This is a genomic window from Ramlibacter sp., from assembly GCF_041916345.1.
Lineage (GTDB): Bacteria > Pseudomonadota > Gammaproteobacteria > Burkholderiales > Burkholderiaceae_C > Ramlibacter.
This window is the reverse complement of the sequence record NZ_JAYRZR010000027.1, coordinates 1-46,815: the sequence shown is the minus strand read 5'-3', so window position 1 is coordinate 46,815 and position 46,815 is coordinate 1. Positions and strand designations below refer to the sequence as shown.

The 46,815-nt window shown below is 69.8% G+C and carries 45 protein-coding genes and 1 pseudogene; 28 read left to right on the top strand and 18 right to left on the bottom strand.

Features of this window, described 5'->3' with window-relative positions:
• A pseudogene (locus ACE3T5_RS09610) lies at positions 1 to 299 on the top strand (alkene reductase); the annotation flags it as partial.
• 6 nt (positions 300 to 305) lie between these two features.
• On the opposite strand, the gene ACE3T5_RS09605 reads toward ACE3T5_RS09610, so the two are convergent.
• Entirely contained in the window at positions 306 to 890 is a 585-nt protein-coding gene (locus ACE3T5_RS09605; protein ID WP_374666918.1) for a hemerythrin domain-containing protein, read from the bottom strand.
• Positions 891 to 953: 63 nt separating this feature from the next.
• Positions 954 to 3,158 (bottom strand): heavy metal translocating P-type ATPase, encoded by a 2,205-nt coding sequence (locus ACE3T5_RS09600; protein WP_374666917.1) that lies wholly within the window; start codon positions 3,156 to 3,158, stop codon positions 954 to 956.
• A gap of 150 nt (positions 3,159 to 3,308) precedes the next feature.
• Here ACE3T5_RS09600 and ACE3T5_RS09595 point away from each other — a divergent pair, with 150 nt between their 5' ends.
• From ACE3T5_RS09595 to ACE3T5_RS09565, 7 genes are all read left to right on the top strand, one after another.
• Complete coding sequence (locus tag ACE3T5_RS09595; RefSeq protein WP_374666916.1) at positions 3,309 to 3,506, top strand: heavy-metal-associated domain-containing protein; 198 nt, start codon at positions 3,309 to 3,311, stop codon at positions 3,504 to 3,506.
• Entirely contained in the window at positions 3,506 to 3,925 is a 420-nt protein-coding gene (gene cueR / locus ACE3T5_RS09590) for a Cu(I)-responsive transcriptional regulator (protein WP_374666915.1), read from the top strand. Before ACE3T5_RS09595 ends, cueR begins: the two co-directional genes overlap by 1 nt.
• 149 nt (positions 3,926 to 4,074) lie before the next feature.
• A complete protein-coding gene (locus ACE3T5_RS09585) occupies positions 4,075 to 4,617 on the top strand; it encodes a Spy/CpxP family protein refolding chaperone (RefSeq protein WP_374666913.1) in 543 nt (180 codons plus the stop codon).
• Between the two features lie 140 nt (positions 4,618 to 4,757).
• Positions 4,758 to 5,549: a septum site-determining protein MinC gene (gene minC, locus ACE3T5_RS09580; RefSeq protein ID WP_374666911.1), complete on the top strand. Its 792-nt coding sequence runs from the start codon at positions 4,758 to 4,760 to the stop codon at positions 5,547 to 5,549.
• Positions 5,550 to 5,620: 71 nt separating this feature from the next.
• Complete coding sequence (gene minD / locus ACE3T5_RS09575) at positions 5,621 to 6,436, top strand: septum site-determining protein MinD (protein ID WP_374666909.1); 816 nt, start codon at positions 5,621 to 5,623, stop codon at positions 6,434 to 6,436.
• Between the two features lie 5 nt (positions 6,437 to 6,441).
• Positions 6,442 to 6,717: a cell division topological specificity factor MinE gene (minE, locus tag ACE3T5_RS09570; RefSeq protein ID WP_374666907.1), complete on the top strand. Its 276-nt coding sequence runs from the start codon at positions 6,442 to 6,444 to the stop codon at positions 6,715 to 6,717.
• 115 nt (positions 6,718 to 6,832) lie between these two features.
• Positions 6,833 to 7,252 (top strand): SRPBCC domain-containing protein, encoded by a 420-nt coding sequence (locus ACE3T5_RS09565; RefSeq protein WP_374666905.1) that lies wholly within the window; start codon positions 6,833 to 6,835, stop codon positions 7,250 to 7,252.
• Between the two features lie 3 nt (positions 7,253 to 7,255).
• Here the strand turns inward: ACE3T5_RS09565 and ACE3T5_RS09560 are convergent, their stop codons facing one another.
• Positions 7,256 to 7,660: a VOC family protein gene (locus ACE3T5_RS09560; protein ID WP_374666903.1), complete on the bottom strand. Its 405-nt coding sequence runs from the start codon at positions 7,658 to 7,660 to the stop codon at positions 7,256 to 7,258.
• A 65-nt stretch (positions 7,661 to 7,725) separates the two neighbouring features.
• Positions 7,726 to 8,322 (bottom strand): NnrU family protein, encoded by a 597-nt coding sequence (locus ACE3T5_RS09555; protein ID WP_374666901.1) that lies wholly within the window; start codon positions 8,320 to 8,322, stop codon positions 7,726 to 7,728.
• A 446-nt stretch (positions 8,323 to 8,768) separates the two neighbouring features.
• Between ACE3T5_RS09555 and ACE3T5_RS09550 the strand changes: the two genes are divergently transcribed.
• Positions 8,769 to 9,689, top strand: a complete 921-nt coding sequence (locus tag ACE3T5_RS09550) for a succinylglutamate desuccinylase/aspartoacylase family protein (protein WP_374666899.1) — start codon at positions 8,769 to 8,771, stop codon at positions 9,687 to 9,689.
• An 11-nt stretch (positions 9,690 to 9,700) separates the two neighbouring features.
• On the opposite strand, the gene ACE3T5_RS09545 is transcribed toward ACE3T5_RS09550, so the two are convergent.
• From ACE3T5_RS09545 to ACE3T5_RS09525, 5 genes are read right to left on the bottom strand one after another with little or no spacing between them, the layout of a single operon-like run.
• Positions 9,701 to 11,863: a response regulator gene (locus ACE3T5_RS09545; RefSeq protein WP_374666897.1), complete on the bottom strand. Its 2,163-nt coding sequence runs from the start codon at positions 11,861 to 11,863 to the stop codon at positions 9,701 to 9,703.
• Positions 11,860 to 12,750 carry a hypothetical protein gene (locus tag ACE3T5_RS09540; RefSeq protein ID WP_374666895.1) on the bottom strand — a complete coding sequence of 297 codons (891 nt, stop codon included), beginning with the start codon at positions 12,748 to 12,750 and terminating at the stop codon, positions 11,860 to 11,862. Before ACE3T5_RS09540 ends, ACE3T5_RS09545 begins: the two co-directional genes overlap by 4 nt.
• The gene (locus ACE3T5_RS09535) at positions 12,747 to 15,239 is read right to left on the bottom strand and encodes a fimbria/pilus outer membrane usher protein (RefSeq protein ID WP_374666893.1); all 2,493 of its coding nucleotides are present in this window, start codon (positions 15,237 to 15,239) and stop codon (positions 12,747 to 12,749) included. The genes ACE3T5_RS09540 and ACE3T5_RS09535 overlap by 4 nt, the downstream gene beginning before the upstream one ends.
• Before the next feature lie 9 nt (positions 15,240 to 15,248).
• Positions 15,249 to 15,977: a molecular chaperone gene (locus tag ACE3T5_RS09530; RefSeq protein WP_374666891.1), complete on the bottom strand. Its 729-nt coding sequence runs from the start codon at positions 15,975 to 15,977 to the stop codon at positions 15,249 to 15,251.
• 33 nt (positions 15,978 to 16,010) lie between these two features.
• Positions 16,011 to 17,486 (bottom strand): sigma-54-dependent transcriptional regulator, encoded by a 1,476-nt coding sequence (locus ACE3T5_RS09525; protein ID WP_374666889.1) that lies wholly within the window; start codon positions 17,484 to 17,486, stop codon positions 16,011 to 16,013.
• A 258-nt stretch (positions 17,487 to 17,744) separates the two neighbouring features.
• Here ACE3T5_RS09525 and ACE3T5_RS09520 point away from each other — a divergent pair, with 258 nt between their 5' ends.
• Together ACE3T5_RS09520 and ACE3T5_RS09515 are read left to right on the top strand one after the other, a co-directional pair.
• Positions 17,745 to 18,218 (top strand): hypothetical protein, encoded by a 474-nt coding sequence (locus ACE3T5_RS09520; protein ID WP_374666887.1) that lies wholly within the window; start codon positions 17,745 to 17,747, stop codon positions 18,216 to 18,218.
• A 214-nt stretch (positions 18,219 to 18,432) separates the two neighbouring features.
• On the top strand, positions 18,433 to 19,170 hold the full coding sequence (locus ACE3T5_RS09515) for a GntR family transcriptional regulator (RefSeq protein WP_374666884.1): 738 nt from the start codon (positions 18,433 to 18,435) through the stop codon (positions 19,168 to 19,170).
• Positions 19,171 to 19,230: 60 nt separating this feature from the next.
• Here ACE3T5_RS09515 and ACE3T5_RS09510 read toward each other — a convergent pair whose 3' ends face one another.
• On the bottom strand, positions 19,231 to 20,811 hold the full coding sequence (locus ACE3T5_RS09510) for a class I adenylate-forming enzyme family protein (RefSeq protein WP_374666882.1): 1,581 nt from the start codon (positions 20,809 to 20,811) through the stop codon (positions 19,231 to 19,233).
• Complete coding sequence (locus ACE3T5_RS09505) at positions 20,808 to 21,026, bottom strand: acetyl-CoA carboxylase biotin carboxyl carrier protein subunit (RefSeq protein WP_374666880.1); 219 nt, start codon at positions 21,024 to 21,026, stop codon at positions 20,808 to 20,810. Before ACE3T5_RS09505 ends, ACE3T5_RS09510 begins: the two co-directional genes overlap by 4 nt.
• A gap of 130 nt (positions 21,027 to 21,156) precedes the next feature.
• Between ACE3T5_RS09505 and ACE3T5_RS09500 the strand changes: the two genes are divergently transcribed.
• The 3 genes from ACE3T5_RS09500 to ACE3T5_RS09490 are packed head-to-tail and all read left to right on the top strand — an operon-like array spanning position 21,157 to position 25,268.
• On the top strand, positions 21,157 to 22,155 hold the full coding sequence (locus tag ACE3T5_RS09500; protein WP_374666878.1) for a Bug family tripartite tricarboxylate transporter substrate binding protein: 999 nt from the start codon (positions 21,157 to 21,159) through the stop codon (positions 22,153 to 22,155).
• Positions 22,152 to 23,726: an acyl-CoA carboxylase subunit beta gene (locus ACE3T5_RS09495; RefSeq protein ID WP_374666876.1), complete on the top strand. Its 1,575-nt coding sequence runs from the start codon at positions 22,152 to 22,154 to the stop codon at positions 23,724 to 23,726. Before ACE3T5_RS09500 ends, ACE3T5_RS09495 begins: the two co-directional genes overlap by 4 nt.
• A 60-nt stretch (positions 23,727 to 23,786) precedes the next feature.
• On the top strand, positions 23,787 to 25,268 hold the full coding sequence (locus ACE3T5_RS09490) for an AMP-binding protein (RefSeq protein ID WP_374666874.1): 1,482 nt from the start codon (positions 23,787 to 23,789) through the stop codon (positions 25,266 to 25,268).
• Between the two features lie 7 nt (positions 25,269 to 25,275).
• On the opposite strand, the gene ACE3T5_RS09485 is transcribed toward ACE3T5_RS09490, so the two are convergent.
• The gene (locus tag ACE3T5_RS09485; RefSeq protein WP_374666872.1) at positions 25,276 to 26,493 is read right to left on the bottom strand and encodes a Fic family protein; all 1,218 of its coding nucleotides are present in this window, start codon (positions 26,491 to 26,493) and stop codon (positions 25,276 to 25,278) included.
• Between the two features lie 134 nt (positions 26,494 to 26,627).
• Here ACE3T5_RS09485 and ACE3T5_RS09480 point away from each other — a divergent pair, with 134 nt between their 5' ends.
• Together ACE3T5_RS09480 and ACE3T5_RS09475 are read left to right on the top strand one after the other, a co-directional pair.
• Positions 26,628 to 26,879, top strand: a complete 252-nt coding sequence (locus tag ACE3T5_RS09480) for a type II toxin-antitoxin system ParD family antitoxin (RefSeq protein ID WP_374666870.1) — start codon at positions 26,628 to 26,630, stop codon at positions 26,877 to 26,879.
• Complete coding sequence (locus ACE3T5_RS09475) at positions 26,876 to 27,205, top strand: type II toxin-antitoxin system RelE/ParE family toxin (RefSeq protein ID WP_374666867.1); 330 nt, start codon at positions 26,876 to 26,878, stop codon at positions 27,203 to 27,205. The genes ACE3T5_RS09480 and ACE3T5_RS09475 overlap by 4 nt, the downstream gene beginning before the upstream one ends.
• A 6-nt stretch (positions 27,206 to 27,211) precedes the next feature.
• Here the strand turns inward: ACE3T5_RS09475 and ACE3T5_RS09470 are convergent, their stop codons facing one another.
• Positions 27,212 to 28,468 (bottom strand): nucleotide pyrophosphohydrolase, encoded by a 1,257-nt coding sequence (locus ACE3T5_RS09470; protein WP_374666865.1) that lies wholly within the window; start codon positions 28,466 to 28,468, stop codon positions 27,212 to 27,214.
• A 96-nt stretch (positions 28,469 to 28,564) separates the two neighbouring features.
• Here ACE3T5_RS09470 and ACE3T5_RS09465 point away from each other — a divergent pair, with 96 nt between their 5' ends.
• The gene (locus ACE3T5_RS09465; RefSeq protein WP_374666863.1) at positions 28,565 to 30,373 is read left to right on the top strand and encodes a DEAD/DEAH box helicase; all 1,809 of its coding nucleotides are present in this window, start codon (positions 28,565 to 28,567) and stop codon (positions 30,371 to 30,373) included.
• A 42-nt stretch (positions 30,374 to 30,415) separates the two neighbouring features.
• On the opposite strand, the gene ACE3T5_RS09460 is transcribed toward ACE3T5_RS09465, so the two are convergent.
• The 4 genes from ACE3T5_RS09460 to ACE3T5_RS09445 are packed head-to-tail and all read right to left on the bottom strand — an operon-like array spanning position 30,416 to position 33,865.
• A complete protein-coding gene (locus ACE3T5_RS09460; protein ID WP_374666861.1) occupies positions 30,416 to 31,564 on the bottom strand; it encodes a DUF3883 domain-containing protein in 1,149 nt (382 codons plus the stop codon).
• A 13-nt stretch (positions 31,565 to 31,577) separates the two neighbouring features.
• Entirely contained in the window at positions 31,578 to 32,531 is a 954-nt protein-coding gene (locus ACE3T5_RS09455) for a phosphorothioated DNA-binding restriction endonuclease (protein ID WP_374666859.1), read from the bottom strand.
• Entirely contained in the window at positions 32,528 to 32,941 is a 414-nt protein-coding gene (locus ACE3T5_RS09450; protein WP_374666857.1) for an HIT family protein, read from the bottom strand. Before ACE3T5_RS09450 ends, ACE3T5_RS09455 begins: the two co-directional genes overlap by 4 nt.
• A gap of 33 nt (positions 32,942 to 32,974) precedes the next feature.
• Entirely contained in the window at positions 32,975 to 33,865 is an 891-nt protein-coding gene (locus ACE3T5_RS09445) for a helix-turn-helix domain-containing protein (protein ID WP_374666855.1), read from the bottom strand.
• 177 nt (positions 33,866 to 34,042) lie between these two features.
• Between ACE3T5_RS09445 and ACE3T5_RS09440 the strand changes: the two genes are divergently transcribed.
• Positions 34,043 to 35,194 (top strand): Fic family protein, encoded by a 1,152-nt coding sequence (locus ACE3T5_RS09440; RefSeq protein ID WP_374666853.1) that lies wholly within the window; start codon positions 34,043 to 34,045, stop codon positions 35,192 to 35,194.
• Between the two features lie 59 nt (positions 35,195 to 35,253).
• Positions 35,254 to 36,630: a cytochrome P450 gene (locus tag ACE3T5_RS09435; RefSeq protein ID WP_374666851.1), complete on the top strand. Its 1,377-nt coding sequence runs from the start codon at positions 35,254 to 35,256 to the stop codon at positions 36,628 to 36,630.
• 69 nt (positions 36,631 to 36,699) lie between these two features.
• On the opposite strand, the gene gcvA is transcribed toward ACE3T5_RS09435, so the two are convergent.
• Positions 36,700 to 37,725 (bottom strand): transcriptional regulator GcvA, encoded by a 1,026-nt coding sequence (gene gcvA, locus ACE3T5_RS09430; RefSeq protein WP_374666850.1) that lies wholly within the window; start codon positions 37,723 to 37,725, stop codon positions 36,700 to 36,702.
• 122 nt (positions 37,726 to 37,847) lie between these two features.
• Here gcvA and ACE3T5_RS09425 point away from each other — a divergent pair, with 122 nt between their 5' ends.
• From ACE3T5_RS09425 to gloA, 9 genes are all read left to right on the top strand, one after another.
• Positions 37,848 to 38,330 (top strand): (2Fe-2S)-binding protein, encoded by a 483-nt coding sequence (locus tag ACE3T5_RS09425; RefSeq protein WP_374666848.1) that lies wholly within the window; start codon positions 37,848 to 37,850, stop codon positions 38,328 to 38,330.
• Positions 38,327 to 41,695, top strand: coding sequence for a molybdopterin cofactor-binding domain-containing protein (locus ACE3T5_RS09420; RefSeq protein ID WP_374666846.1), 3,369 nt, complete (start codon positions 38,327 to 38,329; stop codon positions 41,693 to 41,695). Before ACE3T5_RS09425 ends, ACE3T5_RS09420 begins: the two co-directional genes overlap by 4 nt.
• Positions 41,696 to 41,736: 41 nt before the next feature.
• A complete protein-coding gene (locus ACE3T5_RS09415) occupies positions 41,737 to 42,813 on the top strand; it encodes an ABC transporter substrate-binding protein (RefSeq protein WP_374666844.1) in 1,077 nt (358 codons plus the stop codon).
• 44 nt (positions 42,814 to 42,857) lie between these two features.
• Positions 42,858 to 43,643, top strand: a complete 786-nt coding sequence (locus ACE3T5_RS09410) for an ABC transporter ATP-binding protein (RefSeq protein WP_374666842.1) — start codon at positions 42,858 to 42,860, stop codon at positions 43,641 to 43,643.
• The gene (locus ACE3T5_RS09405) at positions 43,640 to 44,434 is read left to right on the top strand and encodes an ABC transporter permease (RefSeq protein WP_374666840.1); all 795 of its coding nucleotides are present in this window, start codon (positions 43,640 to 43,642) and stop codon (positions 44,432 to 44,434) included. Before ACE3T5_RS09410 ends, ACE3T5_RS09405 begins: the two co-directional genes overlap by 4 nt.
• Before the next feature lie 10 nt (positions 44,435 to 44,444).
• Positions 44,445 to 44,756 (top strand): 2Fe-2S iron-sulfur cluster-binding protein, encoded by a 312-nt coding sequence (locus ACE3T5_RS09400; RefSeq protein WP_374666838.1) that lies wholly within the window; start codon positions 44,445 to 44,447, stop codon positions 44,754 to 44,756.
• A gap of 25 nt (positions 44,757 to 44,781) precedes the next feature.
• On the top strand, positions 44,782 to 45,801 hold the full coding sequence (locus ACE3T5_RS09395) for a Rieske 2Fe-2S domain-containing protein (protein WP_374666836.1): 1,020 nt from the start codon (positions 44,782 to 44,784) through the stop codon (positions 45,799 to 45,801).
• Positions 45,802 to 45,822: 21 nt separating this feature from the next.
• Positions 45,823 to 46,206, top strand: a complete 384-nt coding sequence (locus ACE3T5_RS09390; protein ID WP_374666833.1) for a RidA family protein — start codon at positions 45,823 to 45,825, stop codon at positions 46,204 to 46,206.
• A 76-nt stretch (positions 46,207 to 46,282) separates the two neighbouring features.
• Positions 46,283 to 46,690, top strand: a complete 408-nt coding sequence (gloA, locus tag ACE3T5_RS09385; RefSeq protein WP_374666920.1) for a lactoylglutathione lyase — start codon at positions 46,283 to 46,285, stop codon at positions 46,688 to 46,690.
• Positions 46,691 to 46,815 lie beyond the last annotated feature (125 nt).

Below are 46,815 nucleotides of genomic sequence, written 5' to 3'. Positions count from 1 at the left end.
CCCCCGGCGGCGCGCGCGCGGTGGAGGGCCGCCCGTTCGACTACGCCGCGCTGCCCCAGGCCTGGCGCGAGGCTGGCGGCACCGGTGCCTGGATGGTGAACAACGGCTACGACCGCGCCCTGGCCGAGCAGGCCCTGCAGCAGGGCGCCGACCTGGTGGCCTTCGGCCGCCCCTTCATCGCCAACCCGGATCTGGTGGCGCGGCTGCAGCAGAACGCCCCGCTGAACACGCCGGACCGCGCCACGTTCTATGGCGGCACGGAGAAGGGGTATACGGACTATCCGGCGCTGGCGGGGTGACCCCCCTCAAGCCTCCGGCCCCACCCCGATCGGGGCCGGCGCCCGCATCACGATGCGGGTGAACAGGCGGTCGAAGCTCGGATCGCGCTCGCCACTGGCGAGCGGGTCCTTGTGCGCGAGGAAGGCCGCGTCGAGCTGCTTCCAGTCGTCATCGGTCAGGCGCTCCTGCGCCACCGGCAGCAGGTGGTGCTCTTCCGCGCCCATGTGCGCCAGGTAGAAGTCCACGTACTTGCGCGCACCCTCCTCGAAAGCCGGCCGCCGCGCATCGCCCAGCAGTTCCCAGGCCAGCAGCAGGTGCTGCAGCTCACGCACCCGGCCCTCGCCGGCCATGTGGTCGTTCTCCAGCCGCTGGATCACCGACATCAGCTCCGGCGCCACGCGCGCGATCTTGGGGAACAGCAGGTCCGACTCCTTCGGGTGGTGAAAGCGCTCGGGGAACTCGTCGATGTAGAACAGCATGGCCCGCAGCACGTCGAAGAAGCGTTCGGGCTGGTCGCCCGGACCGCGGTCGATCATGTGGATGAGGGACCGCAGCACGGCGGCCACGGCCACGTGTTCGTCACGGATGATGCGCAGGGCAGGTCGCTGCATGGCTTTGTCTCCAGGTTTCGGCCACAGCTTCCCATGCCGGCGCGCGGGCGCCGTTGACTCAGGTCAAGCGCGCGGGCCTCGCCAGCGCCGCAGCAGCAGCGCATTGGTCATCACGCTCACGCTCGACAGCGCCATCGCGCCGCCGGCCAGCACCGGGTTCAGGTAGCCCAGCGCGGCCAGGGGAATGCCCGCCACGTTGTAGATGAAGGCCCAGAACAGGTTCTGCCGGATCTTGGTCACCGTGCGATGCGAGATGTCGAAGGCGCCGGCCACCAGGCCCACATCGCCGCGCATCAGCGTGATGCCGGCGGCATGCATGGCGACGTCGGTGCCGGTGCCCATCGCGAGGCCGACATCGGCCGCCGCGAGCGCGGGCGCGTCGTTCACGCCGTCCCCCACCATCGCCACCACATGGCCGCCTTCGCGCAGCGCGGCCACGCGCGCGGCCTTCTCGCCCGGCAGCACCTCGGCCATCACCTCGTCGGCCGCAAGCCCCAGGCGCAGACCCATCGCCTCGGCGGCGGCGCGGTTGTCGCCGGAGATCATGCGCACGCGCAGGCCCCGCGCCCGCAAGGCCGCCACGGCCTCGGCCGCGCCGGGCTTGGGCTCGTCCGCAAAGGCCATCAGCGCGCGCAGGGCCAGGCCCTCGGTGGCCCGCTCCACCAGCACCGACAGCGTGGCGCCCTCGCCGGCCAGGCGCGTCGCCTCGGCCTGCAGGCTGCCCAGCGGCACGCCCAGTTCCTCCATCCAGCGCAGGCTGCCGATCAGGTAGCTGCGCACGCCGACCTCGCCCTCCGTGCCGCGGCCGGGCACCGCCCGCACCGAGGCCGGCGGCGGCAGCGCGAGGCCCCGCTCGCCGGCCGCCGCCACCACGGCACGCGCCAGCGGATGCTCGCTGCCGCTCTGCAGGCTGGCCGCCGCCGACAGCGCCGCGGCTTCCTCCACGCCCGGCGCAGGCACGAAGGCCACCAGCCGCGGCCGGCCCACGGTGAGCGTGCCCGTCTTGTCGAAGGCCACCGTGTCCACCCGGTGCGCGAGTTCCAGCGCCTGCGCGTCCTTGATCAGGATGCCGTGCTTCGCCGCCACACCCGTGCCCGCCATCACCGCCGCCGGCGTGGCCAGGCCCAGCGCACAGGGACAGGCGATCACCAGCACCGCCACCGCGTGGATCAGCGCGGCCTCGAAGCCGGCGCCCACCAGCATCCAGCCCCCCAGCGTGAGGAGCGACAGGCCCATCACCACCGGCACGAACACGGCCGAGACCTGGTCCACCATTCGCTGGATCGGCGCCTTCGCCGCCTGCGCGTCCTCCACCAGCCGGATGATGCGCGCCAGCACGCTCTCCGCGCCCACGGCCGTGGCGCGCAGCACCACGCGGCCTTCCCCATTGATGCTGCCCCCGGTCAGACGGTCGCCCGGGCCCTTGGTCACGGGCAGCGGCTCGCCGGTCAGCATGGATTCATCGACCTGCGTCTCGCCCTCTTCCACCACCCCGTCAGCCGGCACCCGCTCACCCGGCCGGATCACCAGCCGGTCGCCCGCCAGCACCTCGGCCAGCGGCACCTCGGCCTCGCCGCCCGCGCGCAGGATCACGCGCGCCGTCTCCGGCCGCAGGGCATGCAGGGCGCGGATGGCCTGCGTGGTCTGCCGCTTGGCCCGCGCCTCCAGCCACTTGCCCAGCAGCACCAGGGTGACGACCACCGCCGAGGCCTCGAAGTACAGGTGCGCCTCACCCCGGGCCAGCCACAGCCACATCGACAGGCCCCAGCCGGCGCTGGTGCCCACGGCCACCAGCAGGTCCATGTTGCCGGTGCCGGCGCGCAAGGCATGCCAGCCCGCGCGGTAGAAGCGCGCACCCAGGATGAACTGAACCGGCGTGGCCAGCAGGAACTGCAGCCAGGCCGGCAGCATCCAGTGGCGGCCGAAGAAATCGCCCACCATCGGCAGCACCAGCGGCGCCGACAACGCCAGGCCGATGGCCACCGGCGCGAAGCCCGCCCAGGGGCCGGGATCGGCGTCGATGGCGGCCTCGGCCGCGCGCGGCTCGTAGCCGGCATCGCGCACCGCGCGGCGGATGCGGGCCTCCACGTCGGTGCCGGGCGCGTAGGTCACGCGGGCCGACTCCGTGGCCAGGTTGACGGTGGCATCGGCGACGCCGGGCACCTTCTTCAGCGCGCGCTCGACGCGGTTCACGCACGAGGCGCAGGTCATGCCGGCCACGCCCAGGTCGAGCGTGGCGGCGGTTTCGGTGGGGGTGGCAGCGTTCATGACGGCAGGATGCACCTTGCCATCATGGCAAGGTCAAGGCTTGACGCAGATCAACCCTGCCCGCCAAGGGGTCGACCGCTCGGCCGGCTTGACCTTACCATGGTGGCAAGGTCGATGCTGACCCCTCGTCAACCCAGAAAGGACATTTCCATGAACCAGACCTTCCAGGTGCAAGGCATGAGCTGCGGCCATTGCGTCGGCGCCGTCACCCAAGCCGTGAAGTCGGTCGATCCCGCCGCCGAGGTCAAGGTCGATCTGCCCACCGGCCGCGTCGAGGTGCAGTCCGACAGCGACCGCGCCGCGCTGGCGCACGCGATCGAGGAAGAGGGCTACCAGGTCACCGCCTGATGGCCCGCGCGAGCGCTGCCCCGGCGTGGCCGGTGCACATCGGCGACGCCGCCCGTCTCTCGGGCGTGTCGGCCAAGATGGTCCGGCACTACGAGTCGCTGGGCCTGCTGCCTTCGGTGCCGCGCACCGAGGGCGGCTACCGCCTCTACACCGAGGCCGAGGTGCATACGCTGCGCTTCATCAAGCGCGCGCGCGACCTCGGCTTCTCCATGGCCGAGATTGCGGAACTGGTGAGCCTGTGGCAGAACCGCCGCCGCGCCAGCGCCAGCGTGCGCCGCATCGCTCAGCGCCACGCGGACGAACTGGCCGCCCGCATCGCGGCCATGCAGGCGATGCAGCAGACGCTGGGCCACCTCATCCATTGCTGCGCCGGCGACGACCGACCTGACTGTCCGATCCTGCAGGATCTGGCGCGCTGAGCCGCTCCGGCGGCAGCATCCTGCCGCTGCGCGGGCGCATCTTTACACCGCCGCAACGCAAGCGCCAACCCAGCGTTACATCACTCGCCCAGACTGCGTTCCATGCTGGGCTGAAAGGCGGCCCGGCGCTCCATCCGGAAGGACACCCCATGAAACTGCAACGCACCCTGATCGCCACCGGCCTGCTGGCCGCCACCTTCACCGCCCTGGCCCAGATGCCCGGCCATGGCCCCGGCATGGGCGCCGGCCCGCGCGAGGGCGGCACGATGATGGCGCACCGCGGGATGAACCCGCAGGAACGCCACGCCATGATGGAAGAGCGGGTGAACCATCGCCTGAACGTGCTCAAGCTGCGCCTGGCCCTCACCCCCGCCCAGGAAGGCGCCTGGAACGCCTTCGTGGCCGGCATGAAGCCGCCCGCGATGCAGCACCCCGACCGCGCCGAGATGGCCAAGCTCACGACCCCCGAGCGCATCGACCGCATGCGCGCGATGCGCGACCAGCGCAATGCCGCGCAGGACAAGCGCGCCGAGGCCACCAAGACCTTCTATGCCCAGCTCTCCGCCGACCAGAAGAAGGTGTTCGACGGCGAGACCCTGCGCATGGGTCCCGGCGGCGGTATGCGCGGCCATGGGGGCTCCGGTGGCATGGGTGGCCATGGCGGACATGGCGGCATGATGGGCCGCGGCTGATCACCACTGCGTTCGATCCGATCTCCTCTCGTTGTTCGAGAAGCCTGGCCCGGGTGGCAACACCCGGGCCTTTTTTCCGTCATTCCCGAGCAGGCCGCTGCTACACTGCGCCGCTTCGCTTCGCCCTGCCTCCTGCCTGCATGACGGTTTCCCTCGCGGCGCGTGCGCCGGCCACGTTCGAGATCAAGAGCGCCCAGCTGCCGCTCGTTGCCCTGCACCTCAAGTCCGCCGATCTCGCCCTGCTGGGGCAGGAATTCGCGGCCCGCTTCGGCGACATCCCCGACTTCTTCGACCACGATCCGCTGCTGCTGGACCTGAGCCCGCTCGCCGCCGACCGTGCCACCGTGCCCGACTTCGGCGAGCTGCTGCATCTGCTGCATGCCTGGCGGCTGCATCCGGTGGCCGTGCGCGGCGGCAGCGAGGCCCAGCGTGAAGCGGCACGGGCCGCGGGCCTGGCCTTCGCCGACGACGCCACGCTGACCCGGACCCTGCCCACGCCTAGCGACGCGTCCGCTGCGGCCGAGGCCGATGCAGGCGCGGCGCCCAGCGAACCAGCACCCGCGCCAGCCCCCCCAGTCATCGCCGCCGCACCGGCCCTCGTCATCGACCGCCCGGTGCGCTCCGGCCAGCAGATCTACGCCCGCGGGCGTGACCTGGTCGTGCTGGCCATGGTCAACCCGGGCGCCGAAGTCATCGCCGACGGCCACGTACACGTCTATGCGCCGCTGCGCGGCAAGGCCATCGCCGGTGCGCGCGGCGACGCCAGCGCACGCGTGCTCACGCTCAGCCTGGAGCCCGAACTGGTCTCCATCGCCGGCGTCTACCGCACCAGCGAGCAGCCCTGGCCCGAGGCCCTGCGCGGCCGCCCGGCCCAGCTGCGGCTGGACGGCGGCGCCGAAGGCCGGCTGGTCGTGGAAGCACTGGCCGCCTGAGCACCCCCTCACCCGCCCCGCGCACCCGCGGCGCCGGGCCTTCATCCGATCCAGGGAGAACCCACCGCATCATGAGCAAGATCATCGTCGTCACCTCCGGCAAGGGGGGCGTGGGCAAGACCACCACCAGCGCCAGCTTCGCCACCGCGCTCGCCCTGCGCGGCCACAAGACCTGCGTGATCGACTTCGACGTCGGCCTGCGCAACCTCGATCTCATCATGGGTTGCGAGCGGCGCGTGGTGTACGACTTCGTGAACGTGATCCAGGGCGAGGCCACGCTGAACCAGGCCCTCATCAAGGACAAGCACTGCGAGCACCTGCATGTGCTGGCCGCCTCGCAGACGCGCGACAAGGAGGCCTTGAACAAGGACGGCGTGGAGCGCGTGCTGAAGGAACTCGCCGACATGGGCTTCGCCTACATCGTGTGCGACTCGCCCGCCGGCATCGAGACCGGTGCGCTGATGGCCATGCACTTCGCCGACGAGGCCCTGGTGGTCACCAACCCCGAGGTCAGCTCGGTGCGCGACTCCGACCGCATCCTGGGCATGCTGGCCAGCAAGACGAAGCGCGCCATCGAAGGCAAGGAGCCGGTGCGCGAACACCTGCTCATCACCCGCTACAACCCGCAGCGCGTGGACCAGGGCCAGATGCTCTCGCTGGCGGACATCCAGGACATCCTGCGCATCCCGCTGCTGGGCGTGATCCCGGAGAGCGAGTCGGTGCTGCAGGCCAGCAACCAGGGCACGCCGGCCGTGCACATCAAGGGCAGCGACGTCTCCGAGGCCTACCTCGACGTCGTGGCCCGCTTCCTGGGCGAGGACAAGCCGCTGCGCTTCGTGGACGCGCAGAAGGCCGGCTTCCTCAAGCGCCTGTTCGGCGGGAGGTGAGCGCCATGTCCCTGCTGTCCTTCCTGCTCGGGGAGAAGAAGAAGAGTGCCAGCGTCGCCAAGGAGCGCCTGCAGATCATCCTGGCCCACGAGCGCAGCGGCCGCAACGCCGGCCAGCCGGACTACCTGCCGGCGCTGCAGCGTGACCTGGTGGCGGTGATCGGCAAGTACTTCGCCATCGACCCCGCGCAGCTCAAGGTGAACCTGGAACGCCAGGATGACCTGGAGGTGCTGCAGGTGAAGATCGAGCTGCCCGAGGGCCCGCGCGCAGCGGCCCGCTGAGCCCGCCCCTTGACACCGGGGGCGGTCGCGGGGATAAAGCCGCCGATGACCGCCGCCGCGGACGTGCACGTCCGCCTGTCGTACCGCTACAGCGCCTCCGCCGAGAGGGTGTTCGATGCCTGGCTCTGCCCCGGGGCAGGCCTCGCGCTTCCTGTTCGCCACCCGCACCGGCTGCGTCACCCGCTGCGAGATCGATCCGGTCGAAGGCGGCCGCTTCGTCGTGACGGACCGCCGCCCGCTGGCCGAAGGCGACGAGAGCGTCATGGACATCGTGCACCAGGGCCGCTACCTGCAGCTCACGCGGCCGCGCCGCCTGGTGTTCGAGTTCGGCGTGGCCGGCATCGACGCTGCGCCGACGCAGGTCACCCTGGACATTGAACCGCTTGGCCCGCAGGCCTGCGAGCTCACGCTCGACCATGCGCTGGGCGACTCCGAAGAGGCGCACCAGGGCGCGGCCGCGGCCCGTCGCGGCTGGCAGTCCCTGCTGGAGGCACTGGAGCGCGATTTGTTCCCGCGCCGCGTCGCCCTGGGCTGATCGTCAGTCCGCCGGCACCAGCAACATCGCTTCGATCTTGTGGCCATCGAGGTCACGCACGAAGGCGGCGTAGTAGTTGTCGCCATAGTCCTTGCGGAAGCCCGGCGCGCCGTCGTCGAGGCCGCCCAGGGCCAGCGCCCGGGCATGGAAAGCCTGCACCTCCGCCACGCTGTTCGCCAGAAAGGCGACGTGCACGCCATTGCCCACCGTGGCGCGCCCCTGGTCGAACGGCGTCTGCACCCAGAACTCCGGGAACTGCCGGCCATAGCCGGCATAGCCCGGCCCGTCCATCAGGCAGCTGATCTGCAGCGTGCCCAGCACGGCGTCGTAAAAGGCCTTGGCGCGGCCGAAGTCGTTGGTGCCGAGCGAGACATGCGAGATCACGCTGGCAGGCAATTCCTGGCTCATGGATTCCTCCGTGGATTGAAGAGCCACGAGCCTAAGCGCCGCGCCGGCGCGAACCTGTCAGGGGATCAGCCCCCGAACGGCCGCACGCCGATCCAGGCGCCATGCGCCCACATGGCGAAGCCCGCCCAGGCCACGACGCCCACCACGACGGCGATGGCCGTCCGTACGCCTTGTGCCGACGGTGGCGCCAACTGGCCCTGCGCGGCCAAGGCGCGGTCCCGCTGGCGGCAGGAGCGGAAGTCCAGCACCGCCCAGACGAGGAAGCCGCCGAACAGCAACAGATCCGCCAGCGTGTTGTTCACCACGAGGTGCGCCAGCGCCCACAGCTTCACGCCCAGGATCATCGGGTGGCGCAGCTTCGCCTTCAGGTGGTTGCCCGGCACATAGGCCGCCGCCAGCAGGACGAAGGCGCCCAGCGTGAGCAGCGAGGCCAGGTGCTTCAGCCCGGTCGGCACCGCCGGCCACAGCACGGTGGGCTGCTGCCGCGCCAGCCCGTAGCCCCAGACGATGAGCGCGAAGCCCGCCACCGAGGCCACCGAGTACAGGCCCTTCCAGGCCCCTTCACCCAGCCGGCCGATCATGGCGGTGCGCCAGCCCTCGGCCACGATGCGCACCGAGTGCACGCCGAGGAACAGCACCAGGCCCAGCAGCAGCATCTCCATCTCGATCACCCCGTTTTGCGTGAAGCGGCGGATTGTGCGCCAGGCTCCGGCGGCTGACCAGATGCGGGCCCGTCCCGTCCCCGCAGCCCGTGCGGCTGTTCTTGTCTTTCTTTCAGTTTCAAGACTAGGACTAGTAGGTAAGGCAGCGCCTGCGCTGTGGACAAGCCGCCTTTTTCCTTGCCAGCACAGGCACTTGCGGCTGCCTGACGGCTGTGGGCAGCCGTGCTTCCGGGGCTGCACGCCGAGGCGGACAACTTCGCCACCGGCCCCTGCCCTGTGGACAAGACCCGGGTTGTGCCAGTTCGCTCCACAGGGTTGCGCACGAAAAAAATCGCGCCATGGTCGTTCGCCTGTGGTGCTGCGCCCACGCCGGGTGTCACCACATGCAAGCCGGCTTGACGCAACCCCCACAATGCAGGCGCCCGCCCCGCACTGGCGGCCCGCGCATGAACGACATCCTCAAGCCCCGCGACCTGGCCGCCTATCGCCAGGGCAACACCGGCATCGACTACGTGCACCGCTTCGACAGCGGCCGCCCCGGCCCGCATGTGCTGGTGAACGCGCTCACCCACGGCAACGAGTTCTGCGGCATGGTCGCTGCCTGCCATCTGCTGGATACCGGGGTGCGCCCGCGCATCGGCACGCTCACGGTGAGCTTCGCCAACGTGGCGGCCTATGAAAGCTTCGATCCGGCGCGGCCGCTGGCCAGCCGCCTGCTCGTGCACAACATGAACCGCATCTGGTCGGCGCAGTGGCTGGACGGCACCGAGGACAGCCCCGAGCTGCGCCGCGCGCGCGAACTCCGCCCGGTGGTGGCCGCGGCCGACCACGTGCTGGACCTGCACAGCACCTCGGCCGACGTGCAGGCCTTCTGGGTCTACCAGGACCACGCGCGCAACGCGGCGGCCGCATGCGCCATCGGCCAGCCGCAGGTGCATTTGGTCATGCCGGGTGGTCTGGGGTCGGGCACGCCCTTGATCGAGCATGGCCGATTCGCCGACCCTGGCTACGCCGGCGTGTCGCTGGTGGCCGAATGCGGTGGCCACTTCCGCCGCGAGACCGGCGCGCTGGCGGTGGAGGTGGCGCTGGACTTCATCGGCCACTTCGGCCTGATCGAGCGAGCGCGCGTGCCGCGGCCGGCCCCGCGGCGCTACCGGCTGCTGCGCACGGTGGTGATCCGCACGCCGCACTGGCGCTTCGAGCGGCCGGTGTCGGGCTTCGAGTCGTTCGAGGCCGGCGAGGTGATCGCCTGGGATGGCGACGAGGCCGTGCGCGCGCCCGATGGCGGCTGCACGATTCTCATGCCGACGAAGAATCCGTATGTGGGCAATGAGGGGGTGTATCTGGCGCAGGCGCTGGGGGATTGAGCGGTCCACCATCACTCCTGCTGCATCGCCTCCAGCGCCGCCGTGACGCGCGCGGCCTCCTTCTCGAACAAGGCCAGCGCGCGTTCGAACAGTGGCCACTCGCCGCGGCGCACAGCGGCTTCCAGACCCTTGGCCAGCAGCGCGGCCCGATCCGCTGTCAGGCTGGCCAGTGCGCCCTTGAGCGCATGCGCGTTCGCCTGTGCCTGTGCCGCATCGCGCTGCCTCGCCGCTTCGCGCAGGGCGGTCATGCGCACGCGCAGATCCTCGCGGGTTGCCTCGGCCACTTCGCGCAGCAAGCCCATGTCACCCGCCATCTGCCGCTGAAGGCGTTCGCGATGGATCGGCTCCCCGGTTTCGGCCGGCGCATCCGCCACGAGCGGGCCCTTCGCCGCCGGTGCTGCGGCCGGTGATCCATGCGGTGACGCCACGCCTGCCAGCGCGGCCGCCATCGCCTCCACCAGGGCCTGCCGTGTCACGGGCTTGCTCACATAGCCGTCCATGCCGGCGGCCAGGCAGCGCTCACGATCCCCCGGCATCGCCATGGCTGTGAGCGCCACCACCGGTGTCGGCCGCAGACCCTGTGCGTGTTCACGCTCGCGGATGCGCCGGGTTGCATCGAGGCCGCTCATCACCGGCATCTGGACATCCATCAGCACCAGGTCCGGGTGGCCCCGGGCCCACGCATCCACCGCCTGCTGCCCGTCGTGGGCCACTTCCACGTCGCAGCCCAGCTGGGCGAGCAGGCGCCGCATCAGCAGTTCATTGACCGCATGGTCCTCCACCAGCAGCACCCGGACCCCTTCGCACGCCATCACCGGTGCCTCGGCAAGCGTCGCCTCGCGTGGATTCGCCGCTTCAGCCACCACCGTCAGCGCGACCTCGAAGGCGAACAGGCTGCCGCGGCCGGGCAGGCTGATCAGATGCAGGCGGCCGCCCATCAGCCGCACCAGCCGGTCGCTGATGGCGAGGCCCAGGCCGGTGCCGCCAAAGCGGCGCGTCATCGAGCTGTCGGCCTGCGTGAAAGCCTCGAAGAGACGCTCCTGCTGCTCGGCCGGCACGCCGATGCCGGTGTCGGCCACCTCGAAGCGCAGCGTCACGTGGCCATCGCGCAGTGGCCGGGCGATGACCGCCAGCTCCACCTCACCCACCTCGGTGAACTTCACCGCGTTGGACAGCAGATTGGTCAGCACCTGCCGCAGCCGGCCGGGATCGCCCGCCACGCGCGCGGGCAGCTCACCCTCGTGCCGCACCGAGAAGCGCAGCCACTTGTCACGCGCGGCCACTGCGTGCGGCGCCGCCAGGTCGTCCAGCCAGGGCCGCAGCTCGAAGGGAATCTGCTCCAGCAGCAGCTTGCCAGCCTCGATCTTGGAGACATCGAGCACGTCGTTCAGCAGGGCCAGTAGCGACTGCGCGGAGCTGTCCACCAGCCGCACCCACTCCGCCTGCTCGCCGGGCAGTCCCGCGCCGGCCAGCAGCTGGGTGAGGCCCAGGATGCCGTTCAGCGGCGTGCGCACCTCGTGGCTCATGTTGGCCAGGAACTCGCTCTTGGCGCGGCTGGCGGCCTCGGCTGCATCACGGGCGCGCGCCAGCTCCGCCTCCACCTGCTTGCGCTCGGTGATGTCGGCGTGGCTGCCGATCATGCGTGTGGCGCGGTCCAGCATGTCGCGCGCGACCACGAGGCCGGTGCTTTCCATCCAGACCCAGCCGCTGTCGGTGCGCAGTCGCCAGGCGGCCACGAAGCGGGGCGCCTCGCCCTTGAGCGCCGCCACCAGCGCGGCGCGTGCCGCCGGCAAGTCCTCGGGGTGAACGCGGGCGGCGAGCGCCTGCGCGGCCAGCCCGCCCGCGGGCGCCGGCTCGCCGGTGATCTGCGCCCAGCGTGCGTCCACGCTTACCGTACCGGCGCCGATGTCCCACTCCCACAGCGCCAGCCGCGCGGCCTGCACCGCCAGTGAGAGGCGCTCCCGCGTGTCGTCCAGCGCCTCCTCGACCATCAGGCGGCTGTTGGACTCGCGGTCCACCGATTCGCGCAGGTGCAGCAGCTCGCGCGCCTGCGCGGCCACCTCGCCGCGCAGTGCACGCACTTCGTCCTCGGCCTTCAGCGCGCGCTGCTGTGCGGCACGCAGGTCGCGCACGGCGCGGGCCAGCAGGTCCTCAGGGGGATGGGAAGCGTTCATCGGGCCTCGATGGTGATCAGCAGGTCATCGGCATAGTCGCCGGCCAGCACGCGTTCCACCGGGCCGATCTCGGCCTCGATTGCATGCTGCGAGCGGCCCGCCACGGGCTGCTCCAGACCGGCCGCGCCGCCGGCGAGCGGCATCAAGCGGCCGCCCACACGCAGCACGTAGGGCACGGTGGAATCCGGAAAGCGCCGGTTCACCAGCCGGCCGCGCTGTGTGCTCTGCAGTGTCATGCGGTGGGCGGTGTTGGCCCGCACATCCAGCAACGCCGCACGCCGCGCGCCCTGGGCCAGCTCGCCGAAGTCGAGCCGGGCACTGCGGTCGCCGCCGCTGAAGCTGGCGCGCACCTCGGCCTCCACCACCAGCCAGAGTGACAGATCGCGTTCGTCCAGCGTGCCGCCGCGGGCATCCAGCACCCGCAGCCACAGCGGGGCCTGATAGGTGCCCGGCGCCAGCCACTGATCGGGCAGCACGCGCGCCCAGAGCGACACGTCCTGCGCCGAGCCGGGGTTGGCCAGCACCGCTGTGGCGTCCTGCGGCGCGGCTGGCAGCGGCGCCGTGCCGGCGGCGTCGAGCGTCAGCGCCACGCGCAGGCCGCCGCCAGGGCCCTGCAGCATCAGCTCGCCGTTCACGCCGGCCCACTGCACCTGCAGCGTGCCGCTGCACACCGAGGTACCGGCGCGCACGCGCACGCCCAGCGGCCGCGGCATCGAGCCCTGTGTCGAGGGCCGGTAGAAGCCCAGCGGCTCGGCCGCGGGCACCTGCAGGTCGCAGGCCCAGGCGCTGCCCGCTGCGCCCGCCAGCAGCCAGGCCGCAGCCAGCAGCCGTGCCGCTCCGCGGGTCCAGCCTGTCCCGGCGGTGAATGCCATGGCGGTGAGTCTCATGGCGAATCCTCCTTCAGCACCACCGTGCCCACGTCCATCATCCCCGCGTGGTCCGGCGCGATCACGTACTGCGCCAGCGCGGTCGCTTCGCCCGGCTTGCGCAGCTGGTAGCGCCCGGGCCGCAAGGGCGGTGTGGTGAAGCCGCCCTTGCGGGTGGTGAACACATCGACCGGCGTGCGCTCTCCCTCCATCGGCCAGATCTGCAGCGCTGCCAGGGCGACCGGCTGGCCATCCGCCAGCGTGACGCGGCCGGTGAGCTGCGAGTTGGCGTCCGATCCCACCGGCACCAGGATGACGGATCGGTAGGCCGGCATGAGCAGAGGCCGGTCCACGCCCAGGCTGCGGCCGGGCGGCAGGTTCTCCACGTCGAGCTGGATCTCGCGTGGCGTGTAGGCCACCAGGTCCGGCAGCACCGGCGCGCCGAACCAGTCGCTGGTGGCTGCCGCGGCGCTGCGTTGCGGGTCCACCAGCAGCTTCAGGCCCTGCAGCCCCGGGCGCGCCACCAGCAGCGCCGCCGAATCGTTGACAGGGGCGCCCACCCGCAAGCCCTCGCGGGTGACCACCAGCGAACCGGCATACGAGAACTCGTTCAGGGTGGAGCCGCCCAGGCTGCTGGTGAGCAGGGTGGTGGACCAGGTCCACTCGCCCCGGCCGGTGCGCACTTCGCCGGCCACGCGGCTCTCGGTGGCATCGCGGGCATCGGCGCGGCTGGCGGCCACGCGCCAGGGCGCATCGCCACCTGCCAGCGTCCCGACACCGGTGGCCTGCCAGTCGGCCTGCCAGCGCTGCTGCTCGGATTGCCAGGCCAGCGCGCCCTGCACCGCACCGCCGGCCGGATCGGCCTCGCCGCTGTAGCGCAGCTGGGCAAAGACCAGCGTGCCGGTCACGCGGTCCCGCGTGGCGCCGAACTCGATGCCCCAGTGCCGGTCCAGCCGTCGGCGCATCGTGGCCGAGATCTGGCCCGCCGTCGGCTGCCCAGCCTGCGCGCGTTTCGCCCAGCCCAGCGTGGCGCCCCAGCCGCCCCCCCAGACCAGGCCGCCGCGCAGGCCCAGATCGGTGGCCGCGCCTCCGGGGCGCGTGGCTTCCACCGCGGCGAAGCGCGCGTCACGCCGCTGCGCCTGCGCGACCAGCGAGGCGCCGAGGGTGGCGTCGGGCCGCGCCCGCGTGGACCAGCGCCACTGCACGGCAGCCGCCTGACCCTGGCCGAAGCTGTGGCGCGACTGCGCCAGCCAGCCGCCCCAGGTGCCCAGCGGTGAAGCCCAGGCCCCCTCTTGCTGCAGCACCAGCGCGTCACCGTTCGGGCGCCGCTGCCACTGCAGGCCCAGGCCGCCGGTGAGCGTGGCGGTCCAGCCGCGACGCCACCAGGCGCTGACCACCGGCATGCCGCTCGCGTAACCGCGCGGGCCGGTGCCGGCCTGCAGCGGCTGGCCCAGGCTCACATCCCAGTCCTGCAGGCCGGGCGCCAGCAGGCCGGCGTCGAAGAAGTAGGCGAGCCGCTGTTCGGTCACGCGGCCGCCGGGCTCCACGATGCGTACCACCACATCGTTGGCGCCATTGAAGACCGGGATGTCGCGCAGGTCGTACACGCCAGGCCCCAGGCGCAGCGTGCGCACCACGAAGCCGTTGACCACCACATCCACCGAGCCGCCCGCAGGCAGGCCCACGCCCTGGGCCGGCAGCGACTGCGTGCCGAGCGCGGGATCAAGCGCGAACTGGCGCGACACGCGAACACCGCCCAGCGCCTGCGTGCCCAGCATGCCGATGGCGCGTGTGGCCACGTCGCCGGCGACCAGCCGCACGGCCGCGCCGGGCCAGTCGCGCACCAGGCGCGTGTCGCCGCGTGTGAAGCCGCCGCCGCTGCCATCGAGCGGCAGCGAACCCTGGCCCTCCAGGACCCACTCGTGCCAGCGTGCGGCGCCTTCGGTGTAGAGCCGCGCGCGACGCGCGCTGCCGTCACGCGACTCGATCCAGCGCAGGTTGAGCACCGCGCTCATCGGCTCGGGGTGCAGCACCTCATCGGCCGTGCGCTCCCCTTCGGGCAGGGCCTGCGACCCGAGGCGCAGCCGCCGCGTGGCACGCTGCGCGAGGGGCACCTCCAGATCGACCGCGATGCGTTCGGCCGAATAGATCGCCTTCAGGCCGAGGCGGGCGAGATCGTCAGTCCCGACCCACGGGCCCTCCTGCGTGCTGGCGAGCTGCGCGTGCAACTCGGGGCGCAGCACGGCCTGCAGGGCCTGCGCCAGGGGCGCGCGCGCCAGGCGGACCGTGCTGCCGCTCACCTGCGCGTCCAGCGTGCCCAGTTCGCGGCCATCCAGGTTCACCGGCAAGGCCATCTTCTGCGGGGCGCGGTTGCGGCGCTGGCTGAAGGCCTGGTCGAACAGGCTGGCCGATGCGGCCTGTGCCGGCGCCGGCGCGGCTGGCTGCGCACGGGCTTCGAGGGCGGGGACCATCAGCGCGGCCAGCGTCAGGGCCCGGCAGACCGCGCGCACGCCTTCGCCTTACTGCACGATCAGGCGCACGGCGCCCGGCGTGGCGGGCAGATCCGCCGGCGCCGGCACGCGGAACACGCGGGTGGTGCCGGCCAGCACGTTCTCGCCTTCCAGGCCCTTCAGCTGCTCGGCGCCCAGCGTGCGGCCAGCGACCTCCAGCTGGGCATTCTTCAGGATGCGGCGCGTGCCGCCTTCGTTGGTGACCGGCACTTCCAGCCAGCGCGCGTTGCCAGCCGTGACCACCTTGGCTTCGCCGGTCTTCAGCACCGCGCGCACGTTGGCCGGCACCACGTAGACCGAGGCCACGTACTTCACCAGCAGCCGCATGCGGCCGCCGTTGGTGGGCGCCTGGCCCACGTCGATGGGCAGCTGCTCGGCGATCAGGCGGAACGCCCGCTCGGCCTGCAGCGCGGCCGGGCCGACGTACTGCACGCGCACCGTCTGCGCCTGGCCGGGCTGCAGCACCACCTGGGCCGGGAACACGTTGAACTGGTCGTCGGCGTCGGCCAGCACGTCCTCGCCGTCGGCCTTCATCTGGCGCGACTTGAGCGTGATCTCCACCGCCGTCGGCTCGGCGGTGGTGTTCTCCAGGCGGAAGACCTGGGTGGCGCCCCGGCCGCTGGGGCTGAAGTCCATCTCGATCGGCGTGAAGGACATGGCGTGGGCCATGAAGCTGGCGGTGGCCAGGCAGGCGGCGGCCAGGCGGGCAAGCAGGCGGCGGGGGCGGAAGGCGGTCATGGTGAGGGTCCTGTGGATGTCGGTGAGATACCCCTATTCACCAAGAACCGTGCCAGCCCCATCCCAGCGCGCCATCTTGCGATGAATGGTCGATGCGTTGATGCCCAGGGCCCGGGCCGCATGCGTGATATTGCCGCCGAAGGCCTGCAGGGCCTGCTGGATCGCCTCCCGCTCGACCTCGGCCAGCGGGCGGATGCGCAGGGTGCCTTCCCTGGCCGGCAAGGCCTGGGGGTTGGCTGAAGCGGCCTCGGCAACCGGCATGGAAGGCGCTGCGGGGGCGGGCCGGGTGACAGGCGAAGCCAGGGCCTCGGCAGCCGCCCTCGCCTGCAGCGGCGGCAGCATGTCCGCCTCCACCGTCGCCCCGTCGTGCAGGGCCACCACCGCGCGGATCACGTTGATCAGCTCGCGCACGTTACCCGGCCAGGTGTGCGCAACCAGCCGGGCCTGTGCCTCGTCGGAGAACCCGCGGAAGCCCTTGCCGTCCTCGCGCGCGTACTTCTCCAGCATGGCCTGGGCGATCAGCAGCACGTCCTCACCCCGCTCGCGCAGCGCCGGCAGCTCGATGGGCACCACGTACAGGCGGTAAAACAGGTCTTCCCGCAGACGGCCCAGGCGCACCTGTTCATACAGGTCGCGGTGCGAGGCACAGACGATGCGCGCGTCCACCGTGCGGGCGCGGTTCTCGCCCAGGCGTCGCACCTCGCCGGTCTGCAGCGCGCGCAGCAGCTTGGCCTGCACGTTGATGTCCAGCTCGGCGATCTCGTCCAGGAACAGGGTGCCGCCATCGGCCTCCAGGAAGGCGCCGTTGCGGTCGGCCGTGGCGCCGGTGAACGCGCCCTTGATGTGGCCGAACAGCTCGCTCTCGATCAGGTCCTTGGGAATGGCGGCGCAATTGAGCGTGACCAGGGGCGCCTTGGCCCGGGCGCTGCAGGCATGGATGGCCTCGGCGGCGAGCTCCTTGCCCGTGCCGGATTCGCCGTGAATGAACACCGGCGCCCGGCTCGCGGCCACCGTCTCGATCATGCGGTAGACCGACTGCATCGCGGCGCTGCGGCCTACAAACGAGTGGAAGCGCTCACGTTGCGTGGGCGCCAGGGCCTCCACCTGCTGGGCCAGGCGGGCCGCCTGCAGCCCGTTGCGCAGGGTGATCTGCAGCCGGTCCGGATCGACCGGTTTCTCCAGGAAATCCATGGCGCCGGCGTGCGCGGCCCGCACCGCGTTGTCCATGCTGTCTTCGCCAGTGACCACGATCACCGCGCAGGCCGGCCAGCGGCGCAGCAGCCACTGCATCACCTCGAAGCCCGAGCCATCCGGCAGGTTGATGTCCACCAGCGCCGCGTGCCAGGGGCCCTTGGCCACCTCGCGTTGCGCCTCGGCGGCAGAGGCCGCCACCACCGTCTCCACCCCCAGCGCCTTCGCGTGCGCGCGGTACTGGATGGAAAGGGGCAGCACGTCCTCCACGATCAGGACGCGGCAGTCCGGGAAGCGCGCAGGCAAGGCGGTGCTCATCCAGAGAGTCTCCCCCCGCCTCTCGCAAATTGCAAGGGCTGCAAGAGGCGCTCACGCAGGCTGCATGAGCGCCCGGGCGCCTGGGGCGTGGAGGTTGGCCTAAGTCCCTGATTTCATTGAAGAAACCGATGACTGGCCAGTCTGGCACACGAGTCGCAAGAAGGAGTGTGTCTGCAGCGGACGACAAGCCCCGCAGCCAAGTGATCCCAACCCAACCCTTGTGAACCTCAACCTCTGAACCCGAAAGGAACCCTCATCATGAACGCTCTGAAGACCACCGCCGCCCTCGCCCTGATCGCCGCCGCCTTTGGCGCCAACGCCGCCGTCACCGGCGACACCGCCAAGCTGGAGCTGCGTGGCTCGGTGGCCGTGAACTGCACCATCGAAGTCAAGCCCACGGCCAAGGCCACCAGCCTGGACATCCTGGGCGGCGAGAAGGACACGCTGGTGGGCGTGGTCATCGAGAACTGCAACTCCGGTACCGGCTACACGGTGCAGCTGAGCTCCGACAACGCCGGCCAGCTGCTGAGCAAGTCGGTGGGTGCCAAGCCCACGGTGTACGAAGCGCGCTACGACGACGGCGTGGGCGAGATCGCCAAGGAAATCGTGGCCAGCCGCGACAAGGCGCACTTCGGCCGCCAGGGCAACCTGACGGTGAGCTTCGCGGGCGACCAGCAAGCCATCGCCGGCGTGTACAGCGACATCATCAACCTGGTGATCAAGGCGAAGTAAGCCAGACAGCCTCCGCGATAGCCCCGCGCGCCACAGCAGTGGCCCGCGGGGCTTCGCCATGGCCCACGCAGATCGCCTGGCACGGAACGCTCGCGGCGCCCCGATCACAACGCTGGGGTTCCCTGCGGTCACCACCAGCCTACGAGGGTACACCGCTGCCGTACACTCGCGCCGGATTGTCGACAATCCGAAAGTCCCGTTTCCGACACCCATCATGCGCACCCGCAAAGCCGACGTCGAGGCCTTCGCCCGCTGGGAAAGCGGCGTGGCCTTCCGCGTGTTCGGTGATTCGGCGGATCCCACGCTGAGCGTGCCGGAGCAGATTGCCGCGCGCGTGGGCGACCGCATCGTCGACGGCCGCCTGGCGCCCGGCACGCGCATCGGCGAGCAGGAGCTGGCCGACGAGTTCAAGGTCAGCCGCGGCCCGGTGCGTGAGGCCATCCGCATCCTGGAGCGCGAGGGCCTGGCCACGATCCTGCCCCGGCGCGGCGCGGTGGTGACCGAGCTCTCGGCGCAGGAGGTGCGCGAGCTGTTCGAGATCCGCGCCGGGCTGTTCGACATCGTGGCGCGCAAGATCGCGCAGACACGGGACCCGGAGATCCTGGCGCTGATGCGCGCCGGCGTGACGCGCCTCGAGGCCCTCGCCACCGACCCCGCGGGCGGTGACGCCTACGCCGAGACCACCTATCGCCTGATGCTGCTGGCCGCGCGCGCTTGCGGCAACGCGCGCCTGGCCCGCATGCTGGGCGCGCTGTCGCTGCAGACCCTGCGCTACAGCAAGCTCGGCCTCGCCTCGGTGGAACGGCGCCAGCGTTCGGTGAAGTCGTGGAAGCAGGCGCAGCTGGCGCTGGAGCGCGGCGACGTGGAGCAGCTCATCGAGCTGACGCGCCAGCGCATCGAGCAGTCAGGCGACGAGGCCGCGCGGCGGCTGGGTGACGAACAGCCGGCGTAGCAAACGCCGCGGCGCGCGCCCACCGCGCCGTCCCAACCCGCCAATCACCCGCCGCTCGCCTCAGCCCGCCTCGAACAGCCCGCGCAGCCGGTCCTTCATCACCTTGCCCGCGCCATTGCGCGGCAGCGCGTCAGTGAAGACGATGCGCCTCGGCTTCTTGTAGCCGGCCACGCGCGCGGCGCAATGCGCCAGCAGCTCCGGCGCGTCGGCCGCGACGCCCTCGCGCCGAACGACGGCGGCCGCCACCACCTCGCCCCACTCCGCATCGGGCAGCCCGATCACCGCGGCCTCCTGCACGGCCAGGTGGGTGCCCAGCGCATCCTCCACCTCGCGCGCATAGACGTTGAAGCCGCCGCTGATGATCATGTCCTTGTTGCGGCCCACGATGTGCAGGAAGCCCTGCGCGTCGAAGCGGCCCAGGTCACCGGTGTAGAACCAGCCGTCGCGCACCGACTCCGCCAGCAGCTCTGGCCGGCGCCAGAAGTCCACTCGGGCCACGCCCTCGTGCGCCAGCGTGATCTCGCCCACCTCGCCGGCCCGCACCTCGCCGCCCGTCGCGGGATCGCGCAGCACGATGCGCACGTTCGCAGTGGGCCGGCCGCAGGAGCCGATGGGCTCGTCGGCACCGCTGTCGCTGTCGCCCACATGCTCATGCGGATACAGCACGCACAGGGGCTGCACCGCTTCGGTCATGCCGTACTGCTGGCGCAGGATGGGCCCGAAGACGCGGATCGCGCGGCGGATCAGCGCCACTGGCGTCGGCGCGGTACCGTAGTGAATGCGCTTGAGTGAAGACCAGTCCCCCTGCAGCCCGCCCTCGATGGCCTCCACCAGCCGGCTCATCATCGTGGGCACCAGCATCAGGTGCGTGATGCGGTGCTGCTCGATGGCGGCCAGCAGCGACGCGGGGTCGAAGCGATCCAGCACCACATTGCGCGTGCCCCGCAGGAAGCACGGGACCAGATAGACACCCGCCGCGTGGGTGAGCGGGCCCACGTGCAGCATCGCGTCGTCCACCGACAGCCCGTACTCGAGCGCCAGGAAATGGTTCACCAGCCGCTGCTGCGTGCGCGCGACCGAGTACGCCACGCCCTTGGGCTGACCGGTGGTGCCGGAGGTGTAGGCGATGCGCTGCAGGTGGTCGGGCGTCACCTCGATGCCCGGCGGCTGCGACGATGCCGCCACGCAGCGCGCGGTGAAGTCCACCACGCCCGGCCCCTGCACGCCCAGGCCCAGGACATGCCTCAGATCGGGCAGCTCCGGCCCGCCGGCGCGCGCGGCGAGTTCGGTGGCGATGCCAGAGAACGGCGGGCCGACCATCACCGCGCTGGCCTGCGCATCCGCCAGGATGGCGATGTGCTCGGCCAGCGTGTGCCGGGCATTCAAGGCGACGAAGGTGAGGGCCGCCTTCTCGGCGCCGAACTGGCTGTCCAGGCTCTCGACAGAGTTCTCCAGCAGCGCGGCCACCCGCGCGCCGCGTGCAAGCCCCAGCGCCAGCAGCGCGTGCGCCAGGCGGTTGCTGCGCGCCTCGATCTCGGCATGGCTGAACGCCCGGTCCCGAAACAGCAGGCTGGGGCGCTCGCCATGCTGCGCCGCCGCCCAGGTGATCAGGCTCCCGGCGACAACGCGCCCGGCGGTCACGCCAGGACCACCACGTCCTGCCCCTCGGCCACGGCCTCGCCCTCGGCCACCAGCACGCGCCGCACGGTGCCGGCCCGGGGCGCCACCACCGGGATCTCCATCTTCATGCTCTCCATCACCACCAGCGTCTGGTCGGCCTCGACGGCATCACCCGCCTTCACCTCGATCTTCCACACCGTGCCCGTCACCTCGGACTGCAGCGCCACATCTGCCATGTCAGCTTCTCCTGGTTGTGCGCGGATGCTAGCCAACTTTCAGATTGTTGACAATCTGACAAGGCGGTGCTTCAATCCGCCCCAGACGCCGGGGAGAAGCCGTGCCTCCGGCCGACATACTGGAGACTTCATGCCCCTGCATCGCATCCGCGCCCTGCTGGCCGGCGCCCTCGCCACGCTGGCGCTGGGCATGGCCCTGCCCGCCCACGCTCAGTGGAAACCCACCGAGCGCATCACCTACCTGATCGGCGTGGCCCCCGGCGGCACGGTGGATCTGTACGCCCGCGGCGTGCGTGACGCGCTGGAGAACCTCAAGCTCACGAACGGCCAGACCGTGGTGCCCGAGAACAAGGTGGGCGCCGGCGGCGCGCTGGCCCTGCAGCAGCTGAAGGCCAACGCGGGCAATGGCCACTGGCTGGCCACCTTCCATACCGGCGCCATCGCGGGCGCCGCCACCGGCCTGCTGCGCATCGACCCGCGGGAGTTCGTGCCCGTGGCGATGCTGGTGGAAGAGACCTCGCTCGTCGCCGTTCGCGCGGACTCGCCGCTCAAGGACGGCAAGGACCTGGTGGCCCTGCTGCGCGCGGACCCTACCAAGGCCCGCATCGCCGTCGCGCCCGCGCTGGGGCAGAACACCCACCTCGCCATCGCCAAGCCGCTGCAGGCGGCGGGCGTGGCCATCGACCGCCTCACCATCGCGCCCTTCCGCTCCTCCGGTGAGTCGGTCACGGCCCTGCTGGGTGGCCATGTCGACGTGGTCTCGGCCACCGCGCCCGTGATCCTGCCGCATGTGGCGGCGGGCAAGCTGCGCATCCTTGCCAGCGCCGCGGCAGAGCCCGGCACCGGCGCGCTGGCCGGCGTGAAGACCTGGCGTGAGCAAGGCGTGCCCGCCGACTACGTGAGCTACAACGGCGTGATGCTGGCCCCCGGCGTGGGCGCCGACCAGATCCGCATGTGGGAGGACGCACTGCGAAAGGTCTCGCAGGATCCGGCTTGGCTGCAGATGGTGGAGAAGTCCGGCAACAAGCCCATCTTCCGCGGCTTCGTCGATTCGCACCGCTACCTGCACGCGGAGTGGAAGGCCACGGGCGAGCTGGTGCAACAGCTCAAGCTGGGTGCGCCGAAATGAGCCACGCCTGGCACACGCCGCTGCCGGCCGAGGGCGAATGGGCCGCCGAACTGGCCGAGCTGCAGGCGCGACGAGCCAGCGCGCTCGCCATGGGCGCGCCGCAGGCGCTGGCCAAGTTCAAGGCCACGGGCCGCCTGAACGCCCGCGAGCGCATCGATGCCCTGTGCGACGCTGGCAGCTTCCATGAGATGGGCACGCTCGCCGGCAAGGGCCACTACGACGCGGAAGGCCGCTACCAGCGCACCGACCCCACCAACGCCATCGTCGGCACCGCCCGCATCGACGGCCGCAAGGTGGCATTGCACGTGGACGACTTCACCATCCGCGCCGGCAGCTCCGAAGGCACCATCGCCGACAAGTGGATCTACATCGAGCGGCTCGCGCACCAGCTGCGCATGCCGCTGGTGCGGCTGGTCGATTCGGCCGGCGGCAGCGTGAAGCTCCTCATGCAGATCGGCGGCACCAAGATCCCCGAGTACACGACCTGGCCCGCGCAGGAACTGCTGCGCACGGTGCCGGTGGTGGGCGTGGCGCTGGGCGCCTGCGCAGGTCAGGGCGCGATCAAGGTGCTGTCATCCCACTTCTCGGTGCTGGTGCGCGAGCAGGCGCAGGTGATGGCGGCCGGGCCGCACGTGGTGCGTCAGGCCTACGGCGTGGAGGTGGACAAGAACGATCTGGGCGGCTGGAAGGCGCATCGCAAGAGTGGCCTGGTGCACAACGAGGCCGAAGACGAGGCCGACGCGCTGGCCCAGGTGCGGCGCTTCCTCTCGTACCTGCCGCGCAGCGTGTTCGAGCTGCCGCCGGTGCTGCCGGCCGAAGACGACCCCTGGCGCAACGACGACACGTTGAAGAACGCGATCCCGCATGACCGCCGCAAGATCTATGACCCGCGGCGCATCCTCGCCAGCGTGTTCGATGCCGGCAGCCTGTTCGAGATTGGCCGCTGGCACGGCGGCTCCGTCATCACGATGCTGGGGCGGCTGAACGGCGTGCCGGTGGGCGTGATCGCGAATGACCCCAAGGTCGCCGGCGGCGCGATGACGCTGCAGGCCGCCACCAAGATGGAGCGGCACGTGCGCCTGTGCAGCCTGTTCCATCTGCCGGTGGTGAACTTCGTCGACCAGCCGGGCAACGCCACAGGCCTGGAGGCGGAACTCGCCGGCACGCTGGCCGGCGCCACACGCCTGGCCGAGGCGCTGCATGAATGCACCGTGCCCTGGGTCTCCATCCTCATGCGCCGCTGCTTCGGCATGGCCGGCGCGCTGCATGGCCCCAAGGGCGGCGCGCGCCTGAACCACCGCTTTGCCTGGCCCTCGGCTCGCTGGGGCTCCATCCCCATCGAAGGCGGCGTGATGGCCGCGCACAAGGCCGAGATCGAGGCCGCGGCCGACCCCGCCGCGAAGCGAGCGGAGCTGGAGGCGCATTACCTCGACCTCACGTCCCCCTTCCGCACGGCGGAGAAGTTCGGCGTGCTGGACATCATCGATCCGCGCGAGACGCGGCCGGTGCTGTGCGATTGGGTGGAGGATGCGTGGGCGGTGGTCCGGGGGGATTGGGCGGGTCGCGGGTGACCGCTGGGGTGGAGCACCAGCGCAACCCCAGCGTTCCCCCAGGAGTGCTATGTTCCCCCCATGCGCCCCACCCTCCACTTCCAAGGCCAGACCACCCCGCCTGACACCTTCGAACTGAACTGGCGCCGATCCGCCGCCGCGCTGCAGGCGGCTGGCGTGGGTGACGGCGACGTCGTTGCGCTGATGATGCGCAACAGCCCGCAGGCCATCGAGCTGATGGTGGCCGCGCGGCACCTGGGCGCGCAGTGGTGCCCGGTGAACTGGCACTTCAAGACCGACGAGGTGCAGTACATCCTGGGCAACAGCGGTGCCAAGGTGTTCATTGCCGATGCGGCCCTGCTGGCCGGCCTGCACGGCCTCGACACAACGGGCGTGCGCGCCTGGTCCATCCGCGGCGAACACTCCGGCACCCCCGCGTGGGAGGCCGCGCGTGATGCCGCAGAGCCCCTCGACACCCCGCCCGCCCCGCCGCGTGGCGCCATGTTCTACACCTCGGGCACCACCGGCCAGCCCAAGGGCATCGTGCGCCTGCCCATGACGCCCGCGCAGATCCAGGCCGCGGCCGCCATGCGCCTGGCGGCCTACGGCCTGGCGCCGGGCGCGCGCGCCCTGCTCAGCGCGCCGTGGTACCACAGCGCGCCCAACAGCTTCGCGCTGGGCCTAGCGCAGGAGAACGCCACCGTCTTCATCGAGGAACGCTTCGATGCGGAGCGCACGCTGCAGCTGATCAGCGAACACGCGCTCACCCACGCCTACCTGGTGCCCACCATGTTCGTGCGCATGCTGGCCCTGCCGCCCGAGGTGCGTGCGAAGTACGGCCTGCGCTCGATGCAGTTCGTCTCTTCCACCGGCAGCCCGTGCCCGCCCGAGGTGAAGCGCGCGATGATCGATTGGTGGGGCCCCGTCATCAACGAGTGCTACGGCGCCAGCGAGCTGGGCTACATGACGCTGCTCACCAGCGAGCAGGCCCTGCGCAAGCCCGGCTCCGCTGGCCTGCCGCTGCCCGGCGTGATGCTGAAGATCCTGGACGATGACGGCAACGAGCAACCGGCCGGCACCGCAGGCCTGATCTACATCCACCAGCCCGCCACGCCCGACTTCAGCTACGCAGGCAATGAGCAGGCGCGCGCCCGCATGGAGGTGCGCGGCCTCAAGACCATGGGCGACATCGGCTACCTGGATGAGGAGGGCTTCCTCTTCATCGTGGACCGCAAGGCCGACATGGTGATCAGCGGCGGCGTGAACATCTACCCGGTGGAGACGGAGCTGGCCTTGCAAGGCATGCCCGGCGTGGCCGACTGCGCCGTGTTCGGCATCCCCGACGATGAATTCGGCGAGGCCCTGGCCGCCGCCGTGCAGCCGGCCCCGGGTGCCGTGCTCACCGACGATGAGGTGCGCAACTGGCTGCGCGAGCGCCTGGCCGGCTACAAGGTGCCCAAGATCGTGACCTTCCACGCCGATCTGCCGCGTGAGGACACGGGCAAGATCTTCAAGCGCAAGCTGCGGGAGCCGTACTGGGCGGGGCGGGCGCGGCGGGTGTGAGGCGTGGTCAGCCCGCCGCTTCCGCCTCCGGCCACAGCCGGGGAAAGTAGAAGCGCAGCGCATGCAGCGGCACGCCGAGCCGCAGCCTGCCGTAGGGCGAATCACTTTCCAGAAGGCCGCGCTTGAGCAGCGCCGAGACCTGCGCCGTGGCCAGCCGTTCGCCCAGGCTGAGCATGGCCTTGAAGTCCGCGCGGTCCAGCTCGGACTGCGTCGCAAAGAGGTAGTGCAGGGCGCGCAGCGCCTCCAGTCGCACGCCCTGCCCCACGACGCTCTGCTCATAGCTCAGGCAGGCGGCCATTCGCTCTTGCATGCCTTGCAGATCGAGCAGCCCGGCCATGAACTGCACCTGATCCAGGCACTGCGCCAGCACGTAGCCCACCCACTGCACGAGCCCCTGCTCCGACAGGTTGCCCCGCCCGTCCAGATCCCCCGCGCGCGGTGCATCGGCCTCGGCCAGGCGCGCGTAGTACGTCTCCTGCGTGCGCGCAAAGCCCCGCAGTGGTGACCACATGCCATTGGTCAGGCCCATTTGCCCCAGCAGCAGATGGGTGTGCAGGCGCGCCACGCGGCCGTTGCCATCGGCGAAGGGGTGAATCCAGGCCAGCCGGTGGTGTGCCGCCGCTGCGGCCAGCAACTGCATCTCCCCACGGCGCACGCCCGCATAGAAGCCACCCCACCGCGCGAGGAAATCCGGCAAGCTGCGTGCGGCCGGCGCGCCATGCCGGCCTACGCTGACTTCGCGCGTGCGCCACGCACCTGGCTCCAGCACCGAGGCGCCATCGGAAAGCACACGGTCCGCCGCAGGCAGACGCGCGAACAGGTTCTGATGGATGTCGCGCACCATCTGCGCAGACCAGCAATCCTGCGTGGTCCAGCTGGCCCAGCGTGCCTCCAGGCTCTGCTCGGTGGCCATGTGCGCCACGGCCAGCCGCTGACGCCGTGCCTTGTCTGCGTCAAGCGAATAGTCGTTGCGAAGCGCCTGCTCCAGCTCCAGCGGCAGCGTGTGCTGACCTTCGATCTTGTTGGAGTAGTAGGAATTCATCGCCCGCAGCAAGCGGCGCAACCCGGCCAGCGCGCCAGGCCGGCACTGCCCTGCCAGGCGCTCCGCCGCGCGGATCAGGTCGGCCGCCTGTTCCAGCAGCGGGCCCGCCCGCTGCTCCCCAGGGAGAAGGGGCTCCATCTGCGCGGGGTGGTCGAACAGCGGGAAAGGTTGCGACTTTTCCATTTATCGCAAGTCTATGTCGCAAAACGAGTTTTCCCAAGTCTTGCGAGAAATCTTGCGAGATGGCTTGCCACCTGGCGGGCGATCCTTCCACAGTCCGTCTTGTCAAATTTTGCCAAAGCCGCTAGGCTGAAAGCATGGGTACCATGAACATTTCCATGCCGGACTCCATGAAGACCTTCGTGGATGAACAGGTCAGCCAGCGCGGGTATGGCACCAGCAGCGAATACGTGCGGGACCTGATCCGCAAGGACCAGGACCGCACCGCATTGCGTCAACTGCTGCTCGCAGGCGCGGCCAGCCCGCCCGGCGCAACCGCAGACGCCGCGCATTTCCAGCGCTTGAGGCAGCGCGTGGCTCTCCGCAGCGGCGGGCGTTCTGCCCGTTGACGGTCAAGCCCGTCATCCCGCGCGGGCTGGCCCATCACGATGTCGATGACGCCATTGACTACTACCTCGCGGACTCAGCACCACAAGCGGCAGAGGGCTTTATCGATGAAGTGGAGCAAGCCTTCGCACGCATCGGCCGGCAGTCCGGCGTCGGCTCGCCAAGGTACGGGCATGAACTCGAAATCCCCGGGCTGCGAGCGTGGCCGCTGAAAAGGTATCCCTACCTTGTCTTCTACATGGAGCGGCCTGACTACATCGATGTGTGGCGCATCCTGCATACCCGCCGCGACATTCCGGCCTGGCTAGGCCCGCCAGAAGCGGAATGACTCCCCCTACCGCCCCACCCCATCTCCCCCAAACCGCACATCGCCTCGCCCATCCACGTGGACATGCCCGTCCGCCACTAGGCGGGCCACCACCGCGGCCACCTTGCCGGCGGGCGCCTTGCCGCCATCCAGCAGCGAACGCACCATGCCCAGCAAGCGCGCCTGACGCGTGGGTGGCTGCTTCTGCTTGCGGATGGCGGCGAGCACGTGCGCGTAGTCCTTCTCCGTGAACGCCGCGTCGCCATCCGCGGCGGGTGCGGGCGGGGGCAGCACGGGCGCCTTCACGGTCTTGGCGGCGGTCGGCGCCTTGGCGGCCTTCCTGGCGGGCGCGGGCTGCTTCGCCGGCGCGGCCTTCTTCGCGGCGACCTTTGCAGCGGCGGCCTTTGGCGCTGCAGGCGATGATGCCGCGGCCGCCTTCTTGGCGGCGGCCTTGGCCGCCGGCTTGGACACAACGGCAGCCGCTGTCTTCTTGGCCGGCGCCACCTTCTTCGCCGCGGCCTTCTTCGCGGGTGCGGGCGCGGGCGCAGCGGCAGGGGCGCCCGTGGCCTTGACGGCCCGCTTGCGCGCCGGTGCACGCACCACGCCGACCAGGCTGGCGCGAAAGCCCAGCTCCTCCGCATGCTCCAGCATCGGCCGGTAGCCCTGGTCATTGGACAGCACCACGATGCGCGCCTCGGGGTGGCGCGAGATGATGTAGCCCATGTAGAACGACAGGTGGAAGTCCAGCGCGTTCTTGCCCGGCCGGGTGATCGGCACCAGCGTGCGCCGGTCGCCAAAGCCCGCGTGCTGGCCCTGCACCTTCTGCGTCTGGCCATGGAACAGCCACAGGTGCGTGGCATCCGGCACCAGCGCGCGCAGGGTCTCGGCATCGGGCTGCACGTTCTCCCAGTCGATGAGCACGTGCACGTCATCCTCCAGCCGCGCCACGGGCCCGGCCGGCAGCCCCGGCTTCACCGGCGGATGCTTCTGCGCGTTCTTCATCAGCTTGCGCCCCACGGCGCGCTTCAGGTCGATGCGGCAGTGGTCAGCCAGCTGCAGCAGGTACAGCAGCACATCGGCCACCTCCTCGCCAATGCGCTCCTGCTCCACCTTGTCAGAGGCGGCCTCCACCGATTGATCCGGCGTCATCCACTGAAAGATCTCGGCCAGCTCCGCTGCCTCCACCATCAGCGCGGTGGCCAGGTTCTTGGGCGTGTGGAAGCGCTCCCAGTCACGCTCGGCGGCGAACTGGCGCAGGGTTGTCTGCAGGGATGAGAGGTCCATGGGGGCTCCTGCTGAGCAGGATACCTGACGTCACCCCTTGCAGCACCGCCAGGCCGAGGCGATGATCTGCACGAAGAAGTCAGTGGAGGGTGGAGATTGGCTGTACTCATTCCCGCGTTCGGTTACTGCAAGTTCGACTCAACCGGCGAGAGGCGACTGGCCGAAAGGCTGGAGCAAAAGCTGGACGACGACTATCTGCTCTGGCACAACGTGCCGGTTGGGCCCAAACAGACGCACCCCGACTTTGTCATCATCCATCCCCGCAGAGGCGCGCTGATTCTGGAGACGAAAGACTGGCGGCTGGACACGATCACCAAGGCCACCAAGCAGTACTTCGAGATTGCGCCGGACGGCACGCCCAAGACCGTCATCAACCCCATCGCTCAGGCGAGGCACTGCGCGATTCAGGTCGTCAATGCCCTGGAGCGCGACAAGCAGCTTATCCACAGTTCAGGGCCGCACCAGGGCAAGCTGATCTTCCCGTGGGGGCACGGCGTGGTGTTCACCCGCATCACGCGCAAGCAGTTTGATGCCGCTGGCCTGGGCGAGGCGATCGAGCCGCACCTGGTGATCTGCCAGGACGAAATGCTGGAAGACACGGACGCCGAGGCTTTTCAGGAGCGACTGTGGGCCATGTTCCCGTTTGCCTTCGGCCGTGTGCTGTCCATGCCGCAGCTCGACCGGGTGCGCTGGATCATGTATCCCCAAGTCCGTGTGGCCACGCAGGAGAGCCTGTTTGGTGAAGCGAGCGGCAGCGCGGAGACGGAACTGCCCGACATCATGCGTGTGATGGATCTGACGCAGGAGCAGCTGGCGCGCAGCCTGGGCGAAGGGCATCGGGTCATCCACGGCGTGGCCGGCTCGGGCAAGACCATGATCCTGGGCTACCGGGCCGAGCAGCTTGCGCAGGCAGCCGTCACCAAGCCCGTGCTCGTGCTTTGCTACAACGAGCCGCTGGCGGTGAAGCTGGAGGCCACGATGAACGCCAAGGGCCTGACGGACCGTGTTCATGTACGCAACTTCCATCGATGGTGCAGGCAACAGCTGGTGGCCTTTGGGCAGAAGGTGCCTGGGCAGGGCCCGAAGATGTTTGACCAGATGGTGGACAACGTCATCCAGGGCGTGGAGCGCAAGCAGATCCCTTCAGGTCAGTACACCGCCGTGATGATCGACGAGGGCCACGACTTCAAGCCGGAGTGGCTGAAGCTCGTGGTGCAGATGGTGGACCCGACCACGAACAGCCTGCTGGTGCTCTACGACAGTGCGCAGAGCATTTATGAGAAGAGCCGCAAGCGCTCGTTCAGCTTCAAGAGCCTTGGCATCCAGGCGCAGGGGCGTACAACCATCCTCAAGATCAACTACCGCAACACGCGGCAGATACTGGAGTTGGCCGCCAAGGTCGCGGGCGAGCTGCTGCATCCCGACGCGACCGACGACGATGGTGCCCCGCTCCTCCAGCCCGTCAGCTGCGGCCGCGAAGGGCAGCCGCCGATCGTGGTGCGGCTACCCACCATCAAGGACGAACTGCGAACGATCCGGGAGCTGCTGACCAACGCTCACGCCGAAGGCCATGCTTGGGGCGACATGGCCGTTCTGTGCCGGCGCCATGAAATGATGGATGAGTGCGCAAAAGAGCTCGCGCAGGCCCGAGTGCCCCATCACCTGCGCCGGCGTTCGGGTAACTTTCATCCCCTCGCCGATACCGTGAAGATCATGACCATGCACGCGAGCAAAGGGCTGGAGTTCCCGGTGGTCGCCTTGCCGGGCGTGGGACACATGCCAGAGGCCGGGGAGGATCCGGAGGAGGAGGCGCGATTGTTCTATGTGGCGGCGACGCGGGCGACGCACAGGCTCATCGTGACCGTGAGCGGGGAAGCCGCGTTCTCATCTGCAATCGCTGGGTAGCCCTTCCCGGATGCGTCATCTGTGGACCTACGCCAAATGCCCTTAGAACAAGCTGGCGCGATAGGTTGTCGGATCCAATCGGCAATGCTGTTCGATGGGGCCCTGCAGCTCAAAGAACCGGGGCGACTTGCGGAAATCGTAGATGCGGCAGAGCGTGAATCGGCTCACCTCCTGCCGAGCGAACCGAGCTTCCGTGGCTGACACATAGAAGGGCGTGAGCTCACCGAACGCGGTCGTCTTCACTTCAAGGAACCGCTCGTCTCCGCGATAGTCGAAAGACAGGATGTCGTAGCCAGCCCCATCACCATCTTCCTGCGAGACATGACGGACCTTGTCGGCAAGTTGGCCAAGGCCAGCCTCTGACAATCGCCATTGTTCGAACTGGAGGATGAACAGTTCGCCAGCGTTTCCAAGCGATGAGTTTCGCGCCTCGCGTTCCAAGTAGTCGCGTTTGACAGGCCTGAACGCAGCCGCCGCGGGCTCTCGCGCTTTCACTTCGCGCCGAGCTGGCGGGGACACCATGACCTTGTCGAATCGAATCCCTTCCAGCGGAACGGCTCGGGTTTCGATGAACGCCGTGGACAACGCATCGAGGTTCTTCGCCTTGGCAAGCTGATGCTCGACAACCTCTGTTATCAACTTCTGTCGATTCGGGGCAGGCAGGTAACCGCGAAGTGTTGGATAGCCCAGCTCGAGCATCACTGAGCTGATGTTTCGGTGCTTGAACTCTATCGAGGGTTCTGTTCGGTTTCTCAGCAGCGGCAGGAGCGCGCGGCGATGGGCGGACTTGCGATAGGCCTGGCCTGCGAGTTCAAGCGCCAGCATGTTCAGGTAGTCAGCAACGATCAGCTCCACCTCCGCGCGCGACCAGGCGGCTTGGTCCGCCGGTCTCGCGGCCTCTTCCGCCTCTGCAGCGGAGGCCACGTTGAAACCCAGCTCCCTCAGCAGTCGGACGACGCGCGCTTCGCCGCCCGAGAAGTCGCGAGGTCCGAGCGGACCACGGTCAGGGAAGCGGTAGCCATAGGCGGCACCCACAATGGCCTTGGAGTCTGCCCAGGACCCCGTCAGCGGGTCTTGCACGAAGTAGTCTCGCGCCGGACCAAAGCGGTACTTGTGCAGGAACCCTTGCTGGCCAAGAGCGAAGAATTCCGCCAAGGCAGCCTCAACTGCATCGCGAGTGATGTAGTTCAAGCCCGCTGCCATCTCAACCCCCCACCCGCCGCGCCGGCGTCTTGAACACGTTCTTAAAGTTCCACCCCAGGTACTGCGGCGCCGGAAGCATGTCCCGCTGCTGCGGCGGCAGGATGGGCCGGCCATGGTGGCGGAGTTCACCGTCACGCCCGCGTTGGCTGCCGATCGCCTGCTGGCTGAACACCACACGAAACTCGGAAGGCTCGACGGTGAATGCGCCGAGGTCGAACAGCTTGTGGTGCAGCGAACACAGGGAGAGCCCATTAGGCTCGACGTCCGGGCCGCCCACGTTGTGCCATTGAATGTGCGCGGCCTCCAGACCCGCGCTCACCTGCCCGATGCGCAGATCGAAGCCGCAGACGCAGCATCGGTACTCGTAGGCGCGCAGCACACGTTCACGAAAGCCGGGGTCCCGGTGCCGGTGTTCGGACTGCACGTACGCCGGCGCTGTTCGCTCGCCCGCCATGATGATGGTGGATCTATCGAGGGAAAGGCCGACCGCCGCTGCGATGTCGGCATGCAAGGTTTCCGGAAACGCGGCGTCCATGACTTGGGCTGCGACGGCTTCCAGCAGGCCCGGCTGCTCGCGAAGCGCCTTGTCCACTGCAATGGGGAAGCCGCCCCGCACGTGGTTCAGGCGCAGCTCGCCCAGGTTGGGCGCTGTCGCTGCCGGCCGCGCCAGCAGTTCGCGCGGCCCGCTCAGCTTCCAGATGGCGCCTTGACCATCCGACCGAAGGTGCCAGAACGGAAGGTGACGGGTGTTCGCTGATCCGCTGCGGCCAAACTCCACCAGCAGGCGCTTGAGAGGACCTTCGATGTCGTTGAAATCCACGAGCCGCGGTTCACCCCGCTGCACGCGCGCCAGCGCCAGCAGGATCAGAAGCGGCTTGTGCGGCGCATAGACGCCCGCGTTCTGCGCCCGTCGGATGTTGTCGAATGCAGCGAGGATCTCGGCCGCGGTCTTCATGAGCGCGCTGGCGCAGCCTGCGCCGACCAGTAGTCCGCCCACTCGGGAAAGATCCACCGCACGCCACCGCGGGGGTCCGGCTGGTCGCCCAGGTACCTAGGGATCAAATGCACGTGCAAGTGGGGAACGGTCTGCCCCGCGGCCGGACCATCATTGATGCCGATGTTGTAGCTGGCGGGCTTCAGCGCCATATCGAGTTCCCGGCGCGCCTGGTCGACCAGATCGAGCAATCCATCGCGCTCGCGCGCCTCCAGCGCGAAGAAGCTGCCGACGTGCCGACGCGGCATTACCAAGGTGTGGCCCGGCGACACGGGAAAGGCATCCCGGATCACAAGCGCCACATCGTTCCCCATAATGATCCGGGATGTCGGTAGCGTGCAGAACGGGCAGCTGGCGTCAGGCGCGGCCATGGCGCGAAGATTAACGCAGCTGGGCCCGCCCCCTCACCCCCACACCCGATAAATCCAGAACCCCTCCTCCTCCGCAATCCGCCGCCTCAACTCCCCCGGCGCAAACCCCGTCACCCGCCGCGTCTCGCGGCACAGGTGCGATTGATCGGCATAGCCGGTGTCGGCGGCCACTTCGGCCCACGGCACCGGGCCATCGCCCGCGGCCAGAGCGCGAAAGAAGGCCTGCTCGGCGCGGCCCATGCCGCGCAGCTCGCGCAGGGGCAGGCCGGCCCAGCCCTTGATGCGGCGCTCGGCCGCGCGCAGGCTGCGGCCCACGCCCGATGCGGCGGCGCGCAGGGCCAGGCCCTGGGCCCAGTCTTGCAGGTGCGGGCGGCCGGTGCCGCCGCCGCCGGGGCGCAGGGCTTGCCAGCGTGGCTCCAGAAAGGCTTCGATCAGGCCCACGCGCGTGGCGTCGTCTGGCGCTTCGCGTACGGCGCGGGCCATGGCCATCCACGCGTCGTCCAGCACGTCTTCGGCCGGCACGCAGCGGTTCACGTACTGCGAGGGGTCCAGGCCGGTCAGGGCCTGCACCGCGTCGGGCAGCAGCATCAGCATCAGGCCCTGGCCCTCGGGCGTGTTGCGCGATCGCGTGGGTTGTGTGAAGGGCCCGCTGAAGTAGATGGGCGGCAGGCGCTGCGGCGGCCGTCCGTCCGCGTGCAGCAGATCGGTGTGGCCGTGGATGAACCAGCTCAGCCCGCACAGGGGCGATGCGGGAAAGTGGTTCTCGCACCAGGCCGGTGGCCAGTCGCGCCCCACGCCCAGGGTGCTGCGCGTCACCACCGCGCGGATGCATTGGCTGAGCGAGATGCGGGGCAGCCACAGCTGCGCCGGCGCGCGGTTCAGCGCGGCCAGCGCGGGCTGCGGCGGCGTGGCAAGGTGGGCCATGGGGCGAGTGTAGGCAGGTGCGGGCGGCTGGTGGGCAGAGGCCCTGGGGTGTCGACATCGTTCAAGACGGGCGCGTGCGCACAGGCCACCTGTTCCTCAAGCTGGCCTTCAATCGCTTCCCACAAACTAAAGAGCCCTTTAATATGTGCGAAGGTTACTCAAGTCTTCTTTCATGTGATGCGTCGCACGGGCAACTACGTCACCACGACCACGCTGGGCGAGTCCGTGCGCGCCTTCGTGCCGCACGCGCTGCCGCCCACGAATCCGCCGCTGTCACGGGAGGCCCACGCCGAAGCCAACCGCCGGGCGGAGATGGCCCTTGCGCGTCTCGCGGGCATGGCCGGCCTGGTTCCTTCGGTGGACTGGCTGTTGTACAGCGCCATCCGCAAGGAGGCCCTGCTCACTTCACAGATCGAAGGAACCCAGGCGACCTTGACGGACCTTTTCGATAACGAGGCAGGCCAGATACTGGCCAATGCTTCCGACGTGGAGGAGGTCACCAACTACCTGCGCGCCTTCCGCCTCGTGCGAGACAACTTGCGCAACCCGGCAGGCCTGCCCCTCTCGGTGTGGCTGCTGTCGCAGGCCCACCGGCTGCTCCTGGACGGCGCGCGAGGGGCCGGCAAGCAGCCGGGTGAACTGCGCCGATCACAGAACTGGATTGGTGGCACCCGACCAGGCCGCGCTGTCTTCGTGCCGCCACCGCCAGACCAGGTGCCGCCCCTGCTGGCCGATCTGGAGCGGTTCATCCATGAGCCTGCTCCCCATCTGCCGCCCTTGGTGCGCGTGGCCCTCGTCCACGTTCAGTTCGAGACGATCCATCCCTTCCTGGATGGCAACGGCCGTATCGGCCGGCTGCTGATAGCGGCGCTGCTGGAGCAATGGGGGCTGCTGCCCGAGCCCCTGGTCTACCTGAGCGGCTATCTCAAGCAACACCAGGCGGAGTACTACCAGCGGCTTTCGGCCGTGCGGACCGAGGGAGACTGGGAAGGCTGGGTCGCGTTCTTTCTCGAAGGGGTGGAGACAGCGGCCATCGACGCTGAGCGTGGCATCGTCGGAATGGCGAGCCTGATCAACGCCGACCGAAGGCGTGTGCTGGCCGCCCCGCGAGTCGGCGCAGTGGCCCTGCGTCTGTTCGAGCTGCTGCCGCTCATGCCCCGCTTCACCATCGATCAGGTCAGGCAGAAGCTGGATACCACGTTCCCCACGGCTGCAGCTGCGGTGAAGCTGCTGCAAGACGCGGGGCTGCTGACCGAACTGACCGGACAGAAGAAGAATCGGCTCTTCAGCTATGCCGCCTATGTAGCGCTGCTCGCGGGCGGCACCTGAGGCCGGCATCGTCGACATCGTTCTATCCCGCCACCGCCCGCGCGCGTAGGCTGCCGCCCATGAACACCACCACCTTGCCGTCCACGCAGCGGGCCGGCCCGCCCTGCCCCTGGAGGGGCCTGCCGCTGCTGCGCGCCATGTACCGAGACTACCTGGGCTTCACCAGCGGGCTGCAGCGTGACCACGGTGACGTGGTGGCGATGCGCATCGGCCCCGAGCGCAGCCTGGATCTGTTCCACCCCGACGACGTGCGCACGGCGCTGGTGGACCATGCGGATCACCTGGTGCGGTGGGAGCGCGGCGTCTCGGTGTTATCGCAGGCCTTCGGCCAGGGCCTGCTGGTGGCCGAGGGCGATGCGTGGCGGCGCCAGCGGCGCATGCTGGCGCCCGGCTTCCAGCCGCGGCGGGTGCAGGGCTATGCCGCGTTGATGGTGGACGCCGCGCGTGAAGCGCTCGATGGCGCTCTGCCGCCTGGCACTCGCCAGGCCGTGCTGCCGATGGAGGACCTGTTCAACGCGCTCACCATGGACGTGATCATGCGCACGCTGTTCTCCAGCCGCGCGCCGGCCGTGGCGCGGGCGGCGGCCCAGGCCACGCAGGTGCTGTCGCAAGAGGCCCTGCAGGAGATGTTCTGGCCCTTCAGCCTGCCTGACTGGCTGCCGCTGCCGCACAAGGCGGCCAAGCGCCGCGCGCTGGGGGTGCTCAACGGCCTGGTGGATGGCGAGATTGCCGCGCGCCGCGCGCTGCCGGTCGAGCAAGCACCCTCAGACGACTTGCTGGCCATGCTGCTCGCCGTGCGCGACGAAGACGGCAGCGCCCTCAACGCAGCCGAGGTGCACGACCAGTGCATGGTGATGTTCCAGGCCGGGCATGAGACGACGGCCACCGCGTTGCTGTGGTGGGCCTGGCTGATGGCGGGCCACCCCGAGGCCGCGGCGCGCGCGCAGCAGGAGGTGGATGCGGTGCTACAGGGCCGCGACCCCGCCGCCGCCGACGCCCAGGCGCTGCCCTGGCTGGGTGCCACGCTGAAGGAGGCGATGCGCCTCTATCCGCCGGTGGCCGCGATCATGACGCGCCGGGTGCGGCGGCCCTTCGAGCTGCGCGGGCAGGTGGTGCCGGCCGGCACGCTGCTGCGCATCACGCCCTGGGTGATCCAGCGGGATGCGCGGTGGTTCGCGCAACCGGCGGCCTTCGTGCCGGAGCGCTTTCTCGGCGACACCTCGTCGCAGCCGCGCAGCGCCTGGATGCCCTTCGGCGTGGGCCCGCGCGTGTGCATCGGCCAGCACTTCGCGTTGCTGGAGATGACGCTCGTGGCCGCGATGCTGCTGCAGCGGTTCACGCTGCATCGGGTGCCGGGCGAGGCGGATCCCGTGCCGCGCATGCATGTCACGCTGCGGCCGGCGGGGGTGTTGCGGTTGGGGGTGGGGAGGCGGTAGGAGGAAACGCTAAGTGGCTGGCTGTTCGTAGGCTGGGGTGGAGCGTCAGCGCAACCCCAGCGTTCCCCTTCACCCCAGCCGCAACCCCTCGCCCGCCTTCGCCTCTCTACGCGCCGTCTCCAGCAGCCATTCCCGAAACACCGACACCCGTTCCAGCTTCGCCTTCTCGCTCGTGCTGACCACGTAGTACGAAGACAGGATGGGCTTCACCCAGCCGGGGAAGGGGGCTACCAGGCGGCCGGCCTGCAGGTGGTCATGCACCAGCATGCTGCGGCCCAGCACCATGCCGCCGCCGGCCATGGCGGCGCGCAGGATCAGCAGGGGATCCGAGAACTTGGGTCCAGCGGCCACGTCGCGGGCGTCCATGCCCACTTCCTCCAGCCACAGCTCCCAGGACATCCAGGGCTCGTGCACCATGCGCACGGTGGAGTTCAGCAGCGTGAAGGAGGCCAGGTCGCGCGGCTCGTAGTCGCCCACCTGGCGCTTCAGCAGCGTGGGGCTGCACACGGGCGTGACGGTCTCGGTGGAAAGCAGGTCCGCGCGCAGGTCTTCGCCAAAGCCGCCCCGGCCGAAGCGGATGGCCACGTCCACGCCGTCGCCGGAGAGATCGGCCATGCGGTAGTCCGTCTGGATCAGTACGTCCACATCCGGCCAGCGGGCGCGAAAGTCCACCAGCCGCGGCATCAGCCATTCCTGCGTGAACGAGGGCAGTGCGCTCACCTGCAGCACCTGCGCCGCTGCCTGCGCCGGCCGCGGAAGCAGCGTCATGGCGGTCTCGAAGTGCTCGAAGCCGGCGGAGATGGCGGGAAAGATCGCGTGGCCCTGCGGCGTGAGGGCCAGGCCGTTGGGCAGGCGCTCGAACAGCAGGCAACCCAGGTGCTCTTCCAGCAGCTTGATCTGGTGGCTGACGGCCGTCTGGGTGACAAAGAGTTCCTGCGCCGCGCGCGCGAAGCTGCCCAGGCGCGCGGCGGACTCGAAGGCCTTCAGCGCCTTCAGCGGTGGCAGGCGCTTGCGGCGAGTGCCGCGCGGGCTGGCGCCCGCCGGTGCCGGCGCGGCGGGTGGGGCAGCCCAAGATTTTTGATTGTCGAGACCCATTATTTGTCAGCCCGCGAAGCCTTCACGCACTGGGGGTGCGCACTTATCCTAAGCCAGAACCGCCGAGCAAGGTCATTGCACCCATGCGGGGGTCGGGTTGCCTGGCGAAGAAGGAGCTTTCGATGACTGGGGTCGCGCGTGAGCTGACGCTGACTGTCAATGGCGCCGCCTGCCGTGTGCAGGCGCGCGGCAGCGACAGCCTGGCGCAGCTCCTGCGGGACCAGCTTCAGCTCACCGGCACCAAGATCGGCTGCAACGCGGGCGAGTGCGGGGCCTGCACGGTGCTGATGGAAGGGCGCGCCGTCTGCGCCTGCCTGGTGCCCGCGCTGCGGGCCGAGGGCGCGCAGGTGCACACCATCGAGTCGCAGTCGGCCGAAGGCGCCCCGCTCTCCGCCATCCAGCAGGCGCTGGTGGCGCACGGCGCCTTCCAGTGCGGCTTCTGCACGCCGGGGGTGGTGATGTCGCTGGCGGCCCTGTTCGCCGAGACCCCTTCGCCCACCGAGCATCAGATCCGCGTGGCGCTGCAGGGCAACGTGTGCCGCTGCAGCGGCTACGTTCGCCTGATCGAGGCCGCCAATGCGCTGGCGCGGGGTGCCGCCACATGAACATGCGCCACATCGGCACGGCGCCGGCTCCGCAGAAGGAGGCGCTGGCCAAGGTCACGGGCCGTGCGATCTACACGCACGACTTCACCCTGCCCGGCATGCTGTGGGGCGTGATGCTGCGCAGCCCGCATCCGCACGCGCGGATCCTGGCCATCGACACCTCACGCGCCGCCGCCATGCCGGGCGTGGGGGCGGTGCTCACCGGCGCGCAGGCCGATGTGCGCTACCTCCACATGAGCCCGCGCTACGCGGATCGCTACCCGTTCGCGCGCGATGTCGTCCGCTTCGTGGGGGAGGAGGTGGCGGCCGTCGCGGCGGACACGCAGGAGCAGGCCCAGGCCGCCGCCGCCGCCATCGAGGTGACGTACGAGCTGCTGGAGCCGGTGTACGACGTGCATGCGGCACTGGCCCCGGGTGCCCCGGTCATCCACCAGCGCGAGGGCCTGCCGCCCAACGTGGCACAGCACACCCACGCCATCTGGGGCGACGCCGAGGCCGCCTTCGCGCAGGCCGCGCACACGGTGCAGGGCACCTACTCGCATGGCATCGTGGCGCCCGTGTGCATGGAGACCAATGCCGTGGTGGCGCGCTGGTCGCCCGACACGCAGCGCATGGAGGTGTGGGCCGGCACGCAGTCCCCCTTCTTCGTGCGCAAGGAGCTGGCACACATCCTGGGGCTGGACCGCAGCCAGGTGCGCGTGCACGCCATCGAGATCGGTGGTGGCTTCGGCGGCAAGTCGCAGGCGCCCGAGCCGATCGGCATTGCGGCGCTGCTGTCGCGCGCCGCGCAGGCGCCGGTGAAGATCGTGCTGTCGCGCCGTGAGGAGTTCATCAGCGGCAAGACGGACCACGGCAAGACCATGACGCTGGCCACGGCGGTGGACGCCCAGGGTCGCATCCTCGCGCGGCGCAACCACTACCTGGTGGACAACGGCGCCTTCTCGCACATGGGGCCGGCCTATGTGTCGGCCGTGCGGCAGCGCACCGCCAACCTGTATCGGGTGGGCGCGGTCGACTTCGATGGCAAGCTGGTCTACACCAACAAGGTCTCGGGCGGCTCCTACCGCGGCATGGGCGCGCCGCATGCCATCTGGGCGCTGGAGACGCAGGTCGACGAACTGGCCGAGAAGCTGGGCAAGGACCCGATCGCGTACCGGATCGAGATTGCCAACCAGCCGGGGGATGTCACGCCGCAAGGCTTCGAGATCTCCACCTGCGGCCTGGCCGAATGCCTGCAGGAGGTGGAGCGCCGCATCGGCTGGCAGGAGAAGCGCCGCCACCCCAAGCCGTGGCGCGGCGTGGGCGTGGCCGCCATGATCAACCCCAGCGTGGGCATCCTCTACACCGAGGGCAACTTCGCGAACGTGAGCCTGGAGCTGCGGGCCGATGGGCGCTTCCTGCTGGCCACGCAGAACGCCGACTGCGGCACCTGGCAGAACACCACGCTGGCGCAGTTCGTGTCGCAGGCGCTGGACCTGAGCGTGCACGCCATCGACGTGCTGCACATGGATACCGACGACGCGCCGGATGACCTGGGCAGCGCCGCATCGCGCGTGACCTTCATGGCCGGTGCCGCCGCGCTGGACGCCGCGGACCACCTCATGAGCCGCGTGCGTGAGGTGCTGCAGGTGCGCCGCGGCATCGCCCCCAAGGACGTTCGCTTCGTCGACGATGGCGTGCGGGTGAGCGAGGCCGAGCACCTGACCTGGGCCGAGGTTGCCGCGCTCACCGGCCCGTTCAAGGTGAACGGCCACCACAAGCTCGACCAGCCCTACCCCGACCCCAAGACAGGCTACGGCAACTACTCGGCCACCTATGCCTTCGGCGCCCAGGGAGTGGAGGTGGAGGTGGACCCCGAGACGGGCCATGTGCGCGTGCTCAAGGTGGTGGCGGTGCAGGACGTGGGCCGCGTCATCAACCAGGCCTCGCTCGACGGGCAGATGCATGGCGGCATCGTGCAGGGCATCGGCATGGCGCTGACGGAAGACCTGGTGTTTGACCATGGCCGGCCGGTCAACACGTCCCTGATCAACTACCGCGTGCCGCGCATCTTCGAGACCACGGAGATCGAGACCGCGTATGTGGAGACGCTGGATCCGCGCGGTCCGCTGGGCGCCAAGTCCAGCGGCGAGGTGTCCATCAACCCCACCGTGGCCGCCATCGCCAACGCGGTCGCCCACGCCACCGGCATCCGCTTCCGCACGCTGCCGATCACGCCGCACAAGATGCTGGCGGCGCTGCGTCGCAAGGAGGCGCGCGCGACCGAGCTCAAGCCCTGGCTGCGCCCCTACAACCTGGAGGTGGCCACCGCGCGCAGCCTGTACCCGCGCGGCCTGTTCCCCGCCATGAAGAAGCTGGGCGAGACGTTCGCCCGGCCGCGTCCGCGGGTCACCACGTGGGACTATGCGCGGGCCGATGACGTGGCGCAGGCGCTGCAGCTGCTGCGCGCGCCGGGCCGGCGCGTGAAGCTGATGGCGGGCGGCACCGACGTGCAGCCTGGCATCCGCCAGGGCGTGTATGCGCCCGAACTGGTGATCGACATCTCGCGCACGGCGGGCCTGGGTGGCATCACCTTGGGGGATCATGCGGTGCGCATCGGCGCGGGCGTCACGCTGACGGAGCTGACGCAGCACGAGAATTTGCGCGCCCTGCTGCCCGCCCTGTGCGAGGCGGCAGACCTCATCGCCACCCGGCAGATCCGCAACGTGGCCACAGTGGCGGGCGACCTCTCGCAAGAGAAGCGCTGCTGGTTCTTCCGCAGCGGCCTGCCCTGCTACAAGAACGGCGGCGTGTCCTGCCCCTGCTACGCGGTGATGGGCGACAACCGGCACCATGCCATCCTGGGCGCGGGCCGTTGCGCGGCGCCCTGCGTGGCCGATCTCGCGCCAGCGCTGACCGCGCTGGACGCGACTGTCATCGTGCAGGGCCCCGCCGGCGAGCGGCGCATCCGCATGGCGGACTTCTACCGCTGGTCCGGTGAGACGAACGTGGGCCCGCAGGAAATCATCGTGGCCGTCGAAGTGCCTCGCACGGCCGACGTGACACAGGCCTTCGAGAAATACGCGCAGTGGCGCGGCGACTTTGCCGAGGCCTCGGCCGCCGTGCACCTGCACTGGCAGGGCGATGCGCTGCGCGGCGTGCGCATCTCGCTGGGTGGCGTGTCGCCCCTGCCCATGCGCGCCGCGCACGCCGAGCGCGCCCTGCTCGTCACCGCCCGCGACCTCACCGACGACCACATCGCCGTCGCCGCCCGAAAGGTGGTGTACGGCGCGCTGCCGCTGCGCGACAACGCCGCCAAGGTGGACATGGTCATTGCCGTCACCGCCCGTGCCTTGCGCCGCGCCCGCGACGCCCGCCACGCCTGAAATCAACCGCCCTCGCCCCAACCCACCACAGGAGTCTTGCCATGCTTCGACGTTCCATTGCCCGCATTGCCGCCGTGGCGCTGCTGTCCTCGCTGGCGGTCCCCGCCCTGGCCAAGGACAAGTTCATCTACGGCGTGCCCTCGGCCATCAGCTCCGCCGTGGCGAACTTCCTCTTCGCCAAGGAGCTGGGCTACTTCGAGGAGGAGAAGATCGATCTGGAGCTGGTGCCGCTCGCCGGCTCCAGCGTGATCATCCCGCAGCTGCTGTCGGGCCAGATCCATGCCTCCGGCGCCAGCATGGAGCCGCTGGTCATCGCGCGCCAGCCGGGCAAGCAGAACTTCCCGCTCAAGTTCGTCTACAACTACCTGCGCAACTCGGTGTGGGAGTTCGCGGTACCGGCCGACAGCCAGGTGAAGTCCATCGCCGACCTCAAGGGCAAGACCATCGGCGTGGTCTCGCTCGGCTCCGGCAACGTGTACACCACGCGCGCCATCCTCGCGGCATCGGGCGTGGATCCGAAAAGCGTGACGCTGCAGCCGGTGGGCTTTGGCGGCCAGGCCTTCCAGGCGCTCAAGACCAACCAGATCCAGGCGCTGAACCTGTGGGACAGCGCGCACGCCTCGCTGGAGGTGAGTGGCACGCCCATCCGCCGGCTCGATGTGCCCAAGGAGTTCCAGGGCATGTCCAGCCACGGCTTCGAGGTGACGGACAAGCTGCTGAAGGAGAACCCGCAGCTCATTGCCCGCTTCGGGCGCGCCGTGTCCAAGGGCTCTGTCGCCTGTGACGCCAACCCCACGGGCTGCCTGCAGGCCTTCTGGAAGCACTACCCCGACCAGAAGCCCAAGGTGGGCACCGAGGCCGAGATCCTGCGCAAGGAGCTGGTCGTGATGAAGTCCCGCCTGGACAACATCACCTACTTCCGCGCCGGCGAGCCGCGCCAGTGGGGCGCCTATTCCGATCGTGACTGGAAGCTGCTGATCGCGGCGCTCAAGGAAGGCGGCGAGGTGACGAACGAGAACGTGCCGATGAACTCGCTCTACACCAACGAGCTGGTGGCCGAATACAACAAGTTCGATCCGCAGATCGTGGCCCGCCAGGCCCGCGCCTGGAAGCCGTGAGGCCGGACCTGCCACAGCCCCTGCCCTCAGCCAACGGAACCGCCATGAGCGTGCCGCGCCTCGCCATCGACAACCTCACGGTCACCTACGCGTCCGCGCGCGGGCCGCTGACCGCGCTGCGTGACCTGAACTTCGAGGTGGGCGACGGCGAGTTCGTGGCGGTGCTCGGCCCCTCGGGCTGCGGCAAATCCACGCTGCTGAACATCGCCTCGGGCTTGCTCGCGCCTTCCAAGGGCCGCGTGGCCATCCGTGGCGAGGCCGTGACCGCGCCGCGGCGCGACGTGGGCATCGTCTTCCAGCAGCCCACGCTGCTGCCCTGGAAGACGGTGCTGCAGAACGTGCTGGTGCCGATGCAGGCCATGGGCCAGCCGCTGGCCGCGCATGAGGCGCGCGCCCGCGAGCTGATCCGGCTGGTGCGGCTGGAAGGCTTCGAGAACCACTATCCGTATGAGCTGTCGGGCGGCATGCAGCAGCGCGTGGGCATCGCCCGCGGCTTCATGCATGACCCGCAGTTGCTGCTGATGGACGAGCCCTTCGCCGCGCTGGACGCCATGACGCGCGAGCACATGACGGACGAACTGCAGGCCATGTGGATGCAGAGCGGCAAGTCGGTGCTGTTCATCACCCACTCGATCCCCGAGGCGGTGTACCTGGCGGACCGCGTGGTGGTGCTCTCCGCGCGCCCCGGCACCGTGGTGGATGTGATCGACGTGCCCATCGAGCGGCCGCGCCGGATCGAGACCCTGGGCTCGCCCGAGTTCAACGCCATCTGCAACCGCCTGCGCGCGTTCTTCCGCGCACCGCCCGCGGGCGAGGAGAAGAAGCCATGAAGGACCGCATCCTTTCCATCGTGCTGCCGCTGGCGGCGGTGGCCGTGCTGCTGGTGGTGTGGGACCGCGCCGTGGTGTGGCTGCAGGTGCCCACCTACCTGCTGCCGCGCCCGCTGGACGTGGGCACGGCGCTGTGGGCCGGCTACGTGACGGACCGCACCTACTGGAAGCACCTGGGCACGACGATGTACGAGGTGGTGGTGGGCTACGGCATCGGCTGCACGGTGGCTCTGGTGGCCGGGGCCGTGGTGGCCGAGTGGCGCTGGATCGAGCGCACGCTGATGCCCATCGTGGTGGCCATCCAGTCCATCCCCAAGGTGGCGCTGGCGCCGCTGCTGATCGTGTGGTTCGGCTTCGGCGTGAGTTCCAAGATGGTGCTGGTGGGGTTGATCTGCTTCTTCCCCGTGTTCATCAACAGCTTCTACGGCTTCCGCTCCGCCAACCCCGATCTGCTGAAGCTGTACCGCGCCTTCGGCTCCTCGCGGCTGCAGGTGTTCCGCCAGGTCAAGCTGCCCTCGGCCGCGGGCTCCATCTTCGCCGGCCTTCAGATCGGCGTGGTGCTGGCGCTGATTGGCGCGGTGGTGGGTGAGTTCGTCTCGTCCAAGCAGGGCCTGGGCTACCTGATCCAGTCGTCCACGCTGGCCTTCGACGTGGCCACCATGTTCGCGGCCGTGGTGTCGCTGTCGGTCATCGGCATCACGGCCAGCAGCCTGGTGCGCTGGGTGCAGGCGCGCGTGGTGTTCTGGGAGCGGCGCGACGCGGCCGGCGCCACCTTGTCGGAGGCGGGTTGAGATGGCGGACGTGAACGCACCCGCGCAGACGGTGACGTGCGAAGCGGATGGCTTCGAGTTCGAGGCGCCCGTGGGCGGCTCGCTGATGCAGGCGCTCAAGGCCACCGGCTTCGACATCGAAGCCTCTTGCGAGGGCTCGCTCGCCTGCGGCACCTGCCACGTGCACGTGCGCGACGACTGGGCCGCGCGCCTGCCGCCCCCGGCGGAGGATGAGCGCCTGATGCTGGCCAGCCTGCCGGATGCGACGCCTTGCTCGCGCCTCGCGTGCCAGATCCGCGTGACGCCGCAGCTCGCGGGGCTGTGCCTGCAGATTCCCCATTGATTCGCCGGAACGAGGAAGACCCATCATGGAAGAACAGAGCATCCGCATGCCCACCAACGGCACGGCCGCGCGCACGCCGCGGCCCAAGCCGCACTACCTGCGAATGCCGGCCGAAGGCGAAGGCGGCGTGTTCACGCAATCGTGGTTCCCGGTGGCGCTGGCGAGTGAAGTGGTGCCCGGGCAGATCCTCGGCGTGAACTTCCTGGATGGCAAGATCGTGGTGTTCCGCGCGCCCGATGGCACGGTGCGCGCCATGAGTGCCTATTGCCCGCACGTGGGCGCCGACCTGTCGGTGGGCAAGATCGTCGACGGCCGCGTGCAGTGCGCCTTTCACCACTGGGAGTACGACGCCGACGGCTTCTGCGTGAAGACGGGCATCGGCGACCCGCCGCCGAAATCGGCCTGCCTGTTCCTCTTCCCCGTGCGCGAGCGCTTCGGGATCATCTGGGTCTTCAACGGCGAGGAGCCGCTGTTCGAGCTGCCCACGCTGCCCTATGCGGATGACGAGCTGGTGATGCAGGCCTACCGCTTCGGCCAGACGCTGCACTGCGACCCCTGGGTGTTCGCGGCCAACACGCCCGACATGCAGCACCTGAAGGTGGTGCACAAGATCAAGTTCGCGATGGAGGAGCCGCATGACCAGGTGCAGTGGCACGACTGGGGCTTCGATTTCGAGTACCGCGGCCTGCACCAGGGCGACGTGCCGGTGGACAACCACTCGGGCATCCGCGGCACCAGCATCTTCTACCGCTGGGGCCTGTACGACGGCTTCTGGCGCTGCAACGTCACCGGCTTCGGCCTGCCGCGGCCGGGCGAGCACACCGTGTACAGCTGCAGCATCGTGGTGAAGGGCCCCAAGTCCGCCGAGCAGCTGGAGAACGTGCTCGCCATCAGCCGCCGCACCGTGGGCGAGGATAAGGACATCCTGGACACCATCCACTACCGCCAGGGCCTGCTGACCAAGGCAGACAAGTCGCTCGGCCGCTTCCTGAACTACCTGCGCAAGTTCCCGCGGGCCCACCCGTCGGCCGGCTTCATCAACTGAATTCACACCAAGGAGAACACCATGACCAGCACCCGCATCAACCCGGCCGCCATGGGCGGCGAGCCCGCGGCCTATTCGAACGGCATCCTGAGCGAGGCGCAGCGCACGCTGTACGTGGCGGGGCAGATCGGCATCGACGCCCAGGGCGTGGCCAGCCCGGACTTCGAGGCGCAGGTGCGGCAGACCTGGGCCAACATCGCGCTGATCCTGGGCGAGGCGGGCATGACGCTGCAGGACATCGTGAAGACCACCATCTATCTGGTGGACCGCGGTGACTACGCCACCTTCGCGAAGGTGCGTGCCGAGATCCTCAACGGCCACAAGCCGGCGTCGACGCTGGTGTACGTGTCGGGCCTGGTCAAGCCCGAGTGGAAGGTCGAGATCGACGTGATCGCCGCCCGCTGAACCACATCGCGGCCAACCGCAACGGGGGAACGCCATGGACTACGAGATCGGCACCCAGGCCAGCGCGGAGCCGCGCATGGACCTCGCGGAACGCCCCACCCGCATCCTGCACACCATGATGCGGGTGATGGACCTGCAGCGCTCGCTGGACTTCTACATCGGCGCGCTGGGCATGCAGCTGCTGCGCCGGCAAGACTACCCCACGGGCCGCTTCACCCTGGCCTTCCTCGGCTACGGCGGGGAAGACACCTCGACGGTGCTGGAGCTCACGCACAACTGGGACCAGACCGAGCCCTATGTGCAAGGCACCGCCTGGGGCCACATCGCCATCGCTGTGGGCGACATCTATGCCGTGTGCTCGGAGCTGGCCGAAGCCGGCGTGAACATCACCCGCCCGCCGGGGCCGATGAAGCACAGCGCCACCGTGATCGCGTTTGTCGAGGATCCGGATGGGTACAAGATCGAGTTGATCCAGCGCACCTAGGCGGGAATGCTGGGGTTGCGCTGCGCTCCACCCCAGCCTGCGAAACGCCAGCCGCGTGACTTCGGTGCCCCCTAGGCTGGGGTGGAGCGCCAGCGCCACCCCCGCGATGCCTCGTCGCACAACGT

Coding starts and splice junctions, on each gene's coding strand:
- gcvA (WP_374666850.1), bottom strand. CDS start 37,725: ATGGGTCTCGACAATCAAAAATCTTGGGCTGCCCCACCCGCCGCGCCG.
- ACE3T5_RS09585 (WP_374666913.1), top strand. CDS start 4,075: ATGAAACTGCAACGCACCCTGATCGCCACCGGCCTGCTGGCCGCCACC.
- ACE3T5_RS09440 (WP_374666853.1), top strand. CDS start 34,043: ATGCGTCGCACGGGCAACTACGTCACCACGACCACGCTGGGCGAGTCC.
- ACE3T5_RS09490 (WP_374666874.1), top strand. CDS start 23,787: ATGCGCCCCACCCTCCACTTCCAAGGCCAGACCACCCCGCCTGACACC.
- minD (WP_374666909.1), top strand. CDS start 5,621: ATGAGCAAGATCATCGTCGTCACCTCCGGCAAGGGGGGCGTGGGCAAG.
- cueR (WP_374666915.1), top strand. CDS start 3,506: ATGGCCCGCGCGAGCGCTGCCCCGGCGTGGCCGGTGCACATCGGCGAC.
- gloA (WP_374666920.1), top strand. CDS start 46,283: ATGGACCTCGCGGAACGCCCCACCCGCATCCTGCACACCATGATGCGG.
- ACE3T5_RS09545 (WP_374666897.1), bottom strand. CDS start 11,863: ATGAACGCTTCCCATCCCCCTGAGGACCTGCTGGCCCGCGCCGTGCGC.
- ACE3T5_RS09520 (WP_374666887.1), top strand. CDS start 17,745: ATGAACGCTCTGAAGACCACCGCCGCCCTCGCCCTGATCGCCGCCGCC.
- ACE3T5_RS09405 (WP_374666840.1), top strand. CDS start 43,640: ATGAAGGACCGCATCCTTTCCATCGTGCTGCCGCTGGCGGCGGTGGCC.
- ACE3T5_RS09415 (WP_374666844.1), top strand. CDS start 41,737: ATGCTTCGACGTTCCATTGCCCGCATTGCCGCCGTGGCGCTGCTGTCC.
- ACE3T5_RS09480 (WP_374666870.1), top strand. CDS start 26,628: ATGGGTACCATGAACATTTCCATGCCGGACTCCATGAAGACCTTCGTG.
- ACE3T5_RS09420 (WP_374666846.1), top strand. CDS start 38,327: ATGAACATGCGCCACATCGGCACGGCGCCGGCTCCGCAGAAGGAGGCG.
- ACE3T5_RS09555 (WP_374666901.1), bottom strand. CDS start 8,322: ATGGAGATGCTGCTGCTGGGCCTGGTGCTGTTCCTCGGCGTGCACTCG.
- ACE3T5_RS09425 (WP_374666848.1), top strand. CDS start 37,848: ATGACTGGGGTCGCGCGTGAGCTGACGCTGACTGTCAATGGCGCCGCC.
- ACE3T5_RS09540 (WP_374666895.1), bottom strand. CDS start 12,750: ATGAGACTCACCGCCATGGCATTCACCGCCGGGACAGGCTGGACCCGC.
- ACE3T5_RS09410 (WP_374666842.1), top strand. CDS start 42,858: ATGAGCGTGCCGCGCCTCGCCATCGACAACCTCACGGTCACCTACGCG.
- ACE3T5_RS09560 (WP_374666903.1), bottom strand. CDS start 7,660: ATGAGCCAGGAATTGCCTGCCAGCGTGATCTCGCATGTCTCGCTCGGC.
- ACE3T5_RS09505 (WP_374666880.1), bottom strand. CDS start 21,026: ATGGCAGATGTGGCGCTGCAGTCCGAGGTGACGGGCACGGTGTGGAAG.
- ACE3T5_RS09600 (WP_374666917.1), bottom strand. CDS start 3,158: ATGAACGCTGCCACCCCCACCGAAACCGCCGCCACGCTCGACCTGGGC.
- ACE3T5_RS09565 (WP_374666905.1), top strand. CDS start 6,833: ATGCCTGGCTCTGCCCCGGGGCAGGCCTCGCGCTTCCTGTTCGCCACC.
- ACE3T5_RS09530 (WP_374666891.1), bottom strand. CDS start 15,977: ATGACCGCCTTCCGCCCCCGCCGCCTGCTTGCCCGCCTGGCCGCCGCC.
- ACE3T5_RS09515 (WP_374666884.1), top strand. CDS start 18,433: ATGCGCACCCGCAAAGCCGACGTCGAGGCCTTCGCCCGCTGGGAAAGC.
- minC (WP_374666911.1), top strand. CDS start 4,758: ATGACGGTTTCCCTCGCGGCGCGTGCGCCGGCCACGTTCGAGATCAAG.
- ACE3T5_RS09605 (WP_374666918.1), bottom strand. CDS start 890: ATGCAGCGACCTGCCCTGCGCATCATCCGTGACGAACACGTGGCCGTG.
- ACE3T5_RS09525 (WP_374666889.1), bottom strand. CDS start 17,486: ATGAGCACCGCCTTGCCTGCGCGCTTCCCGGACTGCCGCGTCCTGATC.
- ACE3T5_RS09390 (WP_374666833.1), top strand. CDS start 45,823: ATGACCAGCACCCGCATCAACCCGGCCGCCATGGGCGGCGAGCCCGCG.
- ACE3T5_RS09595 (WP_374666916.1), top strand. CDS start 3,309: ATGAACCAGACCTTCCAGGTGCAAGGCATGAGCTGCGGCCATTGCGTC.
- ACE3T5_RS09450 (WP_374666857.1), bottom strand. CDS start 32,941: ATGGCCGCGCCTGACGCCAGCTGCCCGTTCTGCACGCTACCGACATCC.
- ACE3T5_RS09455 (WP_374666859.1), bottom strand. CDS start 32,531: ATGAAGACCGCGGCCGAGATCCTCGCTGCATTCGACAACATCCGACGG.
- ACE3T5_RS09500 (WP_374666878.1), top strand. CDS start 21,157: ATGCCCCTGCATCGCATCCGCGCCCTGCTGGCCGGCGCCCTCGCCACG.
- minE (WP_374666907.1), top strand. CDS start 6,442: ATGTCCCTGCTGTCCTTCCTGCTCGGGGAGAAGAAGAAGAGTGCCAGC.
- ACE3T5_RS09470 (WP_374666865.1), bottom strand. CDS start 28,468: ATGGACCTCTCATCCCTGCAGACAACCCTGCGCCAGTTCGCCGCCGAG.
- ACE3T5_RS09445 (WP_374666855.1), bottom strand. CDS start 33,865: ATGGCCCACCTTGCCACGCCGCCGCAGCCCGCGCTGGCCGCGCTGAAC.
- ACE3T5_RS09485 (WP_374666872.1), bottom strand. CDS start 26,493: ATGGAAAAGTCGCAACCTTTCCCGCTGTTCGACCACCCCGCGCAGATG.
- ACE3T5_RS09395 (WP_374666836.1), top strand. CDS start 44,782: ATGGAAGAACAGAGCATCCGCATGCCCACCAACGGCACGGCCGCGCGC.
- ACE3T5_RS09495 (WP_374666876.1), top strand. CDS start 22,152: ATGAGCCACGCCTGGCACACGCCGCTGCCGGCCGAGGGCGAATGGGCC.
- ACE3T5_RS09435 (WP_374666851.1), top strand. CDS start 35,254: ATGAACACCACCACCTTGCCGTCCACGCAGCGGGCCGGCCCGCCCTGC.
- ACE3T5_RS09550 (WP_374666899.1), top strand. CDS start 8,769: ATGAACGACATCCTCAAGCCCCGCGACCTGGCCGCCTATCGCCAGGGC.